The sequence below is a fragment of the Erythrobacter sp. NFXS35 genome (genome assembly GCF_040148725.1).
Lineage (GTDB): Bacteria > Pseudomonadota > Alphaproteobacteria > Sphingomonadales > Sphingomonadaceae > Erythrobacter.
In genome coordinates, this window is sequence record NZ_JAGDEB010000006.1 from 1 (window position 1) to 42,051 (window position 42,051).

At 60.6% G+C, this 42,051-nt stretch carries 41 protein-coding genes and 1 pseudogene; 22 read left to right on the plus strand and 20 right to left on the minus strand.

Translation table 11 applies throughout. The annotated features are described in order from the left end of the window. Positions 1 to 673: 673 nt before the first annotated feature. From J3454_RS15850 to J3454_RS15890, 9 genes are all read right to left on the minus strand, one after another. Positions 674 to 1,261 carry an ATPase gene (locus J3454_RS15850; protein ID WP_349514752.1) on the minus strand — a complete coding sequence of 196 codons (588 nt, stop codon included), beginning with the start codon at positions 1,259 to 1,261 and terminating at the stop codon, positions 674 to 676. Further along, the gene (locus J3454_RS15855) at positions 1,261 to 1,626 is read right to left on the minus strand and encodes a TA system antitoxin ParD family protein (protein ID WP_349514753.1); all 366 of its coding nucleotides are present in this window, start codon (positions 1,624 to 1,626) and stop codon (positions 1,261 to 1,263) included. The genes J3454_RS15850 and J3454_RS15855 overlap by 1 nt, the downstream gene beginning before the upstream one ends. Before the next feature lie 298 nt (positions 1,627 to 1,924). Beyond that, on the minus strand, positions 1,925 to 2,419 hold the full coding sequence (locus J3454_RS15860) for a hypothetical protein (protein WP_349514754.1): 495 nt from the start codon (positions 2,417 to 2,419) through the stop codon (positions 1,925 to 1,927). 745 nt (positions 2,420 to 3,164) lie between these two features. After that, on the minus strand, positions 3,165 to 5,765 hold the full coding sequence (locus tag J3454_RS15865) for a TonB-dependent receptor (protein ID WP_349514755.1): 2,601 nt from the start codon (positions 5,763 to 5,765) through the stop codon (positions 3,165 to 3,167). Positions 5,766 to 5,805: 40 nt separating this feature from the next. After that, the gene (locus J3454_RS15870; RefSeq protein ID WP_349514756.1) at positions 5,806 to 7,284 is read right to left on the minus strand and encodes an AMP-binding protein; all 1,479 of its coding nucleotides are present in this window, start codon (positions 7,282 to 7,284) and stop codon (positions 5,806 to 5,808) included. Next, positions 7,281 to 7,886: a histidine phosphatase family protein gene (locus tag J3454_RS15875; RefSeq protein ID WP_349514757.1), complete on the minus strand. Its 606-nt coding sequence runs from the start codon at positions 7,884 to 7,886 to the stop codon at positions 7,281 to 7,283. The genes J3454_RS15870 and J3454_RS15875 overlap by 4 nt, the downstream gene beginning before the upstream one ends. Position 7,887: 1 nt before the next feature. Continuing rightward, positions 7,888 to 8,625 carry an SDR family oxidoreductase gene (locus J3454_RS15880; RefSeq protein WP_349514758.1) on the minus strand — a complete coding sequence of 246 codons (738 nt, stop codon included), beginning with the start codon at positions 8,623 to 8,625 and terminating at the stop codon, positions 7,888 to 7,890. After that, entirely contained in the window at positions 8,622 to 9,788 is a 1,167-nt protein-coding gene (locus tag J3454_RS15885; RefSeq protein ID WP_349514759.1) for a cytochrome P450, read from the minus strand. Before J3454_RS15885 ends, J3454_RS15880 begins: the two co-directional genes overlap by 4 nt. Then, complete coding sequence (locus J3454_RS15890) at positions 9,785 to 10,438, minus strand: TetR/AcrR family transcriptional regulator (RefSeq protein ID WP_349514760.1); 654 nt, start codon at positions 10,436 to 10,438, stop codon at positions 9,785 to 9,787. Before J3454_RS15890 ends, J3454_RS15885 begins: the two co-directional genes overlap by 4 nt. A gap of 165 nt (positions 10,439 to 10,603) precedes the next feature. On the opposite strand from J3454_RS15890, the gene J3454_RS15895 reads away from it, so the two are divergent. The 7 genes from J3454_RS15895 to J3454_RS15925 all read left to right on the plus strand — a co-directional run bounded on the left by J3454_RS15895 (position 10,604) and on the right by J3454_RS15925 (position 17,276). Further along, positions 10,604 to 11,374: an SDR family NAD(P)-dependent oxidoreductase gene (locus J3454_RS15895; RefSeq protein WP_349514761.1), complete on the plus strand. Its 771-nt coding sequence runs from the start codon at positions 10,604 to 10,606 to the stop codon at positions 11,372 to 11,374. A gap of 13 nt (positions 11,375 to 11,387) precedes the next feature. After that, positions 11,388 to 12,515: a phosphotransferase family protein gene (locus J3454_RS15900; protein WP_349514762.1), complete on the plus strand. Its 1,128-nt coding sequence runs from the start codon at positions 11,388 to 11,390 to the stop codon at positions 12,513 to 12,515. Next, a complete protein-coding gene (locus J3454_RS15905; RefSeq protein WP_349514763.1) occupies positions 12,512 to 12,997 on the plus strand; it encodes a hypothetical protein in 486 nt (161 codons plus the stop codon). Before J3454_RS15900 ends, J3454_RS15905 begins: the two co-directional genes overlap by 4 nt. Positions 12,998 to 13,009: 12 nt before the next feature. Beyond that, complete coding sequence (locus J3454_RS15910; protein WP_349514790.1) at positions 13,010 to 14,440, plus strand: aldehyde dehydrogenase family protein; 1,431 nt, start codon at positions 13,010 to 13,012, stop codon at positions 14,438 to 14,440. A 451-nt stretch (positions 14,441 to 14,891) separates the two neighbouring features. Next, entirely contained in the window at positions 14,892 to 15,143 is a 252-nt protein-coding gene (locus J3454_RS15915) for a hypothetical protein (protein WP_349514764.1), read from the plus strand. Between the two features lie 726 nt (positions 15,144 to 15,869). Further along, a complete protein-coding gene (locus J3454_RS15920; protein WP_349514765.1) occupies positions 15,870 to 16,172 on the plus strand; it encodes a hypothetical protein in 303 nt (100 codons plus the stop codon). 168 nt (positions 16,173 to 16,340) lie between these two features. Beyond that, the gene (locus J3454_RS15925) at positions 16,341 to 17,276 is read left to right on the plus strand and encodes an NAD(P)/FAD-dependent oxidoreductase (RefSeq protein ID WP_349514766.1); all 936 of its coding nucleotides are present in this window, start codon (positions 16,341 to 16,343) and stop codon (positions 17,274 to 17,276) included. 286 nt (positions 17,277 to 17,562) lie between these two features. On the opposite strand, the gene J3454_RS15930 is transcribed toward J3454_RS15925, so the two are convergent. After that, complete coding sequence (locus tag J3454_RS15930; RefSeq protein WP_349514767.1) at positions 17,563 to 18,600, minus strand: glycosyltransferase family 2 protein; 1,038 nt, start codon at positions 18,598 to 18,600, stop codon at positions 17,563 to 17,565. Between the two features lie 351 nt (positions 18,601 to 18,951). Here J3454_RS15930 and J3454_RS15935 point away from each other — a divergent pair, with 351 nt between their 5' ends. Genes J3454_RS15935 through J3454_RS15945 form a run of 3 tightly spaced genes read left to right on the plus strand, consistent with a single transcriptional unit; the run spans position 18,952 to position 21,530 of the window. Continuing rightward, complete coding sequence (locus J3454_RS15935; protein WP_349514768.1) at positions 18,952 to 20,181, plus strand: hypothetical protein; 1,230 nt, start codon at positions 18,952 to 18,954, stop codon at positions 20,179 to 20,181. Further along, positions 20,178 to 20,735, plus strand: coding sequence for a DUF4142 domain-containing protein (locus J3454_RS15940; RefSeq protein WP_349514769.1), 558 nt, complete (start codon positions 20,178 to 20,180; stop codon positions 20,733 to 20,735). The genes J3454_RS15935 and J3454_RS15940 overlap by 4 nt, the downstream gene beginning before the upstream one ends. Before the next feature lie 6 nt (positions 20,736 to 20,741). After that, the gene (locus J3454_RS15945) at positions 20,742 to 21,530 is read left to right on the plus strand and encodes a formate/nitrite transporter family protein (protein ID WP_349514770.1); all 789 of its coding nucleotides are present in this window, start codon (positions 20,742 to 20,744) and stop codon (positions 21,528 to 21,530) included. 32 nt (positions 21,531 to 21,562) lie between these two features. On the opposite strand, the gene J3454_RS15950 is transcribed toward J3454_RS15945, so the two are convergent. Beyond that, on the minus strand, positions 21,563 to 22,993 hold the full coding sequence (locus J3454_RS15950) for a phospholipase D-like domain-containing protein (protein ID WP_349514771.1): 1,431 nt from the start codon (positions 22,991 to 22,993) through the stop codon (positions 21,563 to 21,565). Positions 22,994 to 23,243: 250 nt separating this feature from the next. Here J3454_RS15950 and sdhD point away from each other — a divergent pair, with 250 nt between their 5' ends. Then, entirely contained in the window at positions 23,244 to 23,621 is a 378-nt protein-coding gene (gene sdhD / locus J3454_RS15955; RefSeq protein ID WP_349514772.1) for a succinate dehydrogenase, hydrophobic membrane anchor protein, read from the plus strand. Continuing rightward, positions 23,621 to 24,934, plus strand: coding sequence for an NAD(P)/FAD-dependent oxidoreductase (locus J3454_RS15960; RefSeq protein WP_349514773.1), 1,314 nt, complete (start codon positions 23,621 to 23,623; stop codon positions 24,932 to 24,934). Before sdhD ends, J3454_RS15960 begins: the two co-directional genes overlap by 1 nt. Before the next feature lie 55 nt (positions 24,935 to 24,989). Here the strand turns inward: J3454_RS15960 and J3454_RS15965 are convergent, their stop codons facing one another. Next, positions 24,990 to 25,487, minus strand: coding sequence for a copper chaperone PCu(A)C (locus J3454_RS15965; RefSeq protein ID WP_349514774.1), 498 nt, complete (start codon positions 25,485 to 25,487; stop codon positions 24,990 to 24,992). 245 nt (positions 25,488 to 25,732) lie between these two features. On the opposite strand from J3454_RS15965, the gene J3454_RS15970 reads away from it, so the two are divergent. The 5 genes from J3454_RS15970 (at position 25,733) to J3454_RS15990 (ending at position 29,544) form a co-directional block, all read left to right on the plus strand. Further along, entirely contained in the window at positions 25,733 to 26,179 is a 447-nt protein-coding gene (locus tag J3454_RS15970; RefSeq protein ID WP_349514775.1) for a hypothetical protein, read from the plus strand. Between the two features lie 159 nt (positions 26,180 to 26,338). After that, positions 26,339 to 27,181, plus strand: coding sequence for an MBL fold metallo-hydrolase (locus tag J3454_RS15975; protein ID WP_349514776.1), 843 nt, complete (start codon positions 26,339 to 26,341; stop codon positions 27,179 to 27,181). A 75-nt stretch (positions 27,182 to 27,256) separates the two neighbouring features. Then, complete coding sequence (locus tag J3454_RS15980) at positions 27,257 to 27,532, plus strand: hypothetical protein (RefSeq protein ID WP_349514777.1); 276 nt, start codon at positions 27,257 to 27,259, stop codon at positions 27,530 to 27,532. Between the two features lie 567 nt (positions 27,533 to 28,099). Beyond that, positions 28,100 to 28,357: a hypothetical protein gene (locus J3454_RS15985; protein ID WP_349514778.1), complete on the plus strand. Its 258-nt coding sequence runs from the start codon at positions 28,100 to 28,102 to the stop codon at positions 28,355 to 28,357. 176 nt (positions 28,358 to 28,533) lie between these two features. Further along, positions 28,534 to 29,544: an SDR family oxidoreductase gene (locus tag J3454_RS15990; protein WP_349514779.1), complete on the plus strand. Its 1,011-nt coding sequence runs from the start codon at positions 28,534 to 28,536 to the stop codon at positions 29,542 to 29,544. A gap of 463 nt (positions 29,545 to 30,007) precedes the next feature. Here the strand turns inward: J3454_RS15990 and J3454_RS15995 are convergent. Beyond that, positions 30,008 to 30,391 (minus strand): annotated as a pseudogene (locus J3454_RS15995) (transposase); the annotation flags it as partial. Between J3454_RS15995 and J3454_RS16215 the strand changes: the two are divergent. Continuing rightward, entirely contained in the window at positions 30,356 to 30,724 is a 369-nt protein-coding gene (locus tag J3454_RS16215; RefSeq protein ID WP_502878620.1) for an ATP-binding protein, read from the plus strand. The pseudogene J3454_RS15995 and the gene J3454_RS16215 sit on opposite strands and share 36 nt — an antisense overlap. A 122-nt stretch (positions 30,725 to 30,846) precedes the next feature. Here the strand turns inward: J3454_RS16215 and J3454_RS16005 are convergent, their stop codons facing one another. After that, the gene (locus J3454_RS16005; protein WP_349514780.1) at positions 30,847 to 31,173 is read right to left on the minus strand and encodes a type II toxin-antitoxin system YafQ family toxin; all 327 of its coding nucleotides are present in this window, start codon (positions 31,171 to 31,173) and stop codon (positions 30,847 to 30,849) included. After that, positions 31,170 to 31,481, minus strand: coding sequence for a type II toxin-antitoxin system RelB/DinJ family antitoxin (locus tag J3454_RS16010; protein ID WP_349514781.1), 312 nt, complete (start codon positions 31,479 to 31,481; stop codon positions 31,170 to 31,172). The genes J3454_RS16005 and J3454_RS16010 overlap by 4 nt, the downstream gene beginning before the upstream one ends. A 407-nt stretch (positions 31,482 to 31,888) precedes the next feature. On the opposite strand from J3454_RS16010, the gene J3454_RS16015 reads away from it, so the two are divergent. The 3 genes from J3454_RS16015 to J3454_RS16025 all read left to right on the plus strand — a co-directional run bounded on the left by J3454_RS16015 (position 31,889) and on the right by J3454_RS16025 (position 36,049). Then, positions 31,889 to 33,733: a DUF1800 domain-containing protein gene (locus J3454_RS16015; RefSeq protein ID WP_349514782.1), complete on the plus strand. Its 1,845-nt coding sequence runs from the start codon at positions 31,889 to 31,891 to the stop codon at positions 33,731 to 33,733. Positions 33,734 to 33,745: 12 nt separating this feature from the next. After that, positions 33,746 to 35,215: a DUF1501 domain-containing protein gene (locus J3454_RS16020; RefSeq protein WP_349514783.1), complete on the plus strand. Its 1,470-nt coding sequence runs from the start codon at positions 33,746 to 33,748 to the stop codon at positions 35,213 to 35,215. Positions 35,216 to 35,530: 315 nt separating this feature from the next. Then, a complete protein-coding gene (locus J3454_RS16025) occupies positions 35,531 to 36,049 on the plus strand; it encodes a hypothetical protein (RefSeq protein WP_349514784.1) in 519 nt (172 codons plus the stop codon). 426 nt (positions 36,050 to 36,475) lie between these two features. Here J3454_RS16025 and J3454_RS16030 read toward each other — a convergent pair whose 3' ends face one another. Beyond that, positions 36,476 to 36,886, minus strand: a complete 411-nt coding sequence (locus J3454_RS16030) for a Ros/MucR family transcriptional regulator (RefSeq protein WP_349514791.1) — start codon at positions 36,884 to 36,886, stop codon at positions 36,476 to 36,478. Between the two features lie 160 nt (positions 36,887 to 37,046). On the opposite strand from J3454_RS16030, the gene J3454_RS16035 reads away from it, so the two are divergent. Then, complete coding sequence (locus tag J3454_RS16035) at positions 37,047 to 37,376, plus strand: hypothetical protein (protein WP_349514785.1); 330 nt, start codon at positions 37,047 to 37,049, stop codon at positions 37,374 to 37,376. 413 nt (positions 37,377 to 37,789) lie between these two features. Here the strand turns inward: J3454_RS16035 and J3454_RS16040 are convergent, their stop codons facing one another. From J3454_RS16040 to J3454_RS16055, 4 genes are all read right to left on the minus strand, one after another. Continuing rightward, entirely contained in the window at positions 37,790 to 38,266 is a 477-nt protein-coding gene (locus tag J3454_RS16040) for a hypothetical protein (protein WP_349514786.1), read from the minus strand. After that, positions 38,263 to 38,985, minus strand: coding sequence for a hypothetical protein (locus J3454_RS16045; RefSeq protein ID WP_349514787.1), 723 nt, complete (start codon positions 38,983 to 38,985; stop codon positions 38,263 to 38,265). Before J3454_RS16045 ends, J3454_RS16040 begins: the two co-directional genes overlap by 4 nt. Then, positions 38,982 to 40,841 carry a hypothetical protein gene (locus J3454_RS16050; RefSeq protein WP_349514788.1) on the minus strand — a complete coding sequence of 620 codons (1,860 nt, stop codon included), beginning with the start codon at positions 40,839 to 40,841 and terminating at the stop codon, positions 38,982 to 38,984. Before J3454_RS16050 ends, J3454_RS16045 begins: the two co-directional genes overlap by 4 nt. 385 nt (positions 40,842 to 41,226) lie before the next feature. Next, positions 41,227 to 41,520 carry a hypothetical protein gene (locus J3454_RS16055; protein ID WP_349514789.1) on the minus strand — a complete coding sequence of 98 codons (294 nt, stop codon included), beginning with the start codon at positions 41,518 to 41,520 and terminating at the stop codon, positions 41,227 to 41,229. Positions 41,521 to 42,051: the final 531 nt, after the last annotated feature.

The window sequence follows — 42,051 nt, forward strand, 5'->3', positions numbered from 1 at the left end:
ATCCCAGCTTCCTGCTCCTTCAAGATCGCAATGATCTGCTCTTCATTGAACCTGCTTCGCTTCATATCGTCCGACTCCTTGCGTCAGACTCTACCAAAAAGCGGTCACATTTCAGGGGAGCACGTCAAGATGGATGGTAAATCTGAGGAATAAACCGATTACGAAGGTCACCAGATACTGCAGCCAGGGTACGGAGACCCTAGACGTTGTCCGTTTTGAAGTCAGTAACAATTAGCGCATCCGGATGTGAACGCATCCAGTTCAACAATTCGGCAAGTGGAACCATGTTCCGGTCTGCCGTGTCGTGGGCAAGGACAATGCCATCTGAACTCATAAAATCTATTTCTATTAGTCTTAAGCCATTGCGATAAGACAAATTCATAGCTTCGATGTCGTTCGTATAGGTCGCCGTCGGGAGCCCGCCGCCAGCGTGGGCAATGAGGGCCTTTCCTACAATTGGGGTATATGCGTCGCAACCCGGGTGTGAGACGGGCGCGAACCTCCAGATCCCCATGAAAGCGAAGGCTGCAACTGCAGCGATCCAGACTACTCTTCTTCGAGTTGCAATGTGTGCCACAGTTCGAATCTACACGTCTGGCTTTCGTCTTGTCACCACATAACTACCGCTCTTCGAAGGTGCATGACGTGATGTGATGGGTACGACCCTGCGCAACTACACAATGAGACCCTGGCCGTAGACTGCCATGATCCAGTTGGGCAGATGAGGAGCGGCTGCAGATAGGCGGCCGCCGAGGAAGGTCAGGCGAAGCTTCGGCTTCTCGTTGAGCATCGAGTTGTCGTAGACCAGACCTGCGTCAGCCCTGAGGATTGCTTTGCGGATGAGCGGCGCGTTACGCTCGTAGCGCGCACGAATCTTGTGCTCCGGCACGGCATGGCCGCCTTCATCTACCCGCGCATGCACACGCTTGACGGAGATGTCTGCGTCTTCGACGCCCACATGCATGACGACGACATGGAAGCCATTGGCTTTGGCCTGGTCGATGAGCTCGAGCTTGGATTCGTGCGAGAATACCGTTTCGGTGACAAAGTCAGCCCTTGCGGCAAGAAGTGCGGCCCGGCGTTCGGTCGCAATCTGCGCGGCCTTGTAAGAGGCTTCTGGTAAGGTGTCGCGCAACTCGTCCCGCTGGATTAAGTCCGCGTTGATGAAGGGGGCATGGAAATGCGGGGCAACGCGCATTGCGTACAGCGTCGACTTGCCGGCACCGTTAGGACCGGCAAGCACAATCATGGTGTGGTTCATCAGTGATCTGCGTCAGCCGGCAGATCCGCAGCCCTCACAAGCCTGCCTGTCCTGTCGAGGCCAACGCCGCGGCCGAGCTTGCGGCGTTCGGCAAAGAACGCTTCTTCTTCGGGAGTGGCTTCACCCATCTTCTCGATGAACTTCTCAAGCCATACGGCATGCTCTTGGTCCGAAAGGGCGGCCGCTGGAGCCTGACCGGCCAGCACTGCGTTGACACGGTCGTGACTAAAGCGACCTGAACGCTCGATCGCCATGCCGATCCGCATCCAGTGCGCGATCTGGCCGGACAGGGACCGGCTCTGCAGCTCGGATTCGAGGCGAACTTCTGTCATGATGTCATCGGCGAGCTTGATGGATTGAGCCATGTGCGTTCTCCTAAAGACATGGTAGCATTTTGCCACTCGACCTTCAAGTGCGGCGTTTATTTTGACCGTCTGTAATTACCAAAGCTGGTCGTTCCCGATCAGAGCAGTGAGCGTCTGCTTCCGCCGAAAGCCGCCAGGCGGCTTTAGGGGTCGAGCGCCGGCACCGCTGATGACTGCAGCTGGTTGGAGAAGCGAACGTCGACTTTATAGGATATGGTCCAATTTCCAAGCAGCCGTTAAACAATCCCTTTAAGGTGCCAGTGGAACATTTCGTCGCTTGACTGCCCATCGAGACGCCTCACTCATGAAGATGCAACTGGAGGGCTTGCGCGGTTTTGAGATAGCCTTTCTCGGTCAAAGCAACGTTTGCCGGGCTGCCATCGCTTCCCTCGCTCGACACTTCGACCAGTCGCATAAGCTCCAAGGCATTTGTCCAGCGTATGATTGTGGAGGATGCGCAATTGATCGAAGCGCACAGAGCCTCGACAGAAAGGGGCGCGCTCCTGCTTCGCGCTTCGAACAGCTCGAGCACGATATCGCAGGCAGGGCTAGTTGCAAATCCCTCATGCTCGAAGATTTGGTCAATTTTGCGCCGTGTTGCCTTGAGGGCCGCCGCCACAGCGTTGAGGGTCTCCGTGCTGGCAAGGCCCGCATATTGTGGATCGCTCATGCCTCTGACTTCGAGAGACAGGGCCTCCATGCGATCAGCGATGGCATCACCTGCCACCTGTTTGAAAACTGTTTTTTTCGCCACTCGGCTTTTCTGATCGGTATTGTGATCCGGCACGGTCACTTCTCCGCTTGGGTTGAAACCGATTTTTAGTATTGCATGCGTCGCACTCGAGGCCAAGTTGAGAACGACAAAGCGATGAGCAGAGCTACGCTAGCACGCGCCGCGGTTGGTCGAGGCCTACCGCCCCGACCATTCTGGACTGGAACGAACTTTCACCGTCTGGCTGAAAGGTGTAGCAGGCGGAGACGGTCATCAAAGCCCGGCTTGTGGAGAAGGTTGCTAGCTGCATAAGCGCGCCCACCAATATTCAGCCTTAGTTGGCTAGTGCCATTCCCTCGATCCGACAGAATCCTCACCATGAATGATCGAGCTACAGAGCAGGAGCAAGCATCCCTCGAGCAGTTGATCCATCTTGTCGATCAGGCCCTCAAGATTTGCGACGAGCAGGGACGAGCAGGGTTTCATCTTCGCAGGAATTCATGTCTGCGCTGCAACGGAAGTTCTGAGAGCGCTGAAGAACGAAGCATAGCTGGTATAATTCACTTCTACGCTCGAACGGCGAATGTCGCATAACAACTGAATTGGGGTCGCTTGCAGAATGGCAGCAATTTTCCAGCAGGCGGCGAAGCCGCCATTAGAACCACGGCAGCTGCCGACCCAGACCAAGTCATTCGTGATCGTCAATACGAACGTCCAGTTCCGCCGAAAGTCGCCATACAGATCTTGGGAATGAGCGTACCCCCGACTGATCAGGACATCCGGGACTGGAGCTCGTGTCGCTCCAGCCCCGGCATTGCGCGCATCATCAAAACCTGAAAGAGGCCTCGACCCCGTAGGTGCGAGGTGCACCGCGGGTCAGGTAGTCCTGGAAGAACGCATTCAAATTCAGGCCATAAACGTAATAGAATTTGTTGGTCAAGTTGCGACCCCAGGCCGACACCGAGAAATTATCGCGGGTATAGGTTACTCGCGCGTCGAACAACCAGTAGGAAGGGTTGCCGCAGGCGAGTTCTGGCGTGGCCAGCAACACATTCGATCCGGCCACTGGCTGATCACATGGATCCTGACCGTAATCGCCGAAAGGATCGAAGAAATACCTTCCCATATAACGCGCATCGCCGCGGATCATAAGCTTGTTGCGGCCATCATCGAGCGGAGTAAGTTCCAGCCCGGCATTGAAGGTCAGCTCAGGCGCGTTGGGGAAGTCGTTGCCGTTGATATTGAGGGTCAGCGCGGTTGGATCGTTCGGGTCGACCGCATTGCCGGTGTATTTCGAGTTGAGATAGCCCGCCGCAGCATCGAAGCGAATGAGGTCGTTGGGCTGCCAGATCAGCTCAGCCTCGCCACCGAACAGCCGCCCGTCGGCAGAGCGCAGAAAGCTGGTTGCCCCTATGATCTGGGCGATCTGCTGGCCAGTGTAGTCGTAATAGAACGCCGCTCCGTTGAGTTGGATGGTGTTATTGGCGAACTGGCTCTTGAACCCGGCTTCGTAGGCGTTCACCTTTTCCGGATCGACGAAATAAACCTGGCTGATGTCCTGATAGGCAAGCGCGTTGAAGGTGCCTGCGCGGTAGCCGCGCGAGTAGCTGGCATAAAGCAGCACGTCATCGTTCGGTTCGTAGCTCAGGATCGCCCGCCCGGTCAGCTCGCCGGTGATTTCGTCGGCATTGACCCGGCCCGGCGTCCCATTCAGTGGAAATTGGAACGGCACGAGGCTGGCAAAGGCGTTCTGGCCGGACAAGTCGAACAATACCGAGGAGGCATTGCTGAGGCGCACATCATCCCATGTATAGCGCAGGCCGACGGTGAGCGCGAGCTTGTCGGTGATCTCCAGCTTGCCTTCGCCATAGACCGCGAAGCTCGGCCGGGTGATGGTGAATTCCTGACGGGCAAGGATCGGCCCGAAAGGCGGCGCCCCGGCGGCGGCGCAGGCGGCCTGAATGGCTGTGCCGCCGGCGCTATTGGTCGCCGCGACATCGGCGTTAAACGCGATCAGCGAACGCGCGTCGAAGAAGGCATTGGGATTGATGACCACTGGTGCACAGAAGCCCGGATCAGTGATCGCCAGCGTCGGGTCAAGCGCAAAGGCCGGCAGGGTGCCCAGCGAATTGCCGACCGCGATTGGGATATTATTGAATTGGCCCGGCACGCCGAAACCCTGAAGCAATGGCCGCAGGAAGCCGAAGAAGTCGGGCTCGTTGACGGTGTCGATCGAATCCTCGCCGTAGTAGGCGCCAAGTATCAGTTTGAACGGGCCACCATCATCGAAGCTCAGGCGCGTGTCGAAGTTGAGGTTCTGTGATTCCGAAAAATAACGGATCGCGCAGACGTCGTTGGGCGAACCATCGCAATCGAACGGCGAGAGGCGAAATGTCGCCTCGTCGTAACCCATAATGCTGGTGAGCGTCAGGTCGTCGTTGATCCGTCCCTCGACCGTAAGCGTGGCGCCGTAGCTGTCCGTGAAATATCGGCCGGCCGTGTCGGCCTGAATTTCATTGCGGCGCAACGTGCGGCCGCCGAGTTCGGGCCGGGGGGCGAAACGCGAATAGCCCGCTGCATCAGTCCGGCCCTCGAGATAGCCAATGCCATAAGGCAGGTCCTGCCGCGGATTAGCGCGCGCTCCGTGGAGCTTCAGCGTAATCGAGAAATCGGGCGAAGGCTCAACCAGGAAGGTGATGCGCCCGGCCACGCTGTTGGTCTCGGCAAAGTTCTGGTTCAGCGTCGGGTTGAAGGTATATCCGTCTGCATCGACATAAGTCCCTGCAATACGCACGCCAAAGACGTCATCGACGATTGTCGCATCGAGCGCACCTTCTGCAAAGACGCGGTTGAAGTTGCCGTAGCCGACCGTCATGTAGCCGCTGGCACCGGAAAGGCTCGGCTTCCTGGTGATGAAGTTGATTGCGCCACCTGTGGTGTTGCGGCCGAACAGCGTGCCTTGCGGACCACGCAACACTTCGACCCGTTCAAGATCGTAGAGCTGCTGGCCATGACTTGCGCGGAACGACTGGTAGACTTCATCGACATAGACCCCCACCGGCGATGCAGTGGCGGCGGAGAATTCGTTGGCAACACCCACGCCGCGCAGCGAGAAGTTGGGCTGGGTTTCGGAATAGGCGCTGGTAACCTGAAGGTTGGGCAGGCTTCCCATCAGGTCGCTGGTATCGGTGATGCCGCGCGCGGCCAGTTCGTCCCCCGTAATCGCAGAGATGGCGATGGGCACCTTTTGCAGATCCTCGCTACGCTTGGTCGCGGTGACGACGATGGTGGCGATGCCGCCCTGGGCATCCGCTTCGTCTGCCGTGCTGTCCTGCGCCAGCGCGGGCGCGGCCGAACTGGCCAGCACAGCGACGACAGATACGCCCTGCGCCAAGCGGCGGCGGGCACTGGTATTTGGCTTGATCATGGTCTCTCTCCCCTGCTTTTGTTTGGTTAGTTTCCAGTTTTCAGTGCTTTTCCCTCACCCGTCCAAGATATCCACGCCGCGCCCGATCGGCGTAAAGATCCGCCAGAGCGCGTTTCTGCACTTTGCCGCTGTCCATTCGCGGCAAGTGGTCGACGAAGGCGATCTGACGGGGGATCTTGTTGGCGGCAACGAGGCCGCGCAGCCGTTCGGCCATGGCACGCGCTGTGGCGGCCGGATCGGCAGCGGGTGCGCGGAGTTCGACCACAGCCTGCACCACTTGACCAAGATCGGCATCGGGCACGCCAAACACCGCGCAATCGACGATCGCGGGATCGCTCATCAGCGCCGCTTCGACCTCGGCCGGGTAGATGTTCGCGCCTCCGGAAATAATGGTGAAAGCCGCACGATCAGTCAGCCAGAGATAGCCCGCATCATCCACGTGGCCGATGTCGCCCATCGTGACATAGCCCTGACGGCTGGTGGCTGCGGCGGTCTTTTCGGGAGCATTGTGATAGGAATGTGCCGTGGTGCCTTCGAAAAACACCCGGCCTGTCGTCTTCGGGGGCAAGCGCGTGTCGTCGTCGTCCAGAATATGGATGACCGAACCATAGGCGCGGCCCACGCTGCCGGGGCGGTCCAGCCATTCGGCGCTGGTGATGTGGGTGAAGCCTACCGCTTCGGTGCCGCTGTAATATTCCTGCAAGATCGGCCCCCACCAGTCGATCATCCGGCGCTTGATGTCGGGCGGACAGGCCGCGCCTGCGTGGATCGCACAAAAATGCGATGGCGGATTGGCGGGCCGCTGCGGCAGGGCCAGCATACGTGCAAACATGGTGGGTACCCACTGGCTATGGGTAACGCGGTGTTCGGCCAGCAACGCCAGCGCATCGGCGGCATCGAACTTGCGCATCGCCACCACGGTGCCGCCCATGCGCTGCACCGTCATCGCCCAGCGCAACGGGGCCGCATGATATAGCGGCGCAGGGCTGAGAAACACGGTTTCTGCGCCCATCCCGAAGAGCGCCCGCGCGCGCTCGACCCTTCGCCCATCGCTGCCCAGCGGCGCCTGCCCGAGCGGGCGCTTCACGCCCTTGGGACGCCCTGTGGTGCCCGAGGTGTAGAGCATGTCGCTCCCCTCGAAGGCGGGAAACGGCGCCACGTCGCCCTCCTCCCAGTGATCCGGGGTCAGCGCATTCGGAACGGCAGGATAGTGGGTCAGCACCACCTTCGCCCCGCTGTCAGCGAGGATGTAATCGCGCTCGGGCACTGCCAGACGTTCGGACAGCGGCACGAAATAAAGCCCTGACATCTGCGCCGCCCAGGCTGCCACGAAGAACTCCGCGCTATTCCCGAGGATCAGAGCCACCGTATCCCCGGGCGCGCAGCCGAGCGCGGCGAGCCGTCCGGCGAGCTGGCGGCTGCGAGCAGCGAGCGCACCGTAACTCAGCGCCGCGCCATCGATGATCAGCGCCACGCGCCCCGGCGCAGTCTCGGCCACGGCTCCCGGGTGGAGGCTCATGCCGTCGGCTCCTGAGCGAGGCTGCCGAGATGCCCGGTTTCGTTGATGCTCACCACTGTCAGACGTTCGAGCGAACCGCCTGCCAGTCGGGTAATCGAGCCGTAATCGGGCACAAAATTGGCATAGCCTGCCAGCCCCAGTGCATGGCTCAACAGGATGTTGATCGGAAAGCCGTGTGTGAAAATCACAGCAGTCTTGCGGTGGTGGGCCGCAAAGATCGAGGCGAAGCCGTCCAGCGTCTCGGCCACGAAGCGTTCGGAATCGATCCCGAAATAGCCCAGCGGATCGGCCAGAAAATGCGCCCATTCGGCCTCGCCCTTGGCCCTGACCATCTCGATGTTGGCATAGGCGCCGCCATAGCGATCAACCTCGCCAAGCGCCGGGATGGTGGTGGCGGGGATTGCCAGCGCGTCCAGAAGCGGGGCGGCGGTCTCAGCGGCGCGGTGCATGCCGGAATGGATGACGAGGTCGATCGGCTCCTGCGCGAGGAAGGCCCCCACCGCGTGCGCCTGACGGTGGCCATCGGACGACAGCGGCGGGTTGCCCGCGCCGGGCTGGGCAAGGCCTTGCGGCTTGCCATGGCGCACAAGGATCAGGCGCATCTCAGCCCGCCTCCGCGATGGTCCGAAAGGCGTGATAGCCACCATCCGCCTTGATATCCGTACCGTTGATCCAGACCGCATCGGAGCCGAGCAGGAATTGCGCCACTGCAGCGATCTCGTCGGGGCGGGCATGGCGGCCCGTGAGAGCGGCGGCGGCGGCGATACGGTCCGCGCCAATCGAGGCTTCAAAATCGGCAAGAATTGGGGTTTCGACCGGGCCGGGGCTAACGGCGTTAACGCGCACGCCCTGCGCGCGCATGCTGTCGGCGGCACGCTGAACCCAGCGGATCAGCAGCGCCTTGGAATATTCATAGGCGGTCTTGCCGTCGCAAGGCGTGGCGCGCGCCGTGGGGGCCAGCGCAAGCCAATCATCCTTGGCACCCTCGTCGAGCGGGCAACGCGCGGCGGTGACACTGGCGATTGCGACGATCGAAGCACCGGGCGCCAGTCGCGACGCCAGAGCCTCGGTCAGCAATCGCGGCGCATCGAGGTTTACTGCCATGATTGCCGCCGGATCGGCCGTGCCAGGCAGGCCTGCGACATGGGCAATTCCGTCGAGCGCGCCTTCGATTCCAGCAGCGGCCGCGGCGATCGCGGCGCTGTCGGCAAGGTCGCACACCATGTCGCCGCCTGTCCGGTCCAGCCCGATCACCATATCGCCCGCTGCTTGCAGACGCGCGGCCAGCGAAGCGCCGATCCCACTCGCTGCTCCCGTGACAAGGATCCGGCGGCGGCTCATTGCCAGCGCACCATCATGCCAGTCCAGCCGGTGAACCAGTTCGAGGGCAGCCGGCTTGGTGCGGTCAGGACCTCGATAGCGGTGATCTCACGCAGCATGGTATCGAACAGCAACCCGCTCTCGAGCCGGGCAAGGTGCGTCCCAAGGCAGAAATGCGCGCCCACGCCGAAACCCACGTGGGGGTTGGGTGAACGGTCGAGCACCAGCTCGTTCGCTCGTTCGAACACAGCTTCATCCCTGTTGGCGCTGGCGAACCACAGAACCACCTTGTCGCCCGCCGCAATGCGTGTGCCGGCAAGTTCGGTATCGCAGGCGGCGGTGCGACGCATATGCGCGACCGGCGAGACAAAGCGGCACATCTCCTCGACCGCCGAGGGCACCAGAGCAGGATTGGCGCGCAGGGTATCCCACAGATCCTGCCGCACCATCTGCGCGAGCCCGCCAGTCACCAGAAAACGCGTGGTCTCGTTCCCGGCGACGGTGATCAGCATGAAATAGGCGTCAAGGAGTTGCTGTTCGAGTGGCGCATCATCGAGCCGCGCGGCTACCATGCGACTGGCGAGATCATCGCCGGGGTGCGTGCGCTTGGCATCGGCGAGGCCGCGGAAATAGGCGAACAAAGCGGCGCGAGCCTCGGCCTGCTGGCCATCGGTGGCGCGCATGTCGCTCATCAGGTTGGCCCAGTCAACGAGACCGGGGGCATCTTCGGCCGGCACGCCCAGCATGTCGGCGATCACCAGCATCGGCATGCGCACCGCGATCCGCTCAACGAAATCGAACGGCGCGCCGCGCGGCGTGTCTGCCACCAACTGCTCGACGATCGCGCGGAACGCCGGGCGCCGGGCCATGACCTGTTCGCGCGACAGGCCGGGCATCACAATCGAGCGCAGCTTGCCGTGCAGCGGCGGGTCGGCATTGTGGACGCTGGGCGCGCCATGCCCCTCGGCCCGGCGGTTTCTGATCTGGGTGCCGTGGCCCGACAGGAACACGGCGTGGTTGCGCGCCGCAGCCACCACCTCGGCGTGACGGGTGACGCACCAGAAGCCTGATCCATCGGCTTCCGGGTTGAACCACAGGCCAGGCATCCGGCGCAGTTCGGCAAAGGCCTCGTGCTCGCGCGTGGCCTCGAATGGGGCGAGATCGAGCAGGTCGACAGCGGTCATCGGGGCTGTCCGCTGATGGTGCGATACCAGATCAGCCCGCAGCTCTTGCCCAGCCGGTCGATGAAGGCATCGTCGGGTTCCTGGGCAGCGAGGCCGACCTGCACATAGGCGAGCTGTTCGGTGAGCGAGCTGAGGCCTTCGGCGACCATCGGAATATCGGGCAACGGTGGCACCGCGCCGCATGCCACCAACCGTTCAAGCCAGCGTTCCGTGCGCGCGACATAGCGATCGCGCATCTGCAACCACACCCGGCGGAAATCGCTGTATTGCTGCTGCGCCGCTGCCTCGCGCGCTACCCTTAGCAGCAGGCGATTGGAGCGGTAATCGCGGAAAAACTGGATGTTGCGGCTTTCCAGTCGTTCAAGCGAGAGCATATCGGTCTCACCAACGGCGCGGGCGGTGGTGCGGCGCAGTTCCTCGTTGAGCTGATCGAGCAGCGCCAGTAAGATCGCATCCTTGTCGGCGAAGTGGCGGTAGAACAGGCCGTGGCTGATGCCTGCCTCGGCGACGATATCGGCGATTCGAACGGCGTTGTAGCCATATTCTCCAAAAGCGACGGTTGCAGCAGAGAGCAGCTTTTCGCGCGTGGCCTTTCCCTTGCGCGTCGCCGGCAAGGCGATCACCGCCGTCTCCTTTGCGTCTTCTGCCATCGCCGCTCTCCCATGGCGGTTGTTATTCGTGGTGCCCTTTAGGCTCCATGATTGCAAAAGTGATGTCAATGTCATTTTTGCGTGACAGACCGTTTGTGCTTGGGCATTGTTAGGGGCCAGATCTTCGGGAGCAAAAACCGGGGGCGGAGACAGGGGAGTAGGCCAATGGGCAGACTGGAAGGCAAGGTAGCCATCGTCACCGGTGCGACGGGCGGCATCGGCTCGGCAACAGCGCGCAAATTGCTGGACGAAGGGGCGCAGGTAATGCTCGCCGGACGCGATGGGGGGCGGCTGGGCGCAGCGGCGGAGGCTCTGGGTGCGGGCGACCGGGTTGCCACATGCGCCGGTCAGCCCGCTGACGAGGGTGATGTCGCCGCGCTGATCGCGGCCACTACCTCAAGGTTCGGCGCGCTCCACGCGCTCATTGCCAATGCCGGTAGCGAAGGCAAGGTCATGCCGATTACTCACACTAGCCTTGAAGATTTCGAGGCGGTGCAGCGCACCAATGTCAACAGCGTCTTTCTTGCGATCAAGCACGCTGCCCCGGCCATACAGGCCGCAGGCGGCGGAGCGATTGTCGCGCTGTCCTCGGTCGCGGGCGAGGTGGGTGTGGCGGGGATCGGCGCCTATGCCGCCAGCAAGCACGCAATCGCCGGCCTTGTCCGCGTCGCCGCACTGGAACTGGCCGCCGCCGGGGTAAGGGTCAACGCCGTTGCACCTGCGCCGATCGACAACGCGATGATGCAATCAATCGAAGGACAGGCGAGCCCTGCCGATCCGGACCTTGCCCGCGCCGGCTTCACTGCTCTGATCGCGATGGGCCGTTACGGCACCGATAGCGAGGTCGCCAATCTCATAACCTTCCTCGCCAGCGACGAGGCAAGCTATTGCACCGGCGGCAACTATGCGGTCGACGGCGGTTTTCTGGCAGCGTGAGGGGGCGCGGACGATGATCGACACCGAACCACATCTTGCCGCCATGCTCGAAGAGCGCAAGGCCCGCCGCGCCATGCCGCCGTATATTCCGCAGGTCGATGGTGACGTGCAGACGCTGCTCACCAGCTTTTTCGCCCGCGAGATACCCGGCAGCAGCGTCAGCGGCATCGCCCGAATCGGCGGCGGCGCATCGAAGGAGCAGTTCGTATTCACCCTCGCCGCTCCCGGTGAGCAGCCACGCCGCTATGTTCTCAGGATGGACGCGCTCGAAGGGATTACCGAGACGAGCAGGGCGCGTGAATACGACGTCCTGAAAGCCTTCCGGGGCGTGGTGCCGGTGCCCGATCCGATATGGCTCGATGCCGACGCGGCGCATTTCCCGACCCCGGCAATCATCATGGAATTTGTTGAGGGCGTAACGAAGCCGCAGACCGACGGGGTCAGCGTAACAGGCCTTGGCACCGTGCTGGGCGATCCGCTGCGCGGCCTGATCGCCCCGCAGTATTACGCCAACCTCGCTGCGATCCACAAATTCGATTGGACAGCCGCTGGCCTCCGGCACTTCTCCGCCCCCACTGCCGACCCGAAACAGCCGACCCGCTGGCTGATCAATTTCTGGAAGGAGCTTCTCGAACAGGACGCGGTTACCCGCGAACCGGTGCTACGGCTGGCAACCCAGTGGCTGGAAGATCACGTGCCCGATTGCCCTGCTCCTTGCGTTGTCCACGGCGACTACCGCACCGGCAATTACCTGTTCGACGAGGCAAGTGGCCGGGTCACCGCCATTCTCGACTGGGAGATGAGCTATATCGGCGATTTCCACGCCGACCTCGGCTGGCTGCTGCAACCGGTGTTCGGCAGCAATATTGGCGGCGTGTTCAGAGCGAGCGATATTGCCCCGCCTACCGAAATGATCGCCGGTTACGAAGCGGCGAGCGGCAACCGGGTGGACCCGGTCAAGCTCCACTACTTCACGGTATTCAACGCTTGGAAAAGCTACGTCCTCGTCTCAGCGCTTGGGATGCAGGCGGCACGAACGGCGCACAACCATCAGGACGTGCTTCTGACCTTCCTCGCTGCGACGGGGCCGATGTTCGTCGATGATCTGGCGCGACTGCTGATGATGGAGGAAAGCCGATGAACCCTTCGGTCGATGATCGCCTCAATTCCGTGCTACGCGCGTTGCAGACCGTGGTGCTCCCCGCCTTGCCTGACAGCGCGAGCCTTGCGCGCGAACAGGTGATGCTAGCAATGGGGCATATCCAGATCATTCAGGCGCAGCGCGATGCCACGCCCGCATTCGAGCAGGACGAGCTAGACGATCTGCGGAACATGGCAGGGGCAATCCTTGCACTTCATGCGGCCCCCGGCGGCTGCGCGCGGGAACGCGATGCGCTCGCCGCTGTGCTGGAGCAAGCCGATGCCGATGGTCCGCCACGGCAGGCCGCCGAGGCGATCCGGGCCGCGATCGATACACTGCTGATCGCCGCGCGCACCGTAGGTGAGGCCGATTTTCACACAGCCTTGGCGGCCACAATCCTACCGCTTGGCCGGGCGCGGGCGCTCAAGGACCGAGAATGGTTCGCGATCATGGGCTTCGATATCGAACTGAGCGGCGGCTGAAGCTGACCGGTGATGCGCTTCGACGGGCATTTCCGCATGGCGATCGGCGGTGCGCTGGAAAGCGGAGCCGGGCGGATGGCTGTGATCAACCCCGCGACCGGTGCCGGTTTCGCCGAAGCCCCCGATGCCGACCGAACCGACCTTGACCGGGCGGTCGCGGCAGCGCGCGCGGCCTTTCCCGGCTGGGCCGCAACGCCGCACTCTGATCGCGCCGCCAAGGTGGAAGCCTTGGCCGATGCGGTCGAACAGCGCGCCGTCGATTTTGCCCTGCTGCTGACCCGCGAACAAGGCAAGCCGCTGGCTGAGGCGCGGCGCGAGGTGCTGGGCCTCTCCGCTTGGCTGCGCGCCGCCGCTGGCCTGACGCTCCCGGTAACGGTGCACGAAGATAGTCCGGCGCGCTATTGCGAAACCCGCCACGTGCCGATCGGGGTGGTGGCCGCCATCGCGCCGTGGAACTATCCGCTGCTGCTCGCCTCCTTCAAGCTTGGCCCGGCGCTGGTCACGGGCAATTGCGTGGTGCTTAAACCCTCGCCCTTCACCCCGCTGACCTCGCTGAAGCTGGGTGAGCTTGCCCAGGCTATTCTGCCGGCGGGCGTGCTGAACGTGGTATCGGGCGGCGATGCGCTCGGGCCGGGGCTGACCGCGCATTCTGGTATCGACAAGATCGCCTTCACCGGATCGACAGCCACCGGCAAGCGCGTGATGGCCGGTGCAGCCGAGACCCTCAAGCGGATAACCCTTGAACTGGGAGGCAATGATCCGGGAATCGTCATGCCCGATATCGATCCGGCCGGAGTTGCACCTGAGCTGTTCTGGGCCGCTTTCGGAAATGCGGGACAGGTGTGCCTCGCCACTAAGCGGCTGTATGTGCACAAGGCGGTCTATGCACAAGTTTGCGAGGCGCTGGTGGCATATGCTGCCGGAGTGAAAGTCGGGGACGGCGCAGACGCCGATACGCAGATTGGGCCCATCAACAATTCGGTGCAATATCGCCGACTTCTGGATCTGCTCGCCGATTGCCGTGCGCAGGGGCATCGCTTCGCCTGCGGCGGCTCGATCTTGCCCGGACCTGGCTATTTTCTATCGCCGACCATCCTCGACAATCCGCCCGAAGCTTCAAAGATTGTGCAGGAGGAACAGTTCGGACCGATCCTGCCCTTGCTGGCTTACGAAGACGACGACGACGTCGTGGATCGGGCAAATTCAGGAGCTTACGGCCTGGGCGCGACGATCTGGGCGAACGACGAACTGGCCGGATGGGCGCTCGGTGAGAGAATTGCGTCAGGTAACGTGTGGATCAACGAATGTCGCCCTCTGTCGCCTATGGTGCCCTTTGCGGGTCATGGGCAATCGGGCTTCGGGGTAGAGAACGGACTTGAGGGAATGCTGGAATACACCCTCCCGCGCTCATCCAGCATGAGACGGCGCATCCATCAGACTTGAGCCTCCCATTCGCTCGGCAGCGAGAATGGCTTCGGGGAGCGGAACATGAATGGTATATTTTCGCGATTGCAGCAATTTCCTGCTGTTCGGCTCACGGCCGATATTCCGCTGCTTTGCGATGCCGTTCGTGCAAACTCTAAATGTCGGCTTCTGACAGTAGCTGTCGCTGAAGACGCCGATTGGCAACGGCAGGAAAGGCCCACACCCGGTCACTCACGTCGGCCCGATTGAACGTCCGCTTCCGCTCGAAGCAGCCATCCCGCTTTAAGGGTCGCGCATCAGCTCGGCTTATGAACGTTGCTGGGCCTCACAGCTTCGATCACTCGTATGGGCAGCTACCGTTTCCTTGTCACCGCCTATCGCAGGCGTCAACGGAAGCTGGAACTTCGGCGCAAGTAGCACGCTTGACAAACCGAACCGAGCAACAGGGCCATTTCGGAAGGAGCACGCCATGGGCGACTATGAACCCGATGATTCCCGAAAGATTACGCAAAACAAGAGCAAGACCCCGATTGAGCCGCCTCGAACTGGTCCTGCTGAAAACGCGACCCAGACCAAAGAGACGAGCGACGAAACTGGAAAAGGAAAAGCCGCTTCGTCAAAGCCGAAGGAAGATGCTCGTTGGCAGGTTCGGGAGTCTGGCCGAGCAGTAACAGAAGATGCAGCTAAGCCGCACTCGGATTCCGAGGACAACGGCCTTTAGCCTAGCGGTCGGTGCCGCCGGATCAACTCCACTTTAACGCTTTTCGCAAGGCGGCTATCGGGCTGCTTTCTGAAAGTCGGCTTTCGTAAAGAGAACTTGCGAGCTCGTGCCACGCGTGCTGGCAAACAACGAGTTCAGCCGCCCGCTCATTCGCCTGATGCAAAGCTAAGAAGCCTACTTTCGCATCATGGTTCAGTGCTCGGGCTGCCGCAGACTGCCAAATGGGGAACGTAAACTGGAGTCCCTTATGAATTTCGATTTCATGGTGCTGCTTCCCTTCTGGATCCTCGGCGTCCCGTTAGTCGTTGCAGTTCTGAGCTATTTCAGGCTGCCCAAGCACAGCGAGATCGTTCGCAGGAGCGAGCGCCGTCGCAATTAACTTAGTGCCTGGCGACCGGAATTTCCGGGCAGGTTGCCGATGTTCGACTAAACCTCTCCAAGGAGCGGCCGAGGGGCATGGCAGCTAAGGGTTCGCTAGCCGCATTCCGCCTCTGGCGAGTCCGCCGACGAGTCTGACATAACGCCTTTCCGGATCGAGGATCGGCCCTGCTTGAGGTCGGGATTGGGCGGTAACCCGACCATGGTGCTTTAGTCAGATGTCGCTGGGTGGAATGCAAGCAGTGGCCTCGTGGGAAATCGGATGCCTCTTGATCGTCCCTTTTTGAATGGATCGGATGTTAGGCCTCGAGGAAAATCGTCCCGCATCGGCCGATAAGGAGAACAAGCATGCGCGCCATGCCAGCTGTCGTCGTTATCATTCTGCTGACTGCCTGCTCCAAGCAATCGCAGCTCAACCGCGGCCTAGTGGATGCCGGCATTGCTCCTACGACAGCAAGCTGCATGTCACAGGAAATGGCCAAGCGCCTGTCTGCGAAACAACTGCGGAAGCTTGATCGCGTTGCAAACGACGCTGGAAAGGAGCTGTCGGAGATGTCTGTGTCCGATTTCATCTCGGCAGCTCGGCGAGTGGGTGACGCCGAAGTTATCCTCGTCACCGGTGCAGCAGCGGCTTACTGCAAAGCTCTTTAGGGCGGCTGCCGGAGGATACCTTCCGGCTGATGCTGGACCTGAGGTGTTCGATGCCCTGCTCGGATCCGCACAGAACTGTGCCGTGCCGCGGGCAAACCTCGGTTAAGGCTCCCAAAGGCGCAGCGAGCGATGGCGGTTCCTGCCGTTTTATCCTGCAAAGGGTCAGCCGTGACTTTCGACATCATCATCGTAGGCGCCGGACCGGCCGGCCTGAGCGCCGCGCTTTACGCTTCCCGGTTCCGCCGTTCGACGCTCGTCATTCACGACGGCAGACCGCGCGCGGCGTACATCCCTTTGACGCATAATGTCCCCGGATACGATTCCGGAATCGCAGGCTGCGAATTGCTGGAGCGCATGACGCGCCATGCACAGAATTGCGGTGCAACTTTTGTGCAAGAACGGGTGACGGATATCAGCCTCGCCAACGGCCTGTTCCATGTGGTCGATGGGAACGGCGTGCTCCGGTCCGGACGGGCGGTCATATTGGCGACAGGTCTCGACCAGAACGAGCCGCCTCTCGACGAGGACGTGCATCAAGCCGCGATCAATGCCGGCGTGCTGCGCTACTGCCCGGTCTGCGACGGATTCGAGCACCAGGGGGAGCGGATCGGCGTGCTCGGATGCGACACCTCGGGAGCGGCCGAGGCGCTGTTTCTTCGCGGATATTCCGACGACGTGACCTTGCTCCCCCGCCGCGATGTCGAACTTTCGGCCGAGGAGCAGCGCGAGCTGGAGCAGGCCGGCATCCACATCGTATCCGAAGCGGTGTCGCGCTTCGAGCCGACCGATCGCCACATGCTCCTGCATCTGGAAGGCCGTTCCAAGCCGCTGGCCTTCAACGTCCTCTACCCAGCGCTCGGATCCCGGCCGCGCAATCGCCTGGCGCATCAACTCGGGCTGAAGACCAACGCGGCAGGCAAGGTCGCAGCCACCTCCCCCTTTGTCACGGACATGCCAGGCCTCTATTGCGTCGGCGATCTGGTGGAGGGGCTCGATCAGATCAGCGTCGCGATGGGCCATGGGGCGGTCGCCGCCACAAAAGTACACAATTGGCTACGCGAGTGCGACGGCCAGACGCCACATGCCGTGCTCGGGCATGATTAGGGCGCTTCGAGCCGCTGACGGATTGCCCACCGAAGGCGGGAGCCCTTAACTTTGAGGCATCCGTAACTTTGAGGCATCCGATTCCGTGGCCACAGATGTATTGGTCCTCACCGCGGCAACGGAGCGCCTTGCGAAGTTTTCCGCACCTGACCAAGATGACGCAAAAGCTACCACTCCACTTGCGGGATCGCCAATCGACCATTCTAAAGATCGGAGATGGGCGGGAAAGCGATTGGCTACTGTCGCGCTGCAATTGTCGCTCGGTTGGGGAATGCGGACATAGCTTTTAGGTTCGCTCGCCTGCGAAGGACTGAATCGTTGGTAGAAACTGTGCGTTCAGTTCGGCTCGAGGCGTCGCACTGCGTTTCAGTCGCCCCGAACGATAACGCACACCGCCGCAAACCAGACTCTCGCAGAGTGCCAGCCAGGCTGTCACAGCCCGCTCACCGATCCAAGCAGGCGCCCAAAGTGCGCTGCTGGCGGGGAACACCTTTCGCGCGCCATCTCTTCGCCTTCCAACCTCGGCAGCGACGATTGAAGCGACTGCCATCGTCGTAAGTGCGTTAATGCGGCGCCGCTCGAGCAAAGTAAGGACCGTTGGCAGTATCGCCAACTGGGCCACAAACCTGCTGGGCCGCGCCAACTCATCATAGGCCTGGCGCACGCGCTGGCGCCAGAAATGTGCAGCTGTGGGCGGACGGCGGACGACGAACAGATCGCGCGCCACCATCTCACGCCCGCCAACGGCTTCGATAGTGCGGACCAATTCGAGATTTTCGAACAACACATCCCCTGCATATCCTCCTGCAGCAAGGAAGCGCGATCGGCGCAGAGCCAGAGTGCCGGGCCAGTCGCCGTCCAGCACGCGGTTGAGAAGAATGCGGGCGCTGTCCCAACGGGCGTGCCACGGCAAGGGGTGAAACCAGTTCTGCGGCCGAACAACATCAAAGCGACCGAGCAATCCGCTCAACCGCAAAAGCTCGTCGCGCCGGTATCGGACATCATCATCGGCAATGACGACATTTTCGTTTCGGGCGGCCAGCACGCCCGTGATCACGTTGCCGACCTTGCCGTTTTGGGTGAGCGTCTTGGGCGGCATGTGCCTGACGTGATGCGCCCATGCGTGGGCATGCGCGCGAAACAAGCTATCGGGCGACCCGTCGACCACGATCACTTCGTCCACCACCCGGCTCAGCCGACACAAATAACCTGTGAGAGCGCGCGCCTGCGAAGACGAAGCTGCGATCGGCAGAATATAGCTGATGGGCAGAGGATTGATCATGACGGACCGCGAAGCGAAAGCAACATTGAAGTCAGATGCCATTGGTGCCGTTCGTTGCGCATTCACTCAGGCCTCTAATTCGCGCCCGTAACATTGATTACTGATCAGGCGGGCAGCCAGTTTGACGCGAGCCCAGCCGCTGCTGCTCGCGGACAGCTCGCCATGCGAGATAGAACGACCATTCCTGCCCGCCGCCATTGCCAGCTGCGATCAGCCTCGGCTCGTTCACGCCCTGCCGCAACGCTAAGAGAGGATTGAAACAGGTTAGGCCGCCATCCGGGGCCGCCGTGTATCCGTTCAGGCATCTTTCGCTGCCCCGGCGAATTCTGCTTGTGGAGAGAGAAATGGCATTCAATCCCCTCACTGAAAAAGGCGATCCCGCTGGATCGCCAGTTGCGCAACTGGTCGGAACTCGCGGTCGAGCCCTACCGCACCGAAGATGTGCACCCCTACACCCGCTGCCGCGTGATCCTGATGAACGGCATCGAAGTCGAAGCGATCATGAATTCGCACAACGCCGCACGCCGCACCGCCGACAGCGGGATCAAGCAGGCGCTCGCCATGGTCCGGCGGATCGAGCAGCAGCAGCAAAAGGCCGTCAACTGGCTGATCCCCGGCAGCGAGAGCAGCATTGCCAACACCATCGGCTATGAACAAGTCGCGGTCGATCTCACCTCGTGGATCGCCCGTCACGAGCCTGATCCCTACCTCAAGCAGGTCTACGAATTCGGCGTGCTGGAGGATTACGACCACCTCTATCGCTACGCCAACCTGATGGACCTGATGGGCGAACGCCGCAAAGCCGAGGCGATCACCGGCGACCTCACCGAAATCCTGCCGGGCCGCCCCACCATCTTCCAGCACCGCGACCCGCATGACGAACTGCGCCGGCCGATGACGGTGGAGGCGGCAAGCGTGCAGTCGATCCTCAACGCGCTGACCGTGCTGTCGGCCGAGCAGCAGACGATGAACTTCTACATGACGGTCGGCAACCGGCCCGAACACCCGCTTGCCCGCGCGCTGTATCAGGAGATCGCGATGATCGAGGAGCAGCACGTCACCCATTACGAATCGATTCTCGATCCGATGACGCCCGAAATGCTCAACTGGGTGCTGCACGAATACAACGAATGCTGGCTTTACTGGTCGGCTTGCGAGACCGAGACCGATCCGCGCATTCGCGGCATCTGGGAACTGCACCTCGCGATGGAGCTCGAACACCTTCGGGTGGCGTGCGACGGGCTGAAGGCGGTGCACGGGCTGGATGCGGCGGATTTCTTCCCCAAGGGCGGGATCGACAACCCGATGACTTTCGAGCCGAACAAGGAGTATGTGCGCGACGTGCTCGACCGGACGGTCGACTGGACCAGCTGGGACAGCGAATTCGTGCCCATCAACGATCTGCCGCAGGGCCACCGCTTCTTCGACTACCAGCATCAGGTCAACGAAGGCAGCGTGCCGAGCGAGGACGTGATTGCCGCGCACCGCAGCGAGTTCAGCCAGGAATACCGCTTCGCCACCGAAGGCGACCACCCGATCATCGCCCTGCGCGACAGCGGAACGGGCGAGAATACCGAATATGCCAAGGCCGAACAGCAGGCCCGCAAGGAGTTCGCACAATGACGGAACAACACGGAACGCTTCGCCACACGATGGACAAGGCCAGTGACGTGATCGGCGGATTGATGGGCCGCGCAGTTGCCAAGACGTCGGGCGCCGCGTCCACACCAGCCTTTATCGAGAACGCCGCGATTGGAAATCTCTACGAGATCAGGGCCGCGCAGGTTGCTCTGCAACGTAGTAGATCGGATGACGTTCGTGATGTCGCGCGGCGTATGATAACGGATCACACCGCCATGACCCACCATATGCACTCAGCGCTGCGCATGACCGAAACCGAAGGTATGCCCACTCCGCCGATCGATCTGGACACAAGGCGGCGCAAGTTGGTCGAGCATTTGGAAGCCGCGCCCGATGACGCCTTCGACAAGACCTATCTCGATCAACAGGTGCTGGCGCACAAGGAGAACCACGATCTGCTGTCCGGATATGTGCGTAGCGGCGGCAATCCGCAGTTGCGCTCGCTGGCCGCTGCATCGGAGCCGGTTGTGAAGCGTCACCTTGTCGCAATAGAGCGATTGCAAGCGGAAGTGCGCGGCTCGCTGCCCACCAGCTGACGCCCTGTGGCCGAGGCACTCAACCCCGCCGAAATCTTCGAGCGCGCCGCCAAGGAGGGTGAGCGGCGGCTCGACCAGAGCTGGCTCGAACTGGTCGCCACCGGCTTTATCGCCGGCTTTACCATCATGTTCGGACTCATCGCGCTCGGCATTGTGGAGGGGCTGGCCGAGCCGCGCCTAGGCGAACTCGCCCGGCTGCCGGGCGCGTTGGCATTTGGCGTGGGCCTGGTGTTTCTCGTGGTGGGCCGGGCCGAGCTGTTCAGCGACAATTTCTTCGATCCGATCGCCGCCGCCTTCCGTCAGGACGAAGGCCAATTCGCAGGCAAGCTTGCGCGGCTCTGGTTTGCGACACTTGCGCTCAACCTGTTGGGCGGCGCGGTGCTGGTGCTTGTTGCCGCTGTCCCCGGCACACTGCCACCGGCAGCTGGACACGCGCTCGACCGAATCGCGGAGGAGATCGCGCACCGCTCTTGGATGGCGACTCTGGCGCGCGCGGTGATCGGCGGTGCGCTTGTGTCGCTGCTGTCGTTTCTTGTGATCGCCAGCCGTGGCACAACGGGGCGTGTGCTGGTGGCATGGATAGTCGGCGTGCTGCTCGCGCTCGGGCCGTTTGATCACGTCGTGGTCAGCATGCTCCACATCGCCTTCGGCCTGACCGGAGATGCCCAAGTAACTTGGGGCCATGCCGGTGAGGTTGGCCTTATCGCTCTGCTCGGCAATCTTGTCGGCGGCGTCGGCCTCGTGACCCTCTCCCACGCTGCCCAAGCGAAGGCCGCCGAGCGCAAGCGGGACTGACGCGCCAAGGGTCACTCGGCCCTAACCGCGGGTCAATCGCGCCGCCGCAGCCACGGTCGCCAAGCGTCTGCCGCACCGCTCGGGTCGCCCAGATGCCAACGCGCAATAACCGACCTCGGGAACTTTGGAGCAGGTGGGTGCAATGGTCGCAACCGGCGCTTCTCTCGCTCGTCGAGCATCTCGATCACTGCTGCGAGGCTGGACCTGACCTGCTCCTCTTGCGACACACGCTGCGCCGGGACGCCCAGAAAATGGCCCACAAGCCTGTGCCTCAAAGCTGCGATAACCTTGATGTCCGCTTCATCCGGCGCAATCGCGAGGTCGCACTCCGTGTCGTATCTCATCGATCGCCGCGACACATTTGCAGATCCTGTTCGGATCATTCGGTCATCGACGATCATCACCTTGGAGTGCATTAACACCGGCCTGCCTTCCGGTGAATGCGGAGCGTAGACATGAAAACGCCCAAAGCGGTCCGCAGCGCGCAAGCGATGGATGAGTGCATCGCGGGGCGGGTCCATTGTTATCCGGTCGAAGAAGCTCGGCGCGTGTTCGCCGGTAACTACCACAACCTCGGGGCCGTCAGTCTCCGCAAGACGTGCGGCAATTGCATCGCCCAGAATGTCGGACGCGAAATACTGGTTCTCGAAATAGAGCAGGCGGCGAGCGGCAGCGATCCCGGCGAGGAACGATGCCTCGTTTTCGCGCACTTCATGGTCGCCGTGCCACGCTGGCACCGTGCGGCTTATACCGACAGGCTCATTGGTAAGGTCAGGCTCGACGCATCGGGGCCAAGGATCGACTGGGCCTTGACCGGGTGCCGCAGGCGCATACCCTACGGCTTTGCGCCAACGATCGCGCGCCAGATTGCCGAGGGCGCGGGCAGCTTCCCCATCCACCAACACCGTCAGGCCATGTCTTGGCGGATAGGGTTTGCCGCGAGGCGTTGTTCGGTTGGAGTTCTCGTCGCGATGGTCGGGCTCGTCCCAGCGGTTTCCGCTGAAATCGTCCCCCGAACAAAATGCCACGGCGTCATCTATGACCAGCAATTTCTGGTGATGGGCTGCACCCCTCGGCATCGAGGAATCGAGCTTGAACGTCACCGGGGATTTGCGGAACCTCCACCACGCGCGCTGCGGCATCATGCGCTTGCCCAATGCCACGGCGAGCGCCGCGTCCCAGACCAGCACACGGACATTGAGCGCGGGCCGCTCAAGAGCGAGCGCGTGCAGTAGTTCGCCGATCCGGTCGGACTTGCACGTTGGGGCGCTTGGATCGAGCCGGCACCGATGATCGAACTCCCAGCCGATCAGCAGGATCGAACGCCGCGCCTTCAGGAGTGCAGCCTTGGCGGCTGAGAAATAGGCGGCATTGTCGCAGAGGAACGCGGCCCGGTTCGCACGCTCCACCCGCCAGCAGGTATCGCCAGGGTTGATCAGCGGGGCTGTTGTTCTTTCGTCCATTCGATCTTTCAAACTGTGGTTCGCGCGCCTGCACCTTCGGATACGATGTCGCGCTGCCTTGCCGCACCTTGCGTCAGGCATCGCTAACCCAGACTACCATCGGATCGGCGGAAACGCGCCCTATGCCGTCCGTGGACTGAGCGGGAATGCAGTCTGCCTGACCTATGTGAAGGCGCATCTACCCCGCGGCCAATAGCCCCGAGAGCAACCTAAGCAGGTCAAGTTCAGCCAATTGCAAAAGGAGGAGATAATGGCGCGACAAGCCCGGAGCGCTGACCGATTGGTCGGTAAAGGCCGGGGCGGCGCAAAAGACTGGATCGCTGTCCGTCTAAACTCCTTTGCGCTTTTGGCCCTTTACGCTTGGCTGCTGGCGGCGCTCGTGCTGCTCCCCGATCTTTCCTACGATACCGTGCGTGACTGGCTCCGCCGTCCCCTCAATTCCGTAATGATGATCCTGCTGATCATCGTCAGTTTCTGGCATACCAAATACGGACTGAAGGAGCTGATCGACGATTATGTCCTTCAGCCTTTCCCGCAGGCCGTCTGCATTGCTGCAATGTATGCGTTCACGATCTTCGGCGCGGCGTTCGGGGTCTGGAGTGTGGCTCGAATTGCGTTGGTGCCTTGATGAAGAAGGTCCGATTTCGATCGAATGCTGGGGAACTGACGCAACCTGAGCGTGTGGTCATCATCGGCGGCGGCTTTGGAGGGATCGCCTGTGCGCGGGCGCTTCACCGTGCGCCGGTGCAGGTCACGCTCATCGACCGCAATAACTATCATCTGTTCGCGCCGCTGCTGTATCAGGTGGCGACCGCCGCGTTGTCGCCTGCGGACATTGCCGAACCGATCCGGAAGATCTTGCGCAAACAGGCGAATGCCGAGGTGCTGCTGGCCGACGTGACCGGGATAGATGCAGCAGGAAAAGCGGTGCTGACCGATGATGGCTCGCGCATTCCTTACGACCGCCTCGTGATTGCGACGGGCTCGGTCTACAATTACTTCGGCAATGATCGCTGGGCCGCCCACGCACCGGGACTGAAGACGATTGAGAATGCGCGCGCGATCAGGGCGCAGGTGCTTTGGGGCTTCGAATGCGCCGAGCGTGAAACTGACCCCGACCGGCGGCAAGCACTGATGACAAGCATCATTGTAGGCGGAGGCCCAACCGGGGTTGAGATGGCGGGTTCCATTGCCGAACTCGCCCGTCATGCTCTCACCCGCGATTTTCGCCGAATCGATCCTCGTGCAGCGCGGGTGATTCTGGTCGAGGCGGGGCCGCGCATTCTTTCCGCCTTTCCCGATGAATTATCCGCCTATGCATTGCGGCGCCTGAATGCGCTGGGGGTCGAGGTTCAGATCGGCCGAACGGTCGAGGATGTGACAAGCGATGGGGTACAGGTTTCGGGTGAGTTTATCCGGGCCAATACCATGGTTTGGGGAGCGGGTATCAGAGCCTCTCCCGGAGCGCGCTGGCTGGGCATGGAACCTGATCGGGCGGGCCGTATCCCGGTCAACGACCGACTGGAAGTCGCAGGCTTTGCGGGGGTCTACGCGGTCGGCGACACGGCTGCGAACATGAGCGCGGAAGGCACCCCGCTGCCGGGTCTCGCGCAGGTGGCAAAACAGCAGGGCGAGCATTTAGGGCGCGAACTTGGCCGACACCTGCGGACCGGCGAGGAGATGGCGCCCTTTGCCTTTCGCAACCGCGGCAATACCGCGATTGTGGGCCGCCATGCCGCTGTCTTCGAGTTCGGCCGCAGGCGGCTGAAAGGCTATTTCGCTTGGGCGCTTTGGGCAGCGGTGCATGTGTATCTGCTGGTCAATTTCGAAAAGCGGCTGCTCGTAAGCATCCAGTGGCTATGGCGCTACTTCACCTATCAGCGCGGCGCCCGACTGATCATCAATACGCCCAGAAGCACAAGCGATTCCGCGGGCGATTGAACCGGCAAAGGCCGCCTGGCTCATCGACGCCTAGATTGGCTCGCGCCGAAAAGCCCTATTGCACCGTCGACCTTGCTGGAAACACCTGTGTAGGGACCGTCACAGTGGCGGACGTGCCAAAGACAAGGGTGACATCAATCAGCGCGCCGGGCACCACGTTCGAATCATAATTCGAAACGACGACGAATTCGCCATCCGGGTTCAGGCTGAGCGTTTCGCCGGGTTCGATCGGCAGGGTTGCAACCGGCATCCATGCCGGGCCGCCGGTTTCCTGCAGCCCGGTGGCGCTTGCATGGGCGAGCCGCACTTCGGTGAGTTGAACCGTCTGATCTCCGACGTTGGTGACATCGAAATAGACCCTCGCCGCAGTGCCATCGCTTCCGGGCAAGACGATGCGCGAGTTTTCGACACGGACGATTGAGCCGAAATCGGGCGCAACGGGTGCTTCAGTGTCGGATTCGGTCGCCGTTTGCCAAAGCGGCCACAGCAGCATCACGGTTCCGACCAACCCGCCAATTATCAAAGCCACGATCAGCCATCGGTGTTTGTTCATGGGTCACCTCATCCAGCATGTGGGTCGTGGGAGCGTCGAGCATGATGGGTAGCAGGTGAACGAGCATGCTTCGCTTACATGGGTATGCGTTAGCACATCCGGCGCGCGCAGCCGGACGTTCACGTCAGCGCCCCGTCGCCCGCACGAGCCGTTCCCTCGCTGTGCTGATCCACGTTAACGACCGCACGATGCCATCGTGATTTCTGAGGCATTCAGTCCAAACAGCCACAAGTCGGAACAGGATCATGACCTTGCCTCAACTCTCGCCCGGCAGCGACGACCGCGACAATGGAATGACGCGGCCGTTTACCGCATCTGCCGAAACGCTCGACACCGTCGGCTATGGTCTGGCAGCACTGAGCATCGGACTCGGACTGGCAGAATTGCTCGCCGGCAAAAGCGTAGCACGCCGCCTTGGGGTGCCCCGCCACAGCCGGATTGTCCGTGCCTTCGGTGTCAGGGAACTCGTATCGGGCGCGGCGCTGATTGCCCGGCCGAGAGCGAGCCGCAACGCATGGGGCCGCATTGCGGGCGATGCCCTCGACCTCGCCGCGCTTGCTGCCGCTCTCAGCGCGCCCAGCGCCCGAAAGCGGGTGATCTGGGGAGGCATTGCGTTCGTGGGAACGGCGCTGATCGCCGATGCGATCGCCGGAGCTGCGATGCGGAGGGAGGAACGGCATGGGGCCGGTTGATCATCGCCATCGGTCGCCCGGAACGGAGCGGGGAAAGCTCGGGCTGCTGGCTATCGCCGGAGCAACGGCAGCCGCCTGGTTCTGGAGCAGGCAGCAGGAGGATGCGCTGCTTAAACGCACTGCAGAGCGCCTGCGGCCCCTTGCCAGCAGGGACAAGGCATGAAGATTCATCACCTCAACTGCGGCACGTGCTGCCCGGTCGGAGGCCGGTTGTTCGACGGCAAGAGCGATAGCGCCTTCGGCCATATCGTCTGCCACTGCCTGCTGATCGAAAGCGATGCCGGGCTGATCCTGGTTGATACCGGCTTCGGCACACGTGATGTCGATCATCCGGCCCGTCGGCTCTCGCCCTTCTTCCTGACCCTCAACAACATAAAACTGCGCGCCGAGGAGACGGCTGTTGCGCAGGTGCGCAGGCTGGGCTTCGATCCTGCCGACGTCCGCCATATCATCGTCACCCATTTGGATTTCGACCATGCAGGCGGTATCGAGGATTTCCCTAATGCGGCGGTGCACGTCACCGCGCGCGAAAAGGAAGTGGCCGACGCGCGCCGAGGCGGGGCCTTCGTCGGCTCGCGCCGCTATCGCCCGCAGCAATGGAACGAGGTGAACGACTGGCGGCTGTATCCTTTCGGGGGTGGTGAGCGCTGGTTCGGCTTTGATGCCGTGCGCGATCTGGACGGGTTGCCTCCCGAGATCCTGCTGATCCCGCTGGCAGGGCACACCTGGGGCCATGCCGGCGTGGCGATCCGCGAACCCGGCGGCTGGATGCTGCATGCGGGCGATGCTTATTTCTATCGCGGCGAAATAGGCGCGCGGCAGTATTCCTGCACCCCCGCTTTGCGCGGCTATCAGCGAATGATGGAAGTCGACCGCACAGCTCGGCTGCACAACCAGTCGCGGCTGCGTCAGCTATCGCTCGATCATGCCGACGGGGTGCGCATCTTCTGTGCGCATGATCCGGTGGAGCTCGACATTCTTGCCGCCCAAGCTGAGGGGTAAGCGTCCCGGTGAAGGCTAATCGCCGATCCGCAATTTTGGGCTGGATTGGAGCACTCAACGCGAAAGGACATGGTCATGGAATCACGCCGTGATGAGGCGCGCCGCCAATTCAAGCAGATGTTGCTCGCAATCTTCGTCATAAGTGGAATTGTTCTGGCTGCGGTCCTGTGGTGGATGAGCACGCAAGGCGACCTAAGGCTGCACATGGTAATCGCCACGATTGCGGGCGTCTTCGCGTCGATGTTGCTTGGCGCAGGACTGATGGCGCTGGCATTTTACAGCAGCAAAAGCGGGAAAGACGATGACGCCGGCCATGCTGCTCGCGGCAGAGACAAGCCCAAAAAGCCATAAGCCCAAGGGGCAGCCATCTGTCACCACCGCTGTAAGGTTTGGCTTTAATGATGCCGGAAGGTTGTCCGTCTCGTTCGATCTCCGGTTTCGCAGACCTGGATGGAAGCGCGAGCTCACGTTCGTATCTTGGTTCAGTGCCAGAATTGCACCGCTGTGGGATGGAGGAAAGGCGATCCTACGAGTGCCTTGGAGCGGAAAACAAATGGCAAACGACAGAAGATTACAGGGGATGCCGGAAGGCGGCCAAAAGGGAGCGCCTGATGGTGTGAACACCCAAGGTGAAGAAGATTCTCCCGGGGCGAACAAGTCCCGCGCGAGGCGCCAGGGCCCCTTGAGCAAAGATAAGGGCAGTTTCGGCGGCGGGGCGGCGGGCCACGGGGGATCGTCGGTCATTGGATATCACGGGCCTCAACAGCTCGGCGATCAGGATGTGAAACCGGGTGGTAATCAGAATGCAGGTGCCAAATCCAAATAAGATCCTGAGGAAACGCACAGTGTATTCTCCGGTCAGTCCTAGCCGAGCAACAATGGAGCTTGGTCCCACTCCAACCTTTGGGAGCGCTTAAATTGCAGAAGTCTTCATTTTACTCAGCTGCCGCTCTTGTCACGGCGGCAGCCGCAGTCGGCTTTGCCGCCGCTCGCGTGCTGCGCGCCAAGGCCGACGAAAAATTGCCGGGACGCCGCGACGCGCAAGCTGGTCACAGTCCGCAGGACTACTCGGATCAGCAAAACTGGCCTGCGGACGAGAACATAAAGCCCACCCAAGAAGGCGGTTTCGCGCCAGCCTATAACGACAGCGATCCCGACTCGACGAACAATGCATGAAGACCAGCCAGCCATTCAGCGCGCCTACTCCGGCGCAACCACGCAAGGGGGGCAATGGTTCTGGCGGCATCACAGTTGCCGAGCGCGGCGGCGGCAACATCGCTGTTGCTTCGCGGTCCGCAATGAAAGGCAACAGCCCGAGCACGGCGGGCGAGGGCGAAGGGAAGTTATAACGCATGGCGGGCTTTGCTGAAATTGCTGGGCGCGTCGTCGTCATCACCGGCGCTTCAAGCGGGATCGGGAGAGCCGCTGCTCTTGCGTTCGCCAAGCACGGTGCTGCGGTGGTGCTCGCTGCGCGCAATGCCGAACAGCTTGAGGATGCCGCACAGGATTGTCGCGTGTCCGGCGGCAAAGCACTTGTCGTGCCGACCGACGTCGCTGATGCCGCGGCGGTTTCCGCATTGGCGCAAGCCGCCGTCACGGCGTTCGGCCGCATAGACGTCTGGATCAATAACGCTGGCGTCGGTGTTATAGGGCCATTCGTCGACACCCCCATGGAGCTTCATCGCCGCACGCTCGAGGTCGATCTGCTCGGTGCATTTCATGGTGCTCATGCCGTGCTGCCGCGCTTCGTGGAGCAGGGCGAGGGCATCCTGATCAACACGGTTTCGATGGGAGGATGGTCGCCGCCGCCGTTCGCCGCTGCCTATAGTGCCTCCAAGTTCGGGCTGCGGGCACTGACGTCGAGCTTGCGCCAGGAAATGTTCGAGCATCCACGCATTCATGTGTGCGGCGTCTTTCCCGCGTTGGTCGATACGCCGGGCATCGCAAGTGCGGCGAACACGAGCGGCAAGGCGATCAATGCCGGCCCCTATCTCTATGCCGCCGAGGACGTGGCGCAGGCATTCGTGGCGCTGGTGCGGCGACCGCGTGACGAGGTCGCAGTCGGCTGGCTCGCCCGCGCCGCGCAGATCAGCTACTCGCTCATGCCTGCCGCCACCGAGCGGCTGGGTTTTGCTGTGATGCGCAAGGCTTTGGGGAAGGCCAGGCCGGCTCCATATGGTGAGGGCGCCTTGCTCGCCACAACTGATGCGCCGCGAAGCACCGATGGCGGGTGGCGGCACACGAAGGGTATGCCCTCCGCGCGAACGATTGACCGCGGACTGCTCGCGTCAATTCTGATCGCGGCGATTGGCCTGGCTGCCCTCGCTCGCCACCGGAAACCGACAAGAGACGACCATGCCTGATCTCAAACCGGTTAAGAACCAAATTATCCTTATCACAGGCGCGACGTCCAGCATCGGGCGGACGACGGCCCGGATGACCGCCGAGCACGGCTCAAAGGTCGTTGCCGTCGCACGCAACTAAGATGCGGTGAAGGCTGGTCGAGGAGATCCGCGAAGCCACAAGCGCCATCATCGCAGCTTCATGAACCGCCGCTTTCGGCGGAATCGGTCGTTCGGGGGACGTGGTGGCAATTGGCAGCTTTGTCCCAAGACTTTCCGGCAGCTGCCGACCAAGACTCGTTCGTTTTCGAAAGCTAGCCTTTTATTCATGACAGTCTGGGCGTGGAGCGCTCGGCATCCGTGCTGAGGCTGGCGGCGTAGCGCAGGTGCGCGGGATCGCTGGCGTCTGTTTCGCCGCGTTGGGGTCGATGGGCTGTTCGGGCTGAAGGGCTGGGTCGGGGTTTCAGCGGCCCTGCCGCGCGGGCTACGTCGGCGTAGGCTTGAGCGCGAGAACGATGGCGTGCAGCAGATCGGCATCGGGACACGCAGAGGCAAACGCGACGCGGATGCGGGTGGCGCTTTCCATGACGCGGGTAGCAACCTTGAGCAGCCGCAGGCGCAGGGTCGTAAACTCGGCTTTTGCTAGAGCGGCGGTCTTCGGGATCGCCTGCTGGACGCGCCACAGCAGCTAGTAGGCGGCGGTGTGCAGGATCAGGCGCGTCTGATTGGCATTGGCCGAGCGGCACGAGGTGCGGTCACTGGCGAGCTGGGCCTTGTGCAGCTTGATCAGGTTCTCGGCCTGCCCGCGCGCACAGTAGAGCGTGTCATAGATGTGCTCGGCCGAGCCTTCGGGCAGCTCTTCTTCCACCTGATCAGCAAGCTCTACGAGCAGACCTCAGTGATCATCACCACCAATCTCGCCTTCGGCGAGTGGCCCGCCGTGTTCGGCGATCCCAAGATGACCACCGCGCTGTTCGACCGCATCACGCACCGTTGCGATGTCGTCGAGACCGGCAACGACAACTGGCGCTTCAAAAACCGCAGCTTACCCAATCAGAAAACTGCCTTTGCGCTGCTGACGCCTCCGGTCGGGCTACGCCCTCCCTACGCCGTCAGCAGCGCGAAACACGCGCTCAGCATCAACCGATCCTCGCAACTGCAGATTGGGCCCTTTTGCGCGCCGATAGGGGGTCCCGATTGAACGCCGATTGGCAGGCTTGCGCCTGCATAGGGCGCATGCCCAGCTCGTCCGACTTGGCCGACGCCCCAGTCTGGGCGGTCGTGAACTATACGGCGGGCATGATCTGATCTCATCCTTGGCGCTCATTTGAAAAGCTCGCTGTGTGTTCCGGCGCGGGTGAAGAATATGCCGCCGCTGGGTGCTGGAATGTCCTCCACGCGGTAGATCAGCAGGAAATCGCCACCAACATGGCATTCGCGGTGACCCTGCCATTCCCCCTTGAGGGCGTGATCTTTCCACTCGGAGCCGAGCGGCGCGTCATTGGCGATAAGTAGCAACATGACCTGCTTGAGCTTTTTCATGTCGTATCGGCCCGAACGCGACAGCCGCTCAAAGTCCTTCAGGAATGAGTTCGCATAACCAATCTTCCGGGGAAGCGCGGCGCGCTTGCTCGCAACCGGTTTCTTCAAGACTTCGGTTTTCCCGCCTCAGGCAGGGCTTTGCTCTCTTCCTCGAGCTCGGCAAACATGTCTTCCGCATTGTCGAAGTGCGGTGTGCCGCCATTCTTGAAGAACTCATCCGCCTCTTCCATCGCCGCGCGGGTTTCCGCATTGGGAACCTTGAGCTCTAGCGGGAAGGCCTGATCGGTGGCGATACGATGAAACAGCAGGCGCACGGCATCGGCGGTCGACAGACCCATAGCCGCCAGCGCTTCTGTCGCGCGGTCTTTCAGATCGTTGTCCATCCGGACATGAATCATCGAACTATGAGCGTTCATAATGCCTCCTGTATCTCAAATGAGATATAGGGCCGATTAGCAATGAAAGTCAATGTAAAGTGCGTCGTCCCAGTCAGATGCGATACTGCTCAAGAAAGGTCAGCTCGCAAGGCATGACAGCACGAACGGCGTGCGCGCCATCAGACTTTCGATTGCCGGCTTTTTTGAACCGGGCACCTAACTTCGATCCTGACGGCACGCAGATAGTGGCGCACGTCTAACAAGCAGCCACTCAACAGCCAGAAGATCGACCCTGCGGCCTGTTTGGCAAGGTTGGCAGAGTGGCGGCTGGGAGCCGCAGTTCTCCTGGAGCGGTCATACTTCCTGCATGCTTAACCTTGGTGCGGAAGTATGCGTAAAGGAAATTCCGCTAGACGATCTTAGGCAAGTAACCTGGGGTCTCGGCAATGTCGACCGAATGCAATGAGCCGAGAATTGCTGGTGCGGGAAGCGCACCGCTGCCGGTCGAAAGTGATCTGAGGGCCGATAATCCGGAAAGCGGTCGCGTAGCTCTGGTATCGAAGGCTGTTCCCATTGGCGCATCAGCAATCGCGCTCGCTGCATGCGGAGGTGGAGAAGGTAACTCGGGCAGCCCCGCGACCAATAGTGGCGCGCCCCCTATTTCTGCGGCTCGAAAGCCCCAGTCGGAGGCGGAAGCCGCTCGGTTTCTGCTGCAGGCGTCATTCGCAGCCGATGCCGGTGCGATAAGCGCGCTGCGCAGCGAGGGGTTCGAGCCGTGGCTCGACCGCCAGATGCGCCAGCCGAACGACGTGAGCGCAAAAGCCTATTTCGAGGGCCGCGGCTTCGATACGGTAGATGCCAACCGCTTTTACAATGGCACCACGACCGGCGACTGGATGATCTGGTCGCAGCTGCTGAGCGGCGGAAATTCGCTGCGCAAGCGGTTCGCGCTGGCGCTATCGGAGTTTTTCGTCGTTTCTCTCAGCGATATCGACATATCCTGGCGCGGTCCGGCGATCGGCGAATACTGGGACATCCTGAATCGCAATGCCTTCGGAAGCTTTCGCACGCTGATCGAGGAAATCTCGCTCAACCCCGCGATGGGGGTCTTTCTCAACACCCGCGGCAATCGCCGCGCCGATCCCCGAACCGGACGCGTGCCCGACGAGAACTACGGCCGAGAGCTTATGCAGCTTTTCTCGATCGGGCTGTTCGAGTTGAACCCTGACGGCACGCCGCGCACCGGCGGCGGCCAGCTAATTGAGACCTATACCAACGACGACGTGACCGGGATCGCCGAGGTCTTCACAGGCTACGATTTTGATTACTCCCAGACCACTTCTTTCCCCGATCCAGGCAACCCGGGCCGAACGGTCGCGGGCGTTGATTTCGCGCGCCGACCAATGACCGCAGACCCGAGCAAGTGGTCGCGGCCCCGAACCGAAGGCTTTCACTCACTTGAAGAGAAGCGTTTTCTTGGCCTCGTCATCCCGGCCGGAACCAATGCCCCGGACTCACTGCGGTTGGCGCTTGACCACCTTGTCCTGCATCCCAATGTCGGCCCGTTCTTTGCGCGCCAGATGATCCAGCGCCTGGTCACCAGCAATCCGTCCCCCGGCTATGTCGGGCGCGTCGCAGCGGTGTTTGCCAATAATGTACAGGGTCAGCGCGGCGATCTCGGGGCCATGTTCAAGGCAATCCTGCTCGACGAAGAAGCGCTCTCATCAGCGAACGTGAACAACCCAGCTTCCGGCAAGCTACGTGAGCCGATGCTGCGTTTCATACAGCTAGCGCGCACCTTCGGCGTGCGTTCGGCGAGCGGAAATTTCGAGGTGGGAAGCCTCTCCGATCCGGCCAACCGGCTTGGCCAGTCGCCGTTACGGTCCCCTTCCGTGTTCAACTTTTTTCGGCCCGGATATTTTCCGACAGGTTCGCAGACCGCCGCGAACAACCTGCTGGCGCCCGAGTTCCAGCTCGTTAACGAGACTTCGGTAGCTGGCTACGTCAACTTTCTTGAGCGGGCTGTCGATATGTCGGCAGGCTTCCTGCGCGATCTTTCGCTCAGCTATTCCGCTGAACTGCCGCTCGCGCACGATGCGGTACGCCTGGTTGATCACCTCGACCTGGTGCTGACAGCCAAGCAGCTTTCACCTTCTGTTGCAGAGGCGATTACCGCCGCACTCGGAAGCATCGCGGTGCAGGAGAGCAGCGCCGAACCGGAAAAGCTGCGCCGCATCCATGCGGCCGTGATGCTGGTGATGGCCTCAACCGATTACCTGGTGCAGAAATAGGGACGCGCGGCGATGCAAATCGGAAGAGAATTGGAAATTTCGCGGCGCGCTTTTCTCCAGCGCAGCAGCCAACTTGCAGCCATGGGCGCTGCATCCTCCTATGCGCTGGGCCTTGCCGGAATCGGTGAGGCGGCAGCCTTCTCGTCGGACGGCGGATACAAGGCGTTGATCTGCGTTTTCCTCTATGGCGGCAATGATCATGGCAACTTGCTGATCCCCTTCGATCCTACCAACTACGCGCGCTATGCCGCAATCCGCGGGGGCATAAGTGAGGAGGGGGGCGGCATCGCCTTGCCACGCGCCTCGCTCGCTGGAACGGTGCTGATGCCTGCAGGCGGGCAAACGCTCACTGACGACATCACCTATGCCCTCGCGCCCAGCATGCCGCGCATGAAGGCGCGCTTTGACGAAGGCAGGCTGGCGCCGCTGCTCAATGTCGGGCCACTGTTGGCACCAATGACGCGCGCGCAATACGACAATAATTCAGTGCCGCGCCCGCCGAAGCTATTCTCCCATAATGACCAGCAGTCGACCTGGCAAAGTTCGCAGCCGGAGGGTTCGCAGACCGGATGGGGCGGACGGATGGGCGATCTTGCCCAGTCGGCCAATACGAATACCATGTTTACCGCGATCAATGCCACTGGCAACGCGGTGTTCCTGAGCGGCCGTCAGGCTTTGCCCTACCAGGTCTCGTCTTCGGGAGCGGTGCTGTTCCGGCCGCTAAGCAACAGCCGCTTGTTCGGCTCCGGAGCCGCAGCGGCTGCGCTCGACACCGTTCTCAAATCCGCTTCCGGAAACATCCTCGCTGCAGATCACGCGACGATCAACGACAGGTCAATCAAGTTCGGGACCTTCGTTAACGATGCCTTGGCCAATGCCGCGATCGCCACTGATTTCGGGGCGGGCAACGGACTCGCGGCGCAGTTGCGTACCGTCGCTGGAATGATTGCTGCGCGCCGCTCGCTGGGGGTAACCCGGCAGGTCTTCATGGTTTCGATGGGCGGTTTCGACAATCACGATGGGCTGATCGGACGGCACGAGGGCCTGCTCGCTCAGCTCGATTTCGCACTCGACGCCTTCTACCGCGCGACGGTCGAACTCGGTGTGGCGGACCGGGTGACAACCTTTACCGCCTCGGACTTCGGTCGCACTCTGTCCTCCAACGGCGATGGTTCTGACCACGGATGGGGCGGGCATCATCTCATTCTGGGAGGGAGCGTCAACGGCGGGCGCTTCTTCGGGCGAGCACCGCATGTGTCGGTCGAAACCCCCGATCAGGTTGGGCGAGGGCGGCTGCTCCCGACCACATCGGTCGACGAATATTCCTCAACACTCGCCTTGTGGTTCGGCGTTAATCCGTCGGACCTGCCTTCGATCTCGCCCAACATCGGACGATTTGCCTCGAGCGATCTCGGGTTTTTGCGCATGTCTGAGGCCGCAGCAACGAGCATGCAGCCAGCGATGTATGGAGCATCCGGATAGCTCTACTAACTTGCCGATTGGCACCGCAGTTTCCACCTAATTTGCGTTACTGGCAGCGGCCTGAGGCGGTCCCGGAACGCATCAGATGGCTTTGGCCGCGCTCTCGATCAGTGAGTGTCGGCGGGTGAGGCAAAGCCGAGCCATCACGGGCCTGACTGAAGCCAGGAATGCCAGTCCAGCGAGCGAGACCACGGCGTCAAACTGGATAGATTAAATTCTTGTCTCGCTTTGTAGCCGCACTTTTGCGCAACATGGTCTTTACCCGCAAGGAACGCCAAAACCGCCATTGCCTTCCCGAAGGATCGGTGACGGCTAATGACAATTCCTGCAGTCTTGTTCCCCGAACAATCCATCGATCGCCGCAAGGCTGAACGTTTTCGGGTACGTTTTGGGACGGTGTCGCAAGATCTTGGGCCCGAAGCCCTCGATATGACGGTCCACGACGTCTCGCGATCTGGCTTCCTTATGGAAACGGACAAATCTCTTCCCGCAAACACCTGCCTCGTTGTGGAGCTGAAGGATGCTGGCTTCAGATTATGCAAGATCGTTTGGAATAATGGGCGCTTTCATGGAGCGGTGTTTGCAGATCCATTGAATAGCTCGGAGCTTCAACGTCTGGTCGCAAGAAGCCCCATAGTCTGGCCAAATTTTGGAGAGGAGAATAGTCCGGCGGTCTCTGATCGTGTGACCGACCCAGGACCACCGTGCCATGATGATCCTGATGTTCAAACGGAATACAAGCTGCCATTGGCGACGAGAGGCCGGATCATCGTTGGCAGCGCAGCCTTGCTCTGGGCGGTTATTGGTGCCGCAGTTTGGCTAGCTATCGGATAATGCCCGCCGCCGGATTGACCGCCCACACTGGTTTTTACATCGCAGATGCACTGCCGGGTAAAGCGTTGCGGGGAGGGCAGGGCAAGCCGAACCCAAGAATTCAACCCGGTCCGTTCGTCTCCGTCGACAGATCGCCGGAGGTGATCAGCCGGAGGTAAGAATGCAGCTGCCGTTCCCGGCAGGCCCGCGCAACGCGAAGGAACTGCTGGATGAGAGTGGGATCGAGATCTGGGTTTAATCAGAGCAACTGCGCTGGTTCCCATATGTTCGAGCCTTACCCTCACCCAGAGATGTGTTCCACTGGCGTTTCGGCTGAAGCTGGAAGCCTGGAACCTGGCAGGCAGCGATAGCGAAACTGACAGAGGCACTTTCCTGCTTCGGAAGTTGTGGTGCGCCGGCGCTTACAGCCTCCTGCGTCCCATCATTTTATGCAGTTTTCTTCGCGCGGCTCGACTTGGGAGTAGGCGTTCCGGGCTTGCGGCCAAGACCGATTTTCTTGGCAAGATCACGCCGCTTCTTTGCGTAGTTAGGTGCAACCATAGGGTAGTCGGCGGGCAAGTTCCAGCGAGCGCGGTATTCCTCAGGGGTCATGTCGAAATTGGTGCGAATATAGCGCTTGAGCATCTTCAGCTTCTTGCCGTCTTCGAGGCAGACAATGTAGTCGGGCTTGACCGAGGAGCGGATCGACACAGCCGGATCTGGCCGCACTTCTTCGGGTTCGGTCTGTGCGCCGAGGTTGGCAAGCGCTGCATAAACATCGGTGATGAGACCCGGTACATCTGCCAGGGCGACACCATTGTTGCTGACATGGGCGGTGACAATATCACTGGTTAGCATGATTAGGGTTTCGGATGAGATATTCTGATTTTCTTCCACGGTTCGTCTGCCCTTTTCAATTGTCTGTTTGCTGTTTTTGCCATGAACTAACAAGCACGCCATGACAACTAGGTGGATTAGATCGCTTAGCGGATCGCCGCAGCTTTCGGCAATCCTATACATGCGCATAGCCGCAAAACTAGGCAAAGAATTGATCCATTCGGCGGTCAGCCAGCCTGTACATTTGTTGGGCGCATCCGCATTCGCAACCCACACCCAACTGCGCTCAGCCTTGTCATTCGCATCCCATCTGGTTCGCAGTTTGCCTATCTTTTCGCTCGCCGAAGACGAAGCGGCCGCGTTGGGTGACACTCAGATCGCGCGGATCGTCAAGGACGGGGCCGGGCAGAACTATTTGCGCTGCGCGCTACTGAAACAATCGGGAAGGCGCTGTCCGCTCTCTGGCACCCGCAATTCGGCATTGCTGCGGGCCAGTCATGTCGTGCCGTGAGCGGAATGACGCAGCGATGAGGAGCGGTTGGACGTGTTCAATGGCCTCCTACTGGCGGTCCATTGGGACGCGGCATTTAATAGCGATCTGGTGAGCTTCGAGGACAATGGCGGCGCACTGGTCAAGCAAGGCTTGAGCCCCGAAGCTACTTCGCTGCTCATGCCAGACGACGTGAGGCTTATCCCTTTAGATGCTCCCCATCGGCGGCAACTTGCATTGCATCGAACACATTTCGGGTCCGGCTTATAGATCCGCAGAACACAATTTGCTGTCGGGTCCAGCGCTAGCGGCGTCCTACATTCGGCGATGCGGGTCAACAAAGAAAAGCATAGTGTGCCTAGGCGCTTGAGCAGGCATCTTGGCCAGCATAATTTTCGTCGAAGTCGTTGGCTGTTCGCTGCTGCTGGCCGCGCTTAAGACCCCGTTACGAGCATTACCAAAACCACAGTCGCAAGGGTTCCGAAGCTGCTGGAAATGAAGCAAACCCAGGCCATCTTGTGGTAGGCTCGGCGCGGAAATTCCTCCCGCTCCCTTGCGTCCTTGCGTGCGTCGCTGAGAACCTTTTCGGTCTTCTGGACTGCTATTCTGAGCCTCTTCACTTCGGGGTAAAGCGACTGCGCATGCTTAATCTGCCACGCGACTGTCTCATGCAATTCGTTAAGCGTCGTCTCGAGTTTTGCCGCCTTGTCGCCGAGGTGTTTCGCTCTCACAAAAGGGCTTTTGGGATCGCGAAACAGCACCAGGACGATGAAGCGGATCAAGATTGAACAAAGGATCAGAATGGTATCGTTTGACCCTACACGGCGTTCGACGCCCTCAAGAACCTTGAGTTCCGTGACGGTAATTTCAACGCCGAAAAGGTCCACCCACAAGTCATTAAGGTCGGTCATCCTTCGAGTCTCCCTTTGACCGCCGCTCCAAAGCCGACGAATTCCTGAAAGAAGGCGGTTCGCGTAAATGCGTTCTGGCAGTGTTCGAACGCTTCACGCAGAGACAGGCCCTCACCGTAGATCAGCTTCTCGAAGTCTTTGTTCAGGCGAGGGATCGGAATGGCAATTTCTTGGCCTGCCCATGAACCTTGTGCCTCTCCAACGACCAATACATCAGCAAGCCCACATTGGCGCGCGAAACGCGCCACCTTGAACTCGCGGTCGTGCTCGCTCGCGACGAAGAACATCGGCACGCGCCCGCTGAAAGGATCTCTCGAAAGCACGTGAGCCCATTCGATTGCCGACTTATAGAGGGATCTGCCGCACTCAATGATTGCTGGTGTACCAGGCCTTTCGAGACGCCAGTCGATCGCCCTTGCGACCGCCTCACCGTCGCTTTCCTGAATATGGTGGCGCCGTGTGTCAGGAACCGATTGCAGTGCCCGCGAGACGTTCGTTCCCACCTCGATGATCAGCGGTTCTTGTCGCATGAAAACCTCGAGAAAGAGCGCGAGCGTGCTCGCTCCATTCCCGTCACGGTGAATGATAAAATGGGTATCTGCGACGCCGCTGGCCGACTCAGACTGCGGGAACGCCACATCTTTCGAGGGGTCAGTGATCCGCGTGGCCGCCTGCAATCTCAGCCGATATGGATCGTGGGGAATAAGCTGGTTTGTCACATCATATCCTTGTCATCAAAGTTGGGCAGGAAGGGTTGGCGCGCCGGTTGCGAAGGGTTTTCACCCTTGCCCTTCGGGCTTCGGAACTCCGGCTGAGGCTCGAAATTGTGGTCGCTGCCCGGCTCCGACGGAGGCTCGCCATCATCATCAAGGGGGTCGGTGGGAGCGACAGTTTCTCGGGACGTGAGCGACTTGAGGGGACTGTTCTGCGGTGACCCTGCGCCTGCTATTTTGCGGTCCAGAACTGGACCATCGTCAGGCTGATGGTCATCATCTTCGATGAGTGCGGCGGCAAGATCGATCTCATCTTCACCCGCCCATGAGGTATCGTTACCGAACTCATCGTAGCCTTCGCAGGCCTCGAACTCGGCGTCTTGGTAGTCGCAATCTGCATCAACTCTTTTGTCAGGAACCGGCTCGGCATCAGCACCCATTGAAGGGGCCTCAACGGCACCTTCGGGCTGGACGAAATCACCGTTGTCCTCGTCCGAGTTCAGAGAAGAATAGTATTTCTCAAGCTCAGGCGGGAGGCCATGCACTTCGATCCAGCGCGCGCCGGTCCACTCCTCAGCATCAAGATCGCTATACCATTCAACCCCTTCGTAGATGACGGTGGAATCCTCGATTTTGAAGGTCCAGTTGTGTTCGCACGCATTGGTAATATCGGCCCAGAAATCCGCCTCGCGCTTCGCCTGTTTGCGCTTTTCTTTCCGTTCATCGAAGCCGCGTTTGGCTTCCGACAGCCCCAGACCGGACATCAGAAATCGGTCAAAAACTTCGAGGCTGCCAGCGGCTTCCGACAGCTCGTCGGCCAAAGCAGGCAGGCCTTCGATCAGTTCATTGACCCAATCTTTTTGATACCTTTTGTGGGGTTGGAGGCGGTCGATGAAGCCCTTGATTGAGACCAAAGCAACGGTCCAGGAAGTGTCTTCCATCATGGCTCTTGATGCCTCTGAAAGGAGGTCAACGATCACCGAAAGCCTGACCCGATCCTCTTCAGAATCCAGCCCCAGGGCCTGGCCCAAGAGCTCGATGTCCCGGTCGTGACGAAGGCCAACGCACCTGTAGTAGGCGTCGTATTCCCCTTGGCTGAGTTCGCGTGCGAGATCTGAAATGCGGGACGCGCCCAACAGAAAATGCTCACTGAACCCTTCGGGCAGCGCAAGGTCCCTGCGGGCCTTTGCTGCGAACTCCTTCTGCTGTTCCGAGCGAAGGGCATAGGCATGAAGAACGACCCGCTGTTGGTCTTCATCAAGGTCGCGCGGCGGTGCCTCAAGGATGCCTGCATTGACCATCAGGCGCCAAGGATTGTCGGGATCCTTGAGGTGCGGATCTTTTGTGTGCGCCTTGAACAGATCGGCAATACACGTGATCATTGAGTCTGGCATGCGAGTGAAGGATGACGGCGCAACCCCTGCTTTTCCCAGTCTCTGGAGAAGGGGGCTGCCTAGCGCAAAGACACTCTCAGGATCGTGATCTTCACGGCTTTTCCCGACTGGTGTAAGCGTGGCCTCATGCCGATCGATCTCTTCAAGCTCGCTGCGCTTTTCATGCCAGATTGCAAGCTCCCAGCAAGTCTCGGAAAGGAGATCCATCACCTTTCTTTTGCGCTTACGCTCTTGCTCCGCGACCTTATTTCTGGTCATCGCGGAAGATTCTTCCAAACGGAAGGGATGCCTTAATCGGGAGCGCGCACGATGAGCATTTTTTGTCAGCTTTCCGCTCTCGTCTACTTCTTCAGCCTGCCTGCACAGGTCGTCATAAGCAAGAACGTCGCGGGTAACTTCAGACATGTCCTCAGCCAATGCTTTGCGGACAATGCTCATGAATGCGGAGATGGGGCCATTTTGTGTCATGCCAATATTCTAGGATGCGGATTCCAGAAAAAGAAATCCAATCACAAATTTTTTTCAAGGTATGAAGGAAAAGGCCGCTTCGCTAGTCATTTCAGTGATCAGAAAAAATGCCAATTATGTCTCAATTATCTCGATTTTTCGTCCGATCAAGTTTTCAGAAAATGATCGGAAACCCCTTATTTTCATCAATTCGAACGTTTTTATGAAAAGCCCTCGAACTCGTTTTTTTAGGCGCAATACCGCAATAGGGGTCGCAACGGCGTTGCGACCCCTATTGCTGCTTTGACCCGGTCGAGACGGGATCCGGGATAGTATTGAAATTTCGCCCGGATTACCAGATATTTCTAGTTCGCTGCGTTCACACGTCACGCAAAATCAAAGATTTTCATTCCTCGTTTTTTGGATCAAGCAGATTGTCGTCCGGTCGGCTTTGCTCTTGCGTTCTGACAATCTCTAGCTGTTTTTGCGAACGACTGCCATCGTTCTGGGGCGCTTCGCTTGGGTTTGCATTCCATCCAGGCTGGGTTTTCAGATCGTCAGTCGCGTCTCTCAGCTGCAGCTGATCCCCTGATTCCTTACGAGAGACCAAAAATCGACCAATTTGACCGTCAGCGAGAAATGGGTGCACGCAGCCAAAATTTTTCAATTTTGGGCCATTTAAGGTGGCTTTTTGGGCCATATCCGACCGAGGTCGAGGCGGAGGCACGATCTGTCACAGCACCATCGCTGCTGATTTTGGATCATCGGTATGCACCGTGGCTGGACGCGCCGGCCTGATAGCGCTTCGCCAATACGACGAAAAACCAATCCTACGCGCTCAGTTCACAGAATTCTCGGCGGGCACCCCCTCTTTTGCATTTAGCGTAGGAAAAGGCCGCATGCCCGCACAGCGGAACGGTGGTCGCCTACAAGAGGCGAACTGACGGCGCAGCCGGAGAATTTTTTAACAAGAGACAGGAGGGAAGAGATGCCGGGTGAAGCCGGCAGGGGAAAGGAAAAAAGGAAGTGGAGCAGAAACGCTCGGCTTTCGCCTTCGCCGGTTTCGCCAACACACAATCTTGGAGAAACTCACTGACGTGCTCCTGACGTGCTCCCCTGATTGTTACCAGTCAGAGGTAGAGTCCGGCTCCTTCATGATGGTTGTTTGATGGGATGGCAACGTGTCTGGGGGCATGCCCCCAGACACGTTGGCCGGCGATCTCGGCGGGGG

Excerpts from the sequence above, each read along its gene's own strand:
- J3454_RS16010 (WP_349514781.1), bottom strand. The coding sequence starts at position 31,481 with ATGAACGCTCATAGTTCGATGATTCATGTCCGGATGGACAACGATCTG.
- J3454_RS15880 (WP_349514758.1), bottom strand. The coding sequence starts at position 8,625 with ATGAGCCGCCGCCGGATCCTTGTCACGGGAGCAGCGAGTGGGATCGGC.
- J3454_RS15865 (WP_349514755.1), bottom strand. The coding sequence starts at position 5,765 with ATGATCAAGCCAAATACCAGTGCCCGCCGCCGCTTGGCGCAGGGCGTA.
- J3454_RS15855 (WP_349514753.1), bottom strand. The coding sequence starts at position 1,626 with ATGGCTCAATCCATCAAGCTCGCCGATGACATCATGACAGAAGTTCGC.
- J3454_RS16020 (WP_349514783.1), top strand. The coding sequence starts at position 33,746 with ATGCAAATCGGAAGAGAATTGGAAATTTCGCGGCGCGCTTTTCTCCAG.
- J3454_RS15870 (WP_349514756.1), bottom strand. The coding sequence starts at position 7,284 with ATGAGCCTCCACCCGGGAGCCGTGGCCGAGACTGCGCCGGGGCGCGTG.
- J3454_RS15960 (WP_349514773.1), top strand. The coding sequence starts at position 23,621 with ATGAAGAAGGTCCGATTTCGATCGAATGCTGGGGAACTGACGCAACCT.
- J3454_RS15895 (WP_349514761.1), top strand. The coding sequence starts at position 10,604 with ATGGGCAGACTGGAAGGCAAGGTAGCCATCGTCACCGGTGCGACGGGC.
- J3454_RS15875 (WP_349514757.1), bottom strand. The coding sequence starts at position 7,886 with ATGCGCCTGATCCTTGTGCGCCATGGCAAGCCGCAAGGCCTTGCCCAG.
- J3454_RS15990 (WP_349514779.1), top strand. The coding sequence starts at position 28,534 with ATGGCGGGCTTTGCTGAAATTGCTGGGCGCGTCGTCGTCATCACCGGC.
- J3454_RS15905 (WP_349514763.1), top strand. The coding sequence starts at position 12,512 with ATGAACCCTTCGGTCGATGATCGCCTCAATTCCGTGCTACGCGCGTTG.
- J3454_RS15915 (WP_349514764.1), top strand. The coding sequence starts at position 14,892 with ATGGGCGACTATGAACCCGATGATTCCCGAAAGATTACGCAAAACAAG.
- J3454_RS15975 (WP_349514776.1), top strand. The coding sequence starts at position 26,339 with ATGAAGATTCATCACCTCAACTGCGGCACGTGCTGCCCGGTCGGAGGC.
- J3454_RS15900 (WP_349514762.1), top strand. The coding sequence starts at position 11,388 with ATGATCGACACCGAACCACATCTTGCCGCCATGCTCGAAGAGCGCAAG.
- J3454_RS16030 (WP_349514791.1), bottom strand. The coding sequence starts at position 36,886 with ATGCTAACCAGTGATATTGTCACCGCCCATGTCAGCAACAATGGTGTC.
- J3454_RS15890 (WP_349514760.1), bottom strand. The coding sequence starts at position 10,438 with ATGGCAGAAGACGCAAAGGAGACGGCGGTGATCGCCTTGCCGGCGACG.
- J3454_RS15970 (WP_349514775.1), top strand. The coding sequence starts at position 25,733 with ATGACCTTGCCTCAACTCTCGCCCGGCAGCGACGACCGCGACAATGGA.
- J3454_RS15930 (WP_349514767.1), bottom strand. The coding sequence starts at position 18,600 with ATGGCATCTGACTTCAATGTTGCTTTCGCTTCGCGGTCCGTCATGATC.
- J3454_RS15965 (WP_349514774.1), bottom strand. The coding sequence starts at position 25,487 with ATGAACAAACACCGATGGCTGATCGTGGCTTTGATAATTGGCGGGTTG.
- J3454_RS15850 (WP_349514752.1), bottom strand. The coding sequence starts at position 1,261 with ATGAACCACACCATGATTGTGCTTGCCGGTCCTAACGGTGCCGGCAAG.
- J3454_RS16015 (WP_349514782.1), top strand. The coding sequence starts at position 31,889 with ATGTCGACCGAATGCAATGAGCCGAGAATTGCTGGTGCGGGAAGCGCA.
- J3454_RS15950 (WP_349514771.1), bottom strand. The coding sequence starts at position 22,993 with ATGGACGAAAGAACAACAGCCCCGCTGATCAACCCTGGCGATACCTGC.
- J3454_RS15940 (WP_349514769.1), top strand. The coding sequence starts at position 20,178 with ATGACGGAACAACACGGAACGCTTCGCCACACGATGGACAAGGCCAGT.
- J3454_RS16055 (WP_349514789.1), bottom strand. The coding sequence starts at position 41,520 with ATGGCCCAAAAAGCCACCTTAAATGGCCCAAAATTGAAAAATTTTGGC.
- J3454_RS15980 (WP_349514777.1), top strand. The coding sequence starts at position 27,257 with ATGGAATCACGCCGTGATGAGGCGCGCCGCCAATTCAAGCAGATGTTG.
- J3454_RS15910 (WP_349514790.1), top strand. The coding sequence starts at position 13,010 with ATGCGCTTCGACGGGCATTTCCGCATGGCGATCGGCGGTGCGCTGGAA.
- J3454_RS15885 (WP_349514759.1), bottom strand. The coding sequence starts at position 9,788 with ATGACCGCTGTCGACCTGCTCGATCTCGCCCCATTCGAGGCCACGCGC.
- J3454_RS16035 (WP_349514785.1), top strand. The coding sequence starts at position 37,047 with ATGCGCATAGCCGCAAAACTAGGCAAAGAATTGATCCATTCGGCGGTC.
- J3454_RS16050 (WP_349514788.1), bottom strand. The coding sequence starts at position 40,841 with ATGACACAAAATGGCCCCATCTCCGCATTCATGAGCATTGTCCGCAAA.
- J3454_RS15920 (WP_349514765.1), top strand. The coding sequence starts at position 15,870 with ATGCGCGCCATGCCAGCTGTCGTCGTTATCATTCTGCTGACTGCCTGC.
- sdhD (WP_349514772.1), top strand. The coding sequence starts at position 23,244 with ATGGCGCGACAAGCCCGGAGCGCTGACCGATTGGTCGGTAAAGGCCGG.
- J3454_RS16040 (WP_349514786.1), bottom strand. The coding sequence starts at position 38,266 with ATGACCGACCTTAATGACTTGTGGGTGGACCTTTTCGGCGTTGAAATT.
- J3454_RS16025 (WP_349514784.1), top strand. The coding sequence starts at position 35,531 with ATGACAATTCCTGCAGTCTTGTTCCCCGAACAATCCATCGATCGCCGC.